The following is a 57,671-nucleotide window of genomic DNA, read 5'->3' on the forward strand; positions in this document are numbered from 1 at the left end:
GTCAGACATATATACAAGTTACCAGCAATAGAAAACAACTCCCGGCTTAAAATGAAAATATCTAAAACCATATTAGAAATTATTTTACCTATTACAATTGGGACGATAATTTTTATATCATACTTTTTGATCATTGAAAAATTAACAAGTGAGCCAGAATTAGAACCGTGTGAAAGATATGAACTTAGTAGTATTGTCTATTTAATATTTGCATTTGGTATTATATTGATTTCGAGTTTGTATCAAATAATTGTGGGGAATTGGATTCTAAGAAGAAACAAAAACAAGTTTATGTTAAACATAGTTAACAGCATTATTTTTGGTGCATTTTTTACGGTAATATTTACTGGAATGGAAGTGTTTAATGGAAAGGCAATTGAAGTAGAATTTTGCACTGGATTTTTTTTAGTGATGGTAATTTTGGGATTGATATTTTCAGTATTGAAAAGCGTTTTCGAAAAACTCTTGAACAAAGTTTGAGAAATAAAATCTACTGCTGGTAACAGCCACTACAACGGATTTGGGCATTAGGCTGAATGGAAAGATGGTTTGGTATTTGGGATGATTTGGCAAATCCGAAGAATGGGCTTAATTTAGTCCCAAACCCGCTGTAGTGCCAAGACGTTAGCGGTTATGTTACCAAAAATCACGAACAAATGAAAAACAAAGCATTAGACATTTACGAACTAGAGAATATTGAGGATTGTATTCCTACAATAGAAGAAATGTATAAGTTTAAATTTGAAGATAGAGAAATTCAGAACGTGAAAAATTTCGATGAATTTTGCGACTTAATAATATCGAAAATTGATTTTGAGAATATTGAAAGTTGTACTTCTCAACAAGCGTTTTATAAATTGCGAAATTCATTAATTGAAGAGAAAATATCTGAAAAAGAAAAAATAAAACTAGAAACTAAACTTACAGAAATATTTCCAAGAAAAAACCGAATTAATCTTGTGAAAAAAGTCGAAAATAATATTGGTTTCAAGTTAAATCTACTTTGTCCTCCGAACTTTATATCATATACTTTAATCATACTTTCTGTAATTTCTTTTACTTTAGTTTTTATAAATTTTAAACTTGGGATTTCAGGAATAGTAATTTCAATTTTTGGTTTTTATTTGGGCAGTAGGTTTGGAAGGGAAATTGAAATCGAAACTATTAAAGAGTTGGTAGAAAAAATCACTTTAGAAAATTACCTTGAAGTAAGAACACAAAAAAATACTGTAAATAAGTCTGAATTGAAAAACGTAATAACAAATTGGTTTGTTGAAAATTCAGGGATAGAAAAAGAAAAGTTGATAACAGCGACTTTCGGATAACACAAGAAACACAACCGCTAACAGCCACTACAACGGATTTGGGCAGTTGGCTTAATGGAGAGATGGTTTTGTATTGTGATGATTTGGCAAATCCGAAGAATGGGCTTAATTTAGTCCCAAACCCGCTGTAGTGCCAGAACGTTAGCGGTAATGCTGGCAAAACACCGAACGATAAGAAAATGACAGAATTTAAAGAAATAAAACAACTTTTTGGCATAACTGAAAAAAACGGATTTTCAGAAGAGGAAATTTTTGTGTTTAAAAATATTTGTGAGAATATTCCAAAAGTTCTTTCTGACTATTATTCGCAATTGGGGAAAATAAAAGAACTAAACAACACCCAAGACCAACTTATCGAACCCCAAAAATTAAAATTGTCTAAAAATAAAGATTTTCTAATTTTTTACGTTGAAAATCAATGGGCTTGTGTTTGGGGAATTGACAAAAATGACTTAAATATTGACAATCCACCAGTTTATATGAGCTATGAAGAACAGGAATGGAGTAAAGAAACAAATTTGTTAACTGATTTTTTAAAAGCAATGGCAAATCTTCAAGCTGTTTTTGCTCTTCAATTTAGTTCAGATGAATTTGCATATATAAATGACGAAGAACTTAAAATTATTAAAGAGAACTTTAAAAAACGAGACTTTTCATTCTCACAATGGATTGGTATTGAATTTTATGGGAATTTTGAAAACGATGTAATTGCAGTTCAGAGAAATACTGATTATTATGACTTAATTTATGCTTCTAATAACGAAGAACAATTTGTAGAAATGAATAAAATATTGAATAAACTTGGAGTATAAAAGCACTACCGCTAACAAGGGTTTTGCGTCAGGCGGGCTGAAGTGCAAAATTCAACGGCAGTTTTCAATTAAACTTTAGTAATAAAACCAGCTTTTGTGCTTCGAAATCCCGCCCGAACACAAAGCCCCAAACCGTTACCAGCAAGCACCAAGCAAATTCAGAAATCTAACACAATACTGAAATGTTTAATCGACTATTTAAGAAAAAAAGAAAACAACTTTCGAAAGTTGAATTTTGGGAAAAGTATGAGTTTTTTGAACTAATTGCTGACTTGCATCTAGCAGAAAAATTATTATCCGAATTTAAAGGAGGGTATTGTAGAAAGTTTGACTCAGCCGAAGATTTTCACAAAGCTCTAATAGACGGAATTTTTGACGTTGAGTTTGATAACGTACCAGATTTTACTCAAATATGGAATTGGTTTGCTCCTACTTGTGAATGGGATAGTTTTGCAGGAATCGAAGGATTTGAATTAGGAAACAGAATTTTTATGAGAACTGATTATTGGAAAAAGAATCACGACTTTGTTTCTGGAACAAAGGTTTCTGTAAATGGAGAATTTGGAGTGATCATAAAATCAGAACTTGACAAGCCAAATTTATTTGGAACTATACGTTGGGATACAGCTAAAGAAAATGATACTGAAGATTGGAATGGAATGTTTGGAACATTTACAAAGATTGGTGGAAAAATAATTGACCAAAATCATATATTTAAATACATCAACGATGATGGAACTAAAAAAACGATAACAGACTAAAAAGCCAGCTGGTAAAAGCCGTTTGGCGAGATTGGGGTTTTAGGCTGAAATTAAAGATGGTTTTGTATTTGGAAGATTTGGCAAATCCGAAAGATAACGCTGATTTAGTCCCAAACTGCTTGTCGCGCGAGAACGTTATGCGTCAGTTTAGAACAATAGAGTGCTGAAAAGAAACAAAAAATTCACAAACTTTTAAAAATGTTACTAAGTTTTAAGGAACAAATTATTGAAGATTTTCTAATTCCTTCATTTATCTTAAACGAGGGCGAAATTGTTATTATTGAAATTCCTAACGGTGTAAAATTTCAAAAAATATCATTAAGATTAATTGAAAATATAACCGAATTATGTTTAGAAATTAAGTATGTAGAGCATTTTAAAGAAAATTATTTTTTAAGTAAATTGTTTCCAACAACAATTGGTCAATATTTAAAAAAATGTGATGGAAATTCAACTTACAAGAATAAAATTTACGAGATTGAATGGATGAAACCTCAAATCAAAATCAATTCAATTGCGGGCGGATATAGAAGATTGTTGTCATTGTACAAAACTTTGACTTTTACAAAAAACATAATAATAGATTTAGTTGGCGTTGACCCGATTGGAGGTGTTGAGATTTATAAAATATTAAAACAAAACCAAAGGGAAAATGGAAGTGCAATTTTATTTGACTCTTGCAATGAATTTGAAAAAGATTGCACAAATTTCATTAGAGCAAAATATATAGGAACTGACGAAAGATATAAGAATTATAACGAAATAATGGCTGATAAATAAACGAACGCATAACAGCTACAACGCATTTGGGCAATTGGCTGAATGGAAATATGGTTTTGTATTTGGGATGATCAACCCCTAGTGGGACTCGAACCAAATTCTCTTGAAAACACAGGCCTTTAAATTTTCCAGAAACTGAAACAAAACTTATCGAACCAAAAAAAAAGCCTAAGAAATCTAGATTTCTTAGGCTTTTAATTTTTACTAGTAGCGGGAACGGGACTCGAACCTGGTAACGAAATTGAATAAATAAAATAAAAACAGCCTAGTAATGTTTCGAACTTAAGGTCTCAAGTTGTTGTATTACAGTTTTTTATAATGTTTGTGAAAATTGGTGCACCGATTCTGCACCTAGATTAAATTATATCTATTTCAATATTTTATTCATAAAAATGTTTTCACTAAGTTTCTAAAAGTTTTGAGCCTAAGCTTCTTAGAATCTTATTTTCCTTAGTTTCTAATTTTTAAAAATGCAATGTGCCACGATTCTTACACAAAACTTATATGGGTGAGATATCTATAAACACAACCTTAATTTGCGGCAAAAAGGTATCAATGCCAATTAAAATATTATTCTAAAAGGCAGTTTATTAGTAATGACTTTAACTAGTAAAAACGGCTTTGTAGGAAATAAATAATAGTGTGATACCAGCGACAGCAACATTTAAGCTAACACCATCGAGTAAAGTGAGTAATTCAGGTTTAAAAGCACACCCTAATAATGCTAAACCAGTAGGTAATGCACTTCCAGCTAAACCTTTATTAATTATATATTCTAAATCTCTACTTCTTCCTGCGGGAACTTGTAAAAATAATGATATAATAGCAAAGATTATGAAACAACCTACAGTTAGCGCATTCAGATAAGTTAATAAGTTAGTAATTAAATTAGTACAAAATTCACTCACTTGATTTTGATTTGTGTTTAAACTTTCTGAGAATTAATTCTATTAAAACTGGAGAAATCATCACAAGTATTATTTCCATTCCAAAAACCACTCTTGCAGACAATGCTAAGACCATTTCTATTATTCTCCCAAAATTCAATAATTCAAGGACACTAGCAAAAAAAGTCATTGTGCCGACAGATGTTGCAAGTTTGTTTACTGAAATAAAACTAAATCGAGTATGTTTTCTTTGACCAATCATGGGTGCTAATATAATAATTATTATAAAGGTAATAATTAAAATTCATGAAAAATATTTTTCATTTTATATAGATTTGTTAAAGTTTATAAATTAACGTTATAGTACTACAAACGTTCGGAAATTTATAGAGCATACTAAAATCTTGGCTTCTTGGTTTTTTATATTTTGAATTATTAAATGTTATAATCTCTTGCATCTTATTTTTGTTACAAAACTTTGACTTGGGAAATATGATTAAAAATCCCTCGGGATACCCTAGATGCGGCATGTCAATTCTATTTTTTTAAGACGTATTTTTCCTCCGCTTTCTTTAATCGAGAAAAACATCATCAAGTTTTTTGATAAAAAAATCATCTGGCTTAGCGAAAAAAAACGAATCATATTAGGATAAATGTTCAATATTTTTGTCATCTGCCATCGTGCTCCTGTTATTGTCAGTATTAAATCTAACATTGTTTTGTTGTCTTTAATTAAAATTTAAGTTTGTGTAATGTTATTTTTATTTTAAACAGACAATAAATTAATAACAAGAAGAAGAGAATTTATTATGTTTTTCTGTAAATTAGCTCTGTACGGAAAATAGCTTTCCATTTCCGCAACATCACTTTTAGAACCGAAACGTCAAGCTGTAAAATTCAGGTATAGACAGCAAACTACAACTATGAATTAAGGAGCTTATTAAGGGAATGAAATCCAAATGCTTTCGGAAATATTATATGCCACTTGGGCTTAAAGGCCTTAAGAGAAAAAGTTTCATTTAAAATCTGCATAATATGTATGATGCAAATAATTTAGACTGGAAGACTTACGAATCCATTACAAAATATATTTATGAAGCCCTAGGGAGGGAGGGAGGAGTAAAGATAAAGGGGCACGGCAGCAACTGCAGAGTGGCAGGCAAATCAGGCGTCAGCCATCAGATTGACGTGCTGACCTCTCATTCTGACGGAATACATACATATGACACTGCTATAGAATGCAAGTACTGGAAAGAAAAGGTAAACAAGGATATCGTTATGAAGGTATCTGAAATAATAGAAGATGCTAACATTACTAAGGGGGTTATTGTTTCAAAAGGCGGTTTCACACAAGACGGGATTGCTTTCGCAAAATATAGAAACATTGGATTGGTGGAACTGAGAGAAATCAATGACGAAGACTTAGAAAGACATTCTAAAGAAATAAGCATGGGGCATTTCGGCTTCAATCTGACAATATTGATTACAAGTCCTGTGATACTTAGTGCAGAAATCGGAAATAATCGAATGATAGAATTTGAACATGAGCTGGATTTTTATGATTATTCAATTATTTTGAATGATGGACAGCAAACTCCTTTAACCTTATATGCCGATGATTTTAGACGTGCGGTAGGAAAGAGTCCTAAAGATAAACTTATTACAAAATGTTACAAAATTTCAACCAGTGTTTTGATGAATAGAATAACCAATGTATCTATTAATTTAGATGAAATAACTTTTACAGGCAGGCTTACTGAAATAGATGCGAGCAGAAAAATAGAAGTTAAGCTGGTTGATAAGGTCTGGCTGATTATGAAATCAATTTTTGACCAGCGTATTTTTACGTTCTCTCATACCGGCATAATAAATGAACACAAAAAATAATTAAAGTATCAATGTGTTTACTGAGCTATGAATACAGAAGACATTAATTGCTGTGCTGCCCTTGAAATTCCAATTTTTCTGGTGGTTGTTTTCCAACTGCTCACAGCGTGCAGAACTTCGATTATAATTTCATCCATTTGGCTGTCGTTCAAAGGGAAACTCCCCGACACTTTAAGCAAGATTAAAATCGAGTTAATAGCTGTGGATGTCAATATTCAGCGCCAGTCCATCTTTGTCTATAAGTGGATTGATGTCATAAGAAAGAATCGATCCATCATTGCTTAATAGGAACCTTGTTTTCTCAGGTGGTCGACCGGCAATGTTGAACGATATTCTTCGCCAGAGATGGTCCAGGTTCTAATTAATTTTTATACCGTAATTCTGTATAAAATCAGCAATGTCGAGATAGCTCGTCATACTATCACGAATTGTATCTTCACTGTTGCCCGTCATTTTCATTGCCAAAGCAAAATGTATTCTTTCTTTTTTTTCCAATCGAAGCGCTTGGTGAAAAAAGTAGCTACAGGCAATCTTTTCATTTTGCTCGGTGCCATACTGATTCCTGCTGCAAAAAGGAATGGGTGCATTAGAGGACAGTTTAAAGTAATGGGGGATACTGGTTAGTATTCCTAAATAGAATGTGAGGTAAACAAAATAAAAGAGCTTTTTACGCTTCAAAATAGTTACAATTAAGGCCAATATATAATTGATAAAATGTGAATAAAATGTTACATTTGAATTACTTAAAAAATGACGTTTATGCCTGACTTTATATTTAGATTGCCTGTGGAACTTCAGCTTACTGACACGCAAAGAATAGCATTGGATTATGAAAGTTCTACTGTTGTTTCGGGCGGTCCAGGGAGCGGTAAAACAGTGGTTACAATATATAAGTTTTTAAGCCCGATTAAAAATGAAGAGAATGCTATGCTGTTCACTTACAATAAAACTCTGCTAGCGTCTATACGTGGATTATTAAGAGACAAGGCTGATGACCTTTTTGGAGATTTGGATCAGGATAAAATATTAGAAATTATTAATAATAATGTTGCTTCGTTTTCAAAGTTTTATGGGGATATAAATTACGGTGACGCAGATGAAGTTGCATTGAAGTTTAGTGAAAAGGTGCAAAAGCAGGGGAGTAAATATTCAGAAATTTTATTTGATGAAGCCCAGGATTTAACGCCAGCTGTTTTTGCCCATGCATTTTCTTTAGCCGATAAAGTCTCCTGCGGTGTTGATGATGCCCAAAATCTGCAGGGGAATTTCCGACCTGATGAGGCAGTTTCCACTATACTTGAAAACTTGCGAATGCAGAATAAAACTGAACTGCAGGAGTTGGATTCTAATTTTCGAAATACGAAAGAAATTTTTGAATTTGCACGAAGTTTTGTGCCTGAAGATGAAAACGTACAAAATATAGATTCTAGCGATTTGGATAGTGGCGAGCTACCAGAAATTTTCGATTCGCTCACCGACGAAGAACAGCTAAAAAGGATAAGATTAATTATTGAAAATAATCCAGCAAGTAACATAGGTATTTTAGTTAATTATAGCAATCAAGTCGATACGATTAAAGACTTTTTAGTTGCCAACGGGTATTCTTGCGATGTAGATGCACCTGATAACTTATCTTTTTCTTATTATTATCACAATATGAATCCTATAGATCAGGAGGTTATTTTTGAAAGGCTTAAAACACCTTTCATCTTGACATATGATTCCTGTAAAGGATTAGAATTTGAAATTGTAATTATGCCTTTCTTTAATGATTGTCAAAGGGCATTAACCAAAGGAAAGAAAGTTAAGAAGAGAAATGAGTTTAATCGTCTGGTTGAAGCACGAGACGAAAATAACCGTGTGATTTTTGAAAGAAATGCAGACGGAACCATAAAAATGTATGCCACTCCTAATCACTATTATGTTGGCGCAACTAGAGCCCGAAGACAATTGTATGTACTTTGTAATAGAGTTCCTGATATTTTAAGCTTTTATAATAAATAATTATTAGGTATCGTCTAAGTAACAAATGAAGAAATACAGTTAAAGATATAATAAATATGGCGAAAAAAATTAACCCCAAAAAAGTGCCCAGTTCAGGAAATGTAAAAGATATAACGGGAGATTTATTCGAAACCAATTCGAAAAATGTGCCATTGGAAATTACTAATTTAATTCCGGAAGCTGCTGGCAATTTACACCAAAATCTTAAAGTAGGAAAAAATATCACCAACGGCAGAGGTAAAAAAGAATCTGTTATGAGGTTTTCTCTGCAAATGCCAATTTATATAGAAATGCATAGAGGTAATCTATTACAGTTTATAGCTTCTGCACTGGTTTATCCTTATGGTTTTAGCAATCAGCAAGCTTTTGCCGATACCCAATCTTTGAGCTCAAACGCTCTGGTTCTAAGCAACGGAATTGTATCTAGTTTGTCTGATGAAATTATATTAGTGCAAGTTGATCAAAATGTAATTGACGAACAGCACTTAAAAATAGCTGGTGGTATTGGGTTTTATAAGAGTTCTATTCCTGTCAGCCGTATTTTAAAGATATTTGTTTCTAAGACCGAAATAAAGAAAAAGCTGCTAGATGATGCATCGATAAGAGATGGCGGGTTTTTGCCGGAAAAACTACTAGCAGTCGGATTCCCAAAAGATATTCAAAGTCAAGTATATACAACAAACAGCATTGATATTGATGAGAAGGATTTTGAATACAAGCTGGATAGATTTGATAAAATCTTAGGTTTAATTGCAGGTGCTCGCAATTATAGTTTTTTAACATCAAATCAGACCAATGTTTTAAAATCAATATCAGATCATACATTGTTTGCCATACAGTCATTAGAATCAGATTTTGCAAGGGATATTATTACAAATGACCGCATATCGGAGTACTATAAATGGCTGTTTACTAATTCATGTCCTGATGACAGGATTTTATTGAAATGGATTTTCAGTAGAATCCAGCAAAATGATAATTTTACAGATTCAGACACTAAAAATTTTGAGCTTTTATGCTTTAATTCTAAATCTTTCGAAGGAGAGGAGGGACAAATAAAAATTATTTTTTCACTATTATTTGATTCTGTAGAAAGAAAGAAATCATTAAATGAAATACTCAAATTGCAATCTAAACACAGTTCCACTTTGTATGTCTTCGCGTATTTAAGAATTTATGCTTCGAAGCAAAATCCTGAATTGGCAAGGCTTGAACTGGTACAGAGAGGTAGTTCGAAGTATTCCGAATACGCATTTGCTACTTTAAATTTCTATTTTGGCTATAAACTTCTAAGAAATTCTGAAGACCGGTTAGCTGTCATACAGAACAAAGCTTTAGGAAACCTTAAAAACTTTCCCAGACCGACCATAAAGCTTGAGCTGACGGCTAAATTTGATTATTTAATTATTGATATAGTTTTTAAGAGTGTCTTTAATCCTTTATATAGAAAAGAGAATAATTATTCTTTATATCCTAATCTACAAAAAAGCGCAGCTCATCTAAAATTTAACATTGAAAATTACACTTTTTCGGAAGATAGCGTCTATGATAAACCATATTTTGTATTTCGCAGAACAAATCCGTTAGATGAATTGTTATTACAACTAGAGAGACTGCCAAGTGAAATATCGATTTTTTCAGAGTTTGGATTATATTGCTATCGTTTGGGCCTAAAATTAAACACTACCAGTTTTACAGATATATTTAATAATACCTCTAGCTTAAGAAGCCTGTTTTCGTATCAAAAAAATAATTTGATAGAAAAAGTTAAAGAAGATCATATAGATATTGAGGAATTAAAGTCGAGAATTGCTTTGGCTCAAAAACACAAGGAAATATGACCATTGAAAATCTAAATGCTAACTTAATTACCGCCAGTCCTGAAGAAATTATAGGTTATGTATCTGTAAATGCACAGGAAATAAAGCTTTTATTTAATAATTTAGAATCGGAAAGGCATCACCTTAAAGAATGTATTTTATTAATAACACGTCTCAATAGGCTTAAAGAAAATGTTGTTGAAACTGAAGAGATCCAGTTTCTTTTTACATGTCTGGCTTTTTATTTTAAAAGCATCAGGAAAACTTCGCTGATAACTACATGTATAACACATTTAAAAGATTCCATATTAAAATATAGATTACAGGCCTGGCACAAATATAACACTTACAAGTTCAATGCATCCCATGCCAATCTTTTCCCGCAGTATCTGGAACTGCTTTCTAGTGCAGCTTCAAACGATGTAGAAGATTACACTGAAGATGTCCTGCTGGATCTTCATTATTATTATATTGAACATAGCAAAATTGAAAATTTTAAAGTACTATTTGATGATAGAGATTTACTGGTTCAGTATCCCTTACTTCGCGAATACACTATAAATCAGGATAGATTTACTTATAGAACAATTAAAAGCGGAGCTGTCGATAAAATCTATACTCCGTCGAAGTTTGCAGAAAACTTATTCGCAGAAAAATTTATAAATTATATAAGGCATCATGGAAATACAAGATGGCATGAAATTTTGTTAGGATATGACAGCTTTACCGCCAGACGTGATATAATTCAATTCGGCCAGGCCGATTTTGATAAAAGATATAAAGATCTGCAGCCTGACGAAGTAGTTAAACTATATTGCTATTTCAACATGCGTAAACATTTTTATTCAACACTGCATCTGCTTGAAATTAATCCTTGGATTAATCATATGATTATGAAAGGGAATACTAAATTTATAGATGTTGGCTGTGGACCAGCCACTTCTGGAATAGCTCTGGTGGATCATTTGCTAGAAGCAGGGATGCCTAATAATTCATTTGAATATATTGGAATTGATTATTATGGATCTATGCTGGCAGCGGCATCAGATATTATGGATAACGACGAATTTGATAACAGTAGGGCCTCATTTTTGAAAAGTATTGATTTAATTGATCTGGAAGATAAAGATAAAACGGAAGCTATCTTTTTAAATACCTGTTATCTTTTTGCAAGTCCGACTTTGGAAGTAGACAGTTTAGCAGCAGATATTAATACTTATCTTGGAAATTACGGAAGTATACCAAAGTTTCTTCTTTTTCAAAATACTACAGAGCCAAGTAAAAATATAAAATACAGAGAATTTAAAAAGAAGTTAACCGAACATAAGTTATTATATGCGGATAAGATTGAAGTTAAGTATAATAATCAAAGGCATGGTTTTTGGCGTCCAACAACTGAGATGGTTTCTTATGAAATTCTAAAATTTAAATGATGATCTACGATTTATTTAATCCCCCGCCAGACAGTATGTTTGGAGAATCCGAAAAAGACACTTTTTCAAAAGTTTCCTGTATTGATGGGCTTACTTATGTGCCAAATTTTGTAAATAGTATTGAGGAGAATAAGCTGATTAATATTATTAATGATTCGGCATGGCTTACTGACTTAAAACGCCGTGTCCAGCATTACGGCTACAAATATGATTACAAAGCCAAATCAATAGATTATACGATGTATTTAGGGGAATTACCAGGTTGGGCTCTAGAAATTGCAGAAAGGATTTATCGTAAGAATTTAGTCGGGGTAATTCCTGATCAGCTTATCATAAATGAATATGAACCGGGACAGGGAATAGCAAATCATGTGGATTGCGAACCATGTTTTGGAGATACCATAATTTCCCTCAGTCTGGGGTCAGGCTGTATTATGGATTTGATAAATGTTAAATCCAGAGAAAAAATAGAGTTTTTTTTAGAGCCGGGAAGTATAATTGTTCTAAGTGGTAAGGCTAGGTATGAATGGACTCATGGAATTGCAGGCAGAAAATATGACATTCTAAATGGTTTTAAGAAACAGAGAGAGTTAAGAATCTCAATGACATTTCGAAATGTAATCTTAAAACAAGAATAATAATGAAAGTCTTACTGAAAAGATTCAGCAGGCGAGCTGCTTGATCTTAAATCAGCCTATTATTTGTCTACATTGATTTCGGGGGCAATATCTTCTATAGTCACCAGACCTAACAAGGATTCGTTTTCTCTGCCATTTTGGGTTATAAATAAGACATCAAGGTTTCTTTTTTTCTCTAAGATCTGATCGATGAAGAGACTGTAGGCTTCATAAACAGATGTATTTCTAGATATAAATTTATAGTTAGATTTAAATTCAATAAAGGGAATAAGATTTTTTATTTTAGTCTTTTCTGTCATAATAGTGCCTTCCATTTCTAAATTTGAAGATAGCCAACGGGAAACAGTATTTGTATTTATCAGCTCTATGATACTGCCTGTTGTATTATAGACTGGAAATTGGGAGAATGAATTCTGGTTCATTTTCATCAAAATATCATTGATGTAATCATCTTCCAGTGCGCCTAAAACATCAAATTGAAATCTTGGGAGTACTTTTTTGGGATCAGCCAACTGAGTATAAATGTATTCAATCTTTTCAACAGTTTTTTTATGCGGTCTGCTATTAATTCGCCCTCAATTCTAGGATTGTGAACAATAGCATTTCTAAGTTCAGCAAGAGATAAAAGTTCTATTTTAAATCGATTTAAATTTTTGTTTCTGCTATTCGATAATTTATATGCAAAAGAGTCTAAAGAGGAGAATTCTCCACTGTCTTTAATGAATTTTTCTATTTTACTAAACCAATCTAAAAATTCTTCTGCATTGCTTTTATACATAGTTGTCTTTATTTTATTTTAATAATACTGGTCAAATTGATAATTGATTTGCTGACCTGTAAAATGTTTAATTCAGTTGTCTAAAACACTACATCAGTTAATTACGATTTTCGAATAATCAAAAAACATATGCGATACTGTAAAAACAGGTCCATTTCCATAATTTCTTGTATGTTTAGAAGAATAGCAGCCAGTAAAGCCAGAGCTTATTTTTGAGTTGCTTAAAAAAGAATTGGTAGTTAAAGATAAAGAGGATTCAAGCCTTTTGTTGATTTCTTCGGATGCTTTAAGATAGGTAATGGATGCTTTTTCTATGAAAGCAATCTGCCCTTCAACTGGTAACCGAAATGTAGTAAAATCTCTGTCTGCAAATTTCTGAATATCTCCGATATATTGTGTATAATCATTTGGAACTTTAATTCTTTTACACTCAACTGCAAATTTAATTTGATCTTCCGTTTCTTCTCCCCAAATATCGGAAAGACGGTTTTCATGTATTGAAATGTCAATGTAATCATCTTTTAAGGTTCCTGATTTTACATAGGTGTTTGCTTCTTCTGAATGAAAAGTTATATCGACATTTGGGTTATCTGATATTGAATTTTTATAAAACTCCTTATTTGTTTTTTTTGCTAAATAATCATTAACAAGCCCATTACGTAAAAAGTCTTCATGTTGTACACTCCCGCGATCAGCATAATTATATTGTCTTCCATCAGATATCATCAGATGATAGCAGTGAACTATATAATCCACCACTAAACGGATCCTATATTCCGTCAGTTTGCTTGAGGACTGCTTGAATTTTTTAGCGGAATTAATTAATACCATCTCATAATTCGTTTAAGCGGTCTAATTCCGCAGATTGGATAGCTTCTTTGAATTCTGCAACATCGTACCAGGCCATTGCCCTATGCCAGCATTTAAATTCATTTGGCTTTATAATGTAAAAGGAATTTTCTTCAAAACCTTTTATGTCTTTTTGAATATATAAATCCTTTGCTACTTGAGAAATGGATATGCTTTGTGAAATTCTTCTGAATACTTGGCTCTCTTGTGAATCGTCAGAATCCTCAATAAAACAAATTTGTTCTTGTGGGAGATGGTCAAGAAAAATAAAATGCATAGCAACAAAGTGATTTAAAGAAAATATTTGAATCTGCAGAAAATCATCATTATAGATTTTTTGAAATTCCATAAGAAATATCTTTGCGTATTGTGATAAATGATGTTTATCATTATTTATCTTTCTAATAAATTTATTCTGCTTGCTTTCCTGAAACTGATAACGGGAAACATCAAGGACATAATCAATAAGGTCAATATCTGAACCAGTAATGTTATACAGTTGGTTAACTGCCGAATTAATTTCACTAAAAACTGCCTCATCACGAACTGGGCTACCTATGTTAAACTGTTCATAATGTGTTCTGTAGGGTTTTAAAAACCTGTCTGCCAGTTCAAGCAGAACAGCTTTTTGATGGTAATCAGGTACTTCATATGGAAATGACAGATATTCTTCCAGTCTTATTGCGGGCCGTGTAGCGATTCCCCATGAGCAATTTGTCAGATATTGGTAGTAGGTCTGAAGTTTAGAAATTAATAAAGTGTAAATAAACAATAAAGTGTCCGGGTCCTTTTGCGTAGCTATGCCAAAAACATCATGTTTAAAAACGAAGGGCGTTTGAGTATAAGACGCCACAATATCACTTTCACCTTCAGCCTGAGCTTTTAAAAGTATCTGATCGCCTAAGAACAGGATTTCGCGTCTTCCGCTTTGTAAATGCACATCATCGGCAGTAAGTTCTTTTCCAGAACTCCGAGGAGTAAAATATTGTGACACCTCCTTATTTTCTAGACATTTTTTGCCAATTAGAAAAGGAAATTCCCCAACTTTGGGATTCTCTTTAATTCCTGAACCTTTCAGCAGAATAGTCTTATTATCTATAATGCTTTCTAATTGCTTTCCAGTTTTTAATAATTTTTTAAACAAAAGAAAATCCAATGTACTGCCAAATAAGGCGACCTTAAACATCCAGTCATTTTCTATAAAGTGTTTTTGAAGAATTGACTTTTGATCGAACTTTTCAATGACAAGCGTTTTATAATATTTTAAAAAAATATTTGATTTTACTGAAAGGTGCCTTACTAAGTTCTTTTTATGGCTTTCACCGTCTGAAAGCTTGTAGTAGACTATGCAACACGGACTGTCTTTTTCTTCAAAAATTAACCTTCTAACAGGAGATAAGTCAAAAAAACATTCTACACAAAACTGGGTGAGGAAATCGGTTTTAAATTTTTTTGTTGTTTTAGATATATTATAAAAAATAGTGCTTGTGACTATTAATGCCGATACTGTATTTTCAGACATAAAATCTTTTGAGCGAAGTAAGAAGGACTGCGCAATCTCAAATCTACCAATAACTTTATTATTATCCTTAAGCCATTTTAAATGGGTTTCTTCCTTTTCACTCTTCCAAGGCGGATTACCTAAAATAAAATCTGGTTTTGCTTTAAGTATAATATCATTGAAAGAATTGCTAGTGTCAAAAAAATTAGCCTCAAAAAGATTTCTATCTAATAATTTTGGCAATAAATCCTGAAAATCATCTGATGTAATAGATTTTGGTTCCAAATAATCCAATATTGCTATGTAAATAGAAAATGATGTAACCTTTAAGGCTTGCGGATTTATATCAATACCAAAAAGATTATTTTCGGCAATTTCTTTTAAACGCTCTTTCGTAACTTTTCCTTTTTCGGCAATTTCCTTATCAACGATTCTTCTAAAGGACTGAACTAAAAATATCCCTGAACCAACTGAAGGATCAAATATTTTGCATTCAGACACCTTTCCATCTCTTTCTGAAGATAAAAAAACATCTACTGAGTTTGATAAGATATATTCAACTAAGAAAGATGGAGTATAGACAGCTGAATGAAGCTTTCTAGTCTCAGGATCAATTAACGATTCATATATGCCACTTATTACTTCTACGGGAATAATACTGAAATCGAATACCTCAAAGTAGAATTCTACAGCATAAAACAAGCTTCCCTCCTCAGGTTTTTCACCTCTAAAAATGTGTCCCAATGCTTTAGATTGCTTTTCGGAGAGGATGATATCCGTATTTTTGAAAAGAACACCGTTGAATTTGTTATTCAAAAGCAGAAAGAAAGAATTCAGACGCACCGGATTTTCGATGAGTTGGCTGAAGGTTTTTCTTTTTTCCAAAATTTCATCCTCAGGGATATAATCCTCGTTTAATTTTACATTTCGGTCAATTAAATAGCGGATAAATATTAACCTTAAAATTAAAATATTTGCATCGTCTTCAGTAAGTCCGTCCTCATTGGCAAGTTCTTCCCTGACTAATTTAATGTTTTCAAATAGTTTTTGATTAACCCTTTTATTTTGAATGCCGTCTTTTAATCTTTTGGTCTTGTAATAATTTTCCTGAAGCCACTTCCAAGCACTCCCGCTTTGAAGGTTCCAAAAAGAGAATTGTTCGTTTCTGATCTCTTCTGATATATCTATTCTCTGGAGACTTTCCAGTTGCTTATTATAGGAGAATGCATTATAAATGCCAATGTCTCCATGTTTTATTATGAAAATTAAAGGTGCCTGGTCAAAAGACCAAACTTGTCTGTGAATTTCCTTTTCACGTTCTAAGCTATAATTGTCGCAAAAATCAAAAAAAAGGATGTACGGCTGGTCATTAAAAACGTAAAAAGCATCCGGTTGGATTATATCTAACTTTTTAAATGTTTCTTTTGAAATATGTTTTAAAAAAGCATCATTCTTCTGATTATAGAAGAAAACGCTTTCACTATCAAGTAACTGAAGTTGTGAAAGTAGATCTTTTAATGCTTTATTATTCTTTATCATATCTCAGCAAATTTAGGTTATTAAATAATATTATTTGTAATATTGCGGTTAATTATATCAAAAATCAAGGTTCTAGCTTGGTTGTAATTTATTTAAGGTCTAATTAAACTTCCATAGTAATCTGTAAGGATTCTGCTAGTGGAAATCACCCGCTTAGCTGTTAATTTTTCATTTTGTGGCGTGGCACATTAATTTCGTGCTCCTGCGGATAAGGCTGTCTGTGCATGCTGCTGACATCCTGTTTGATATTGTGCTGTGTGGTATACCTTTTTTCCGAGTCCGAATATCTGGGATCAGGGATAAAAGGCATTTTTTCCATTCTGGAAATGGTGATCGTCGGAAAATGATAGTCAATTTCCACGGTTCCCAAAAGCAGGTAGCAGCGCTTCCCTGAAATGTATTCTGGACCAGACTGTCAGGGAAATGCGCCGTATCAAAATACGCTCCTTCATGGTCAATCCATGGCCGAGCGCACGCCAAATTTTCTGGCTTCATAAGAGCACGAAGCCACAACGCCTCTCTTACCGCCTCCAACGATAAGCAGTATGCCATTAAGTTTAGAATTAGGGAGTCTTTCGCAGGATACGAAAAACGTGTTCATGTCGATGTGTACAATAGCCCGGCTCATAATCTTAATCATTTTATACCCATCAAAATTAGCACAGACAGCGACAATTTTTAAAAACATAATGTTCTAAATAATAACAAAAATAAAAAAGCCTTATTTTTCGGGGCATAAAAAAGCACCCAAATCGGTGCTTTTTTGCTTTATTAAGAATTTACGGAAGGATCAGAATTATTCTGAAGCAGGTTCTTCGCTGATCGGCTGGCCTGCTGTTTTCTTCATGAGAATGTAAAAATCCCTTAAATGCTACCATGCCGGGCAGCGGTCTATCGGGCCGTTAAAATTTCTGATGGTGGTATAACAGCTTTTTAGGAAAACCTGAGTGTTGGTAATCTTCGCCCATTGGGTCCACACTACTTCCTTCGGCGGCGGATTGTTTTCAAAATATCGTTTTATTTCTTCATGATTCATAAGGCAAAATTACTTAAAAAACCAGAACAGCACAAGGGCATGAAAGATGAAAACGCCTTAAAGGGCGCCTTCATCTGCAAAAGAGTAATAGGTCTCGGGTGTCACGATCAGATGGTCGAGCAGCGGAATATCCAGCAGTTTTCCCGCTTCCCGGATTTTTCGGGTCATATTTCTGTCGGCCTCGGAAGGTGATGTTTTTCCTGAGGGATGGTTGTGGGTGATAATGATCCCGACGGCGGCGGCTTTCAGAGCTGCCGCGAAAAGCAGGCGCATATCCACCACAGTTCCCGAGATGCCTCCTGAGGAAACCTCGTAGATTCCCATAACCCTGTTGGACTGGCTGAGCAACAGTACTTTGAACTGCTCAAAGAATTCTATTTTGCCGGGATCCCAGCTGTCAAGCAGTACGCGGTAAGCATCTCTGGAAGAAGTGATACACGGTCTTTCAGTGCTTTTTACTTTGGTTTTATAGATCAGTTCGATTTCTGATACTTTCTGCCAGTCTGTGTTTTGTTGTGCATTTTTCATAGCTGCTGTAGTTTTAAGATTAATTACAGCACCGCTAGCCCGGGCAGGGCTGAGCGAACGCAGAAAGCAACGCAATAAAGCAGGAGCGCAGCCCTGCATTTATGGGGGAATTTTTTGCGGAGAACCGAAGGACGTGCCCGAACTTTGTGGTGAAATTGACTTAACATTCCACAATAGCCCCTAAGCCGGGACTGCCCTTTGCACCTTAAAGTGTCTGCGCGCCAAAAAAAATACCGCAGTTTAAAATCTGCGGTATCAATAGTAGAATGGGTTAAGCGGGAGCAGTCTGTTTTTTCTGCTTTTTCAACCGTCCGGCAATCTCGGGCAGGTTTTTATTTATAATCCTAAGAATCCTGCTGTGATATTTAGTGGCTTTATTGCGAAGTCCCCTGCACTGGATAATTTCCATTCTCGAAAGGGACACTTCAATGGTTTCCACGGGTCTGTTTTCAATCTGCGCCGAAAAGATCAAGGAATCCTTCTTTTTATAATATTCATTGGTAAATACGCAGTGGTGGAGCGTGTCGCCCTCATAGAGAAAATCCTGCACACGGTCAAGGACTTTTACGGTAAGGTCATTATCGGTGAAAGAAAGTCCGAAGAACTGTTTTTTATCATTTTCATAAATCGGCTCTGCTTTCTGTATTTCAGCACGCATCTGCGCAAGATGCTTCCTGTGTTGCAACTCCCTTTTTTTGGCAACAAGCCTGTCATGCGCCTGGTCTAAATTTTCAGGGCAGACAAGCGATGGGGAGCTGAGGTCTTTTTTAAACCATCGGAGCAGGGCAATATAATCCTCCCAAATTTTGATGTCCTGAATCTGATAACGCTGTTTAAGGCAGGTTTTTACTGCCTGCCAGTTTTTACGCAGGTGCTGTTCATGGGAAGTGAGGTAATGCTTGAGCAGAGCGGTCTGCGAACTTTTAAAAAGGGTTTCTGCAATACTGTCTTTTAAAAGAGCAGTAAAGAGTATCTGCGGGGCAATGCCTTGCACGGAAGTTTTAAAACCGTTTCTTTTCAAAAGCGGAATCACTTTCATGTGTGGATAAACCTTGTAGGGATTAATGCGGTATTTTGGCGAGTTCTGAAAATCTTTTGTACGTATTTCCAAAGGGGAATAGTACTGCCATGCATCATAGGCATTGGAAAAAACATTGGTGCTTCTTGAGATGGTGCGCACTTCCCCTTTTGGATTTATCCAATGCTGCATGACTTCGGTATGGGAATAGGCAGGAAGAACATTTTTTTTCATGTTCTTGTGCGAGCAGATGATGCGCACCACCTGATACCCAGAGCAGGTATCGGTGAGGGCAAAGTATTCGATTTCTTTGAAATGCACCTGATTGTGCTGATGCATTTTAAGTTTGCCTCGACAGGCGGTGCAGTTAATATAATTTTTGCAGGACTGGCTTTGGCTGTCAGGTTTCCACGAATGGGTGCATTCCAGACAATGGAACTTCCCCCTTGAGAGCATCGCCCATTTCAGGAAAATGTTTTTTTCCGCCCACTGTTGCATCTGCGCTGTGATTGGGGGTAGGGTGGTGCTTAAGGCGCTGATTTCTTTTTCTATAACTGTTTTGGGTATCATAAGTCAAAGAGTGTTAGGGTTTTCTGTACAGGATTCACGGATTGTACTGCCACTGTTTTTTGAACTGTGCTTTGAGATACTGCGGAAGCAGTTGAGAACAAATCAGGTTTGGCAGGGAGGCTTACTGCTACTCTGCATTGAACAGGGGCAGGCGTTCCAATGCTGTCATCTGTGTAGTACTTCACAGCCATGTCAAAGATTTCCTGATTGTCAAAGGCGCATTCCCCTGTTTTTTTGACCTCGCCAAAAATGTAATGGAAACAGCTTTCAAGGTTTTTACTCGCTTTTTTATAGTCCGCTGAAAAAACGGCATCATTCTGCGCTTTTTCGCTCAGGTAGCTTTCTATGGCGGTTTTAAATTTATCTGATGCTTTCATAAAGGAAGATTTAAGATTGAAAAAGCGTTATTCAAAACTGTTTCTGTAGATATCAAAACAGTATTCTTCAAAGCAGAGCCAGCATACAAAGGTGTAATGGGGCATACGGTGGCGGTTTTTGACAGATTCCCCAAGGGAATCTTCAATTTCGTATCGGATAGTTTCCAAATCATCCAAATGCTGTATATAGAATTTCCTGCAGTCCGAGTTGTATACAAACTCTGAAATCATCCCGCAGATGCATCCGCTTTTCTGCAGGTCTTCCAAGAAAGATTTTAACTGCTCTTTTTTTGTCCCGTCATAAGATTCCATATTGGAGAGGACTATTTTTTTGAACTGGGCGGATACGGGATATTCTATGTAAACTGATTTTTCAAAGGCTTTCATGGCGTATAAATTTTGATGTGAAACGGTATATATTCCAATTAGAAAGGCAGGTCGTCAGGGGTGTCTTGATCCGTATTTTTCTTTTGAACTGCGGGAAGAGAAGAACTGTTTTCTGTTTTTGGGAACACCAGTATCTTAATGTTACTGGTGTGAAAGGTCAGCGAACCGAGAGCCTTGCCCTCGGCATTATTGTAGACATTCAGACCTATGCGCCCGAAGAGTTCAACCACAGTGCCTTTTTTAAGCCACTGCGCCATTTTGGAACCCATCCAATAGGAGCAGTCGATGTAGGTTACAATTTTTTTAAGCTCGTCAGAGCCTTTTGGTCTGTAGCTGTCATTTATGGCAATGGAGAAATTTACCACCTCCCTGGCATTTGAAACTTTTGCCGTTACGGCATCTTTTGTAATTCGTCCTGAGATTTCCATGATGTAAAATTTTAAGTGAGTATTTTTTCTGTTTTTTCTCAAGCCCGCATGAAATTTTTCAAAGAAAAAACGGGAAAAAAGAAAGCACAAAATCAAGCGCCCGATAAAGGATCCGGAGTGCTATAAGTCCCGAAGGGCGGCAAGGCCGTTATGCGCATGCAGGAGCCTGCGGGTGCTATTTTCGCGGCTCTTTTAATCCGTTTTTATTGAAAATTTCCTTATCAATCTTTACAGCAGGCTGAACCCCTATTTCAGATACCTGTTTTGGGATCGGCATTGAAATATTTTGTAATTTCAAGCGACGAAAAAAATACTGCAATGGAAAAGCGATATGATCTGGACCGTTTTTTAGAGGCACAAAGGGAAACGTATAACAACGCGCTGCGCGAGATCAGGCAGGGCAGCAAACAGACCCACTGGATGTGGTTTATTTTCCCCCAGCTAAGAGGACTGGGATTCACGGATTATAATATCTTTTACGGCATTGAAAACCTAACGGAAGCCTCACTGTATTTGAATCACCCCATACTGGGAAAACGTCTGGTGGAAATTACGCAGGCAATGCTAAAAATTGAAGATAAAACGGCACTGGAAATTCTGGGCAGGCCAGATGAAAGAAAACTGAAATCCTGCATGGCCCTGTTTGGACTTCTGCCTGAAACACCTGAATGTTTCAGGCTGGTGCTTGAAAAATATTACAATGGAGAACAGGACGAAAAGACACTGCGGATTTTAAAGGCATCCGCCAGCTAAAAACATTTTTCATTTAAAATCCTTAAATCCTCTCTTAAGTTGTATTATGTTAATTTATTAAAGACGCGCCATAGTTAGTAAAAAAGCATTTAACAAATAAAGAGTTCTGTTGATATTTTATAAAGAATTTATTTATATTAGCAAAAAAGAAAATCTGAGCAGCGTGAAACTTATACTCAGATAAAGGCTTCATATTCCTGAGTTATCGTACATATAAATAAGTGGCAGTAATTATTCAAATCAACTATGATAGAAAACATACAAAACTATTGGAAAAAAATACAACGAGCCAAAAGAATAAAACGTTTTAAAAAGAAAATCCCGCCATATTTACAAAAAGATTTCGAAGTCGAATTAAATTACAAGTTATGGACCACTAAAGGAGCTAGATTTGCAGCAAGTCATAGAAACGAAACTCTACATCGTTTATCAGGACAATCTGTTGGTTACATTTCTGCCTATCTTATCATTATTGGTTTAGTGAATGTTTACGACTTAAAATTTTGGATGTTTTCTTTGTCTGACAGTCAAGTAAATTTTGCATCAATGGCATTTTCAGTTATGGTGCTTTTATTTAGCCAACTTGAAAGTGCTGAAAATTTTATTCTAAAATCCGATCGTTATCATAATTGCGCTTTAGACATATCTGAACTTTACAATCAATTGCGCTACACTAAAACTTATCAAAATAATAATCCAAATAAAGCGTCAATTCTCCAGAAAATAAGTGATGATTACGACAAAGTTTTAAAGAGAAATGAAAACCACAAGCCGATTGATTATAAAAAAATGCAAATGTTTAAACCAGAATACTTCGAATTAACTTTTTTTGATAGATGGTCTATAAGGATTGAATATTATTGGAGAGTTCACTTTAAATATCATTTATTTATGTATGGTCCTATTCTTATTTTCTTAGGAGTAAATTTATATATGATTTTAACTTCATCTAAAAAGTAACTGCTTTGTCGTTTGTGTAAATGTAATTTTTGGTTTCCTGAATTGCACATGTGGTTCAATATTTTTCGGATCTACTATTGTCTTTATTAGTGGCATGAGTTTCATGTTAATGAGAAATTCTTGCATTATCCGTTTATGGAAACATTGCATTTGTCAAGCTTCTGGCTTTCAGAACCCCTGAAATAAGCGTCTCTTAGCTAATATTCCTCCATTGGGACAGATTAGAATTCAATCTGCGATAGTATTTTTGTGTGCGTTAGTATGGGGAGTATAGCCGGATTTGGGAATCTTAACAACGTAAATAGTTTTGCTTGCATCATAATCAAAGTGGACAGGGAGGATAATTAAATTTTGTATTCTCTGCTGGAAGTAATTTTATTTTCAAGCCATTGCAATGTACTGCCGGTATTGCCTAATCGTCGCAAGGTGTGTATTCATAATCCCAGTCATCAAAATCATCAACATTGATTTTAAGAAGACTGGGACTAAAGGAGTCTTCATTTAAAAAGTGATGGTACAGTTTCATGAAAGCGACATTTTTTTGTATTTTGTCTATATTCAATATGCACAAGCCAGGCTGGGTATTTTTAGCGATAAAGGGCATAACAGCGTTTAGTGAGCCCAAATTGCCATAATCCAGATCATAGTATTTTTTCTGTTTAATATTATACGATTCCGTCTGTCCGTCTACTTCAAATTCATATGCTATTAAACCTTCAGAGGCAAGTAGTTCCATGCGGAATCTTATTTTTTTGAAAAGTACATTACTCTGATATTTTTCCATCACATCCCAAAAATAATCTGAATTATTTTGCAGTCCTTTTGCAAGTCTGCTGAAGTTTGCAAGAAAGACCACCTCACCCGATATGATCTGAAATCCGGGTGCTGATGAATCATCGGTAAATTGGGTATAGTCCATAGTGAAATGAATCAGACACCCAAATTTCTTATATTTGGTTTCACAATATGTTTCAAACAATGAAATTTTCATTATAGTTGCAAGAAGCTGTTTTTGAAGATTGTAATTGCTGTCAAGAGAAGGCAGTAATATTTCACAATGTGGTATATTTCGGTATATCGTTTTTACCGCAGACTTTTTGCCATCCAACTTTGAGATCAAGCTTTCAAGTTCCTTGCTTATTCTACTCAGGGCATCTTTTTTTTTTGCCGGTTTCAGGTGCGGAAAATACTTGTCTCGCACTGAGAGACAGTCCGGAAGTTTTTCCTGTATGTCATCCCAGGAAAAGAGGATCACATTTATTCCAGAACTGATGCTTGCGCTGAAGCATGCTTCCTGCAGGCTTACATCTTTTTTAATGGTTGTGGCAAAATAAAGTATTTCAATAGGGAATGGAAAGCCTTTAATGAGTTCTAAAGTCTGCGAAAGATCATTTATAAGTTCCTTTACTATTGTTTTTTTATTTCGATTTATCCCCTTTTTTTTAGCCTGTATCGCTGTCTTAAATACGGGGCTGTAAACGTCAATTCCATGCTGCAAATTTCCCTTAGAGCCATACTCTTGAAATGTTTCAGTGGAATATACGGCATTAAACAAATCCTTGAGGAAAGTCTGGAACTGGTATTCGTCGCCTAAAGTTTCATATTGGAAATTCATTTTTAGCTGGTTTTAATATTAAGATCTTACGTGCTTTCTAAAGGACCGGACAATTTCAAAAATTCCGATACTAACAAATATTCGGGACAAAAGATCAAAAAAAGCGGTCCATCCTCCCGGAGGGCTTACTCTAGACATAAAATCTATGCGATGCAGAGGATTGATAAATTCGAAAAAGTACGGCATTATGGTGCCAGAGAAATATTTCGCACCATTTCCGCTTACATCCAAATCTAGTTCTTTAAGGCTCACGGCAAACAAAACAAAGAAAATGAAGGTTATGAAAAAAGTTGCCAGACATGCCCTTAACCAGTCTGTGCCATGGCTGCTGTAGATTTTAGATACCGTTATTGCAATTCTTGATCCTATATCGCGGTCGTAATGCTGTGCGCTGTGTTTCAGATGCCTATAGAGGTACTCCTGCGCTGTTTTATAGTAGAAAGCCTTATCTTTTGTGTTGTTCTGGCGTACCGCTGCAGTATATAAATCATTATACACATTGTAATAATTTAAATCATCATGCTGAGCCATAACGTCAGGTATTTTGGCATGGAGAAGTTTTACAGCTGAAAGGTCCGAATTTTTAATTTCAATCTGATATTGCTCAAACAACAGGGATTTGAGCTCCAAGATTCCCAGCGAAGAGTTGTCTATGCGGAACTGCGTGTCCAGCGTGTCAAAATACAGCAGAAAGTCGGTGCAGTCCTTTCTTTCGATAAATTTGCGAAAACCATAAAGAGGGTAGTTGCCGGTCAGAAGCTCCAGAGGCTCCATTTTAAAAGCCATTTGGGAAACAAATTGCAGCTCGCGCATATCTGCTCCCTGTGATTTTCGATAGGCTTCAATATGAGGGGACAATGAACTGTTTTTAAAACCGTGGACTCCTGCAGGGGTGAGGTTTGAAAAGTAGATTTTACCGCTGTTATTCAATTCGTAAATCGCGATCTTTTTATTTTTGATTCGGGTAAAATCCAATCTTGAGAGAATGTTTAAGTATCCGGTTAAATTGATAATGTTGATGCTGCAGCTTTTAGCAAAAGTGGTTATGCCGGACTGCGAAATTACAGACAGGGTATGAATGAGTAAAAACAGTCCCGTAAAAGAAAAACTTGTTTTTTCATTTATAGGTTTGATATCCAGCAGTCTTATCTGGCCTCCTTCAAGCATTATTCCATTCTGGGCTTCAACCCTGTGAAAAATTAGATAATCGATAACACAGTATTGGATAATTAAGGCTTTTTCAAACTGGCAGTTTTCCAGATTAAAGTTGTGGGATTGAATGAAAATAATCCTGAAGTCTTTTGAAAAAGTACATTGTTTGAATTCAATGGAATCATCGCACCTAGTACGGTCTATAATAATATCTTCAAATGTGCAATTTAAAAAAGTTACCATTTCCTTTATATTCTTATCAAAGATAATTAAGGCCCCGGTGACATTTTTATGGGCAATCAATCTGCTACCATACACGGACACTGACGAAATCTTCTTCGTATCACTAAGTAAATCTAAAATTTCTGAAGCGCTGATATTTTCCAAGGAGCTCATTTTAAATTATCTCTGTTAAAGGTAAGCAATTAAATGTATCGGAATCATAAGCCATAACAGCAGCACAATAACTGCACTGCTGTATGGGAAAAAATGGACCGGATTCAATATTTCTTGCAGGGATTGCACTGGATAAATCTATTTTCTGTTAGGTAAGATCTTTCAGCCGCAGGCTTTTATTGGATAAATTGAACTTATTGAATTTATATTGTAAAAACTGAGAATACCTGTCCTCATGGGTTGATAATATAATCTGCTGATCGCTGAAATTGTATTTGAGCAACTCGACCAGTGAATGCGAATTTATCTCATCTAAAGTCTGCAGCGGGTCATCGATAAAAATCGTACCCAGTTTGGAATTATTGAAGACTTTGTTAAGCACCAGCATCAAGGAAATTACCGTTGCAGCCAGCTGTCCTGACGATAAGGTGTAAGTCACTTCCTGATCCCGCTGCTTAGGCCTTATGTATATTTGCGAGTTTTCCTTGTCTATATCCAAAATCAGCAGCAATCCAGAACCCAGTGTGTGGTTCTGCAGTATTTTACCTGTAAAGATGTAAAATGGGATGCTGATTTTTTCCACAATACTCTTGGTATACTGCCTTATTTTTTGATCTATTTTTAACCCTATACCATTGATTTCATCATAGATGTGTTCCAGTTTTTCTTTGCGCTGCACAAGACCTTGCAGTGTCTGGTTGATTGCATTGTAGTACTGATGCTGCACATAGAGTCGTTTGTTTTTTAAATCTTCGCTTTCTAAAACATTCAGCTCTCCAATTTTTCCTGAAAAATAGAGATTAAAGTCATTGATGACCTGATCAATATTGATGCTGCTGTCAATTTCAGGTCTTTTTCTGCTGATGAGCTCCACCAGCTTTAAAACAGCGTTTTCTAGATTTTCAATAGTACGCATATTGATGTATGACATGACCTCCTTCAGCTCTTCTGCAGAAAATAATGATGCCAGCTCGGCTGACTGGGAATTTAGTGCGGAAAAGCTATTTTTAAGGTTTTGAAATTGAGATGGACTGATAAGCAGTCCATTTTCTTTTGTTAACTTTTCAGCCTGATTTTCAATAAATGATTTTATTACTTTTAAAAAGTCGTTCTCCAACGCGAGCTTCATGCTTTCCAGCCTGTCATTTTCTCTGATGTAAGAGCTGAAAATCTTTACTTCAGTTTCCTCGATCTGCTGCTTAAGCTGCTCGGTAGTCTGCCAGTTGTAACCGCAGGTGTAGCATTCGCCGTCTTTAAGCTCAAGTACGCTTTTATGTGCTTCGATCACTTTATTAAGTCCCTCCCTTTTATCCTTAAGATCAGAGAGTATCTGATTCTGTACACTAAGGCTTTCAATTAATGATATCGTAAGGGTAAGCTGCGTACGCAGCAGGTTAAAATCCACCGCAGGTTTTTCGGTTTTGTCTTCCAGATCAAAAAGATGCTTATCCGATAAAATTTCCGAGTAGCGTTTATTATCAATCAAAGTTATCAGGGATATATAGCCTGAGATCTGATTATCATTTTCTTTTCGTTTTTTGTCTTCTTCTTCTAGAACTGCAAAATTCTGGATGCTCCAAAAGTTCTCCACGAAAGACTGCAGCAGGGCATTATTGTTTATTATATCGTTTAGCTTTTTTATCGCTAAAACATTTTGGACCGCAGTTTTCATCTCAAAGAGATTTTCCACCTTTTTAATCTCTACAAGGTAGGAATTGTGTAGATCCAGATTAGTATTGGTAATGAGCTGTGAATCCCAGGGCAGGGCAGGGGAAAGTCCCGGCAGCAGCGCTTTGTACTGCACCTGCTGTCCATCGTCCTTCAATGTCTCGGTATTCTGCGTATTTATGGCGTTAATTGCCAAGTTTAGCTGATGTACTTTTTCACTTGTTTTCCTGCAGAACTCAATGGTTTTGTCATACAATATCCTTTCTTCACTGCCTCCAAGCAGTGAAATAAGCGCTTTATACCTTTCTTTAGGATCTTCTTTTAAAAAATAGGTATTTTCGTCCTGTTCTACGTAGTTTAGGACGTTAAAGAGATTGTCAAGATTTTTAAATTCCAACGCTTCTTCCAGCGCCTGCTCACTTGACTGCACATTATCAATGTACAATACGGAATCATTGAATATCAAGCCAATATTGTTTTTTTTTGACTGGCGCAAATCGGCGGCGGGAATTACCCTTTTTATATTTAGAATCTGTTCTGCTTCAGACTCAAAGACGGCAGCAATTTCAATAGGCAGATTTTCAGCCTTATGGATAGGGCTGTTTTTGTATTTGTAACGCTTATCAAGTTTGATTTTGGCCAGTTTTCGCGGCGTTTTTGTAAGCAGTACTTCCAATGCCTCAAAAGCGGTGGTTTTACCGTAACCGTTGGGTCCGTCAAACACCACAAGGCTGTTGCTGCTAAAATCAAAAACAATATGGTCAAAACATTTAAAATTTTTAATTGTAAGACTGGAAATTTTATAGGCTGCCATAATTTATTGTGTCATATTTTTTGCATTAACAAAGTTTTCGATGTCTGTGATAGCGTGAATGTTGCTGTCATTAATTATTGAAAGCAGAAAAGATTCTCTGTCTGTCATCGCCTGATTTAGCGAATCTGACAGTGTGGTTAAGGTTAAACTATGATCGGCGGGCTGATAATTAAGATAGGGAATTTTTATAAAAAGGTTCAGCAGCAGATCATACCACTTGTCCTGGTTCTCCTGGATGGAATCACTGTGCGCAATTGCAAGGTCATTTAAATCACTGACCAGCGCGGCTGTATTGGATATTTTCTCCTTTAGCACTTCAAGAGCATCATTATTATAGGGTAAAATATATTTCTTGGAATTGATGTAATTCTCTTCCACTTTATTTAGCTCCTGTATCAGATTGGGATAATCACCATCCAGGGCTGCAAATAAAATAAGGGAAAGATTGTAATTTATGTTCCGGTCAATGAACTGGGTTAGAGTTTCACTTTTTTTGGTATTTACCACAATATTATTAAGTGCATATTCCAGTATTTTTATGTTTTCTCCTGTAATGCGCATCAGATCCGAATGGTCATAAAAACACAGCAGATAAAAATCATCCTTGTCCTCGTAGTAGGCAAAATCCAGATTTTCATCCACATTGATGTACTTAAGCCCGCTCTGCAGGCTGATTTCTTTTATAATATTTCTCATTTGTTGATGTCATTTATGGTTTTTTCAATGGAGGAGAATCCAAAAAGTCGCTTGTTAATTTCTTCTTCAGTGGCGTGCGGATTCAGTATATTGGTGATTTTATCTCTAATTTCCTGCTGGCTGTGCGAGAGATGACGGGTTACAAACAGATCCACATCAATGGTATTGGGATGTTTGTAGAATTCCTCGCAATGCTGCTGGAATCTGATCTGCTCCAGCATAGAATCATCAAATTCACTATTGTGATTCAGTAGCTGATATCGGACTGCCTGACCCTCTGGCGTCATTTTGGTATACTGCAGGTTTTTAAAATAAGGCAGCTGTATTATTTCTTTGATTGCTTTCAGTACGACAGATCTTACAGCACTCCCCTCTAAAAATCCTGCAAAACTCTGCCGCAGATTATTTTTGTCGAGTTTTTTATGCGGAGTCGTATGGAACTGTATCAAGGAAATCAGATCATTGTAGGGAAGCTTCTCAAGTTCATCTACTGCAGCCTGAAGTTTGGTAAACTCTGCCAATTGACCGGCATCATTCAAATCATACAAAACCAGATCTTCGGATAAGAATTTTAAAAACAGTTTTGAGATTTCAAACCAGCACAAATCCTCTGAAAAAGCCAGTGCCGAATCCATCCATTGTTTAATATCCTTAAAGAAAATTTTTGTTTTCCTTTTACTGGCATGTCTTTCCTTTACGATTCTTGTGATATTATAACAGCATTGGGCAGTTTTTATAGCAGCATCTTCTTCGGCAATTCCTGATGCTGCATAATGCTGTGTCACGGCATCCATGAGCTTCAGGTGGATGTTGGCGATGGTATACTCGCCCTGCAGACACTCAAAATTTGTTGCTTTACTGTATTTATTATCAAAATTGGACAGATCCGGTTGGAAATCCGTAATTACACTGTCGGTAATCAGATTGCATTTGACCGGTTTTTTCCGCACCCTGTCAAAATATATATGGTTTCTTTTGCGACCGTCATTTGGATCCTTTTCAACCCGTTTATGATAGTAGTATTTATCAATAAGTTCTTCAATTACCTCTTTGTATTTACTGATCTTATCTGCATCCTTACTGAGATAAGCTTTGACTTGAAAGACTTCAATTTCTGTGGTTTGCAGGGAAAAATCTTCATCTTCTTCCAGTTTAAGACAATAGCCGTCAGGAATTGGATCGGGCAGACTGTTCATGGTTTCGATAGCACGGCACAAGGCTACCTCTCCCTGAAAAATATATCCCGACCAGCTGGGTGTTGCGTCAGTATTCATATGCTGTTTTTCTCTTTTATTTGAGTAATAGGTTTACAATTTGATGCTTCAAAAGTGAACATTCATTTAGATGTACCTTTTTTATTGGTATAAACAATTGATGAACAATGTGTTATTTCGGTTAACTTCAGCTATTAAATTTCGAATTCGCTCTTTTCACAGTAATAAGATTGAATGAACTTTTTCAATGTCAACTTTTTATCATCTTCTAAACCGAGATTATGAAAGGCGCCAAGGTGTATTGCTTTTCCTATTATGTAGTTTATATCTAAACTCGTAGGATAGTCAAAATTATTTCTTGATATATCAGGAACAAATTTTCTGGAATTTAAGTTCACCATAATCATTTCAATATCGAATATCTTAGCTTGTGTTGGTGCTTCATATCTAAAGTTGTTAATTAGTACATTTCGAACGTACAATTCTTTTCGTTTTTCCTCATATCTTCTGTAATAAAAGGTATTTTTGGATAATATCACGGATTGAAAAGGCAAATAGAGTTCATTAGTTTTTCCCTCAAATAAATTGACTTTTTCATATGTTGCATACGTTTTGCAATTATTGGAGTGACCTAACTCAATTAGATTTTCGTATCCTAAATTATCATACAAATAATCACCTATATTGGCAAATTCAAAATCTTTAAAATCTAAATCTAAGTTATTGGGTACAATTACCGAAATCCATTCCAAATCCCTTTCCAGCTTATCAATAGTGTCTTCCAAATCATTATATTTCAAAATACTTAGGAAGTCATTTTCCATAGCAGTTCTGACAATTGGAATGTTGTAATATTTCAGCTCACTATTAATTATAAAATTATCGATATCTATTGCTGATGTATCTTGCACGATTTTGATTCCGTCACAGGAATATTGATATAAAGTTCCTTTAAAATCAATATGATTGATACTAGAAACATAATCCCTTTTCTTTTTAATAAGTGCATATCCCTCAATATCTTTTAAATAATTGCTTAAATCAATTTTGATCAAGCCATCAGGTACTGTTACTGTCTTTAAATTATTTGAAATTAAAATGGGAACATTTGAATTGTCATAGAGTTCCACCTGAATATCGTCAGTAAGGAAAAATTTATTCATAAAAGCAACAACCTTAGCAGAATTATTTTCAAAAACATTAATAAAATTTTTGTAATTTAGAATAATTTCGGTTCCGTCAAGTGAATGATCTTCTGCTTTTGTTAAAGATGTATACTCGTTATTCTTTTCGAGATTTATTAAGTATCTGTCAGAAGATTTGTAATATCTTGTTATTACTTTTACCTCGTCCGAAAGCATGAAACAGGAAAGAAAACCAATTCCGAAATTTCCGATGGGCTTATAGGCCAGATCCCTTAACTTGAAATCTTTCGAAGTATAATAGGACACGCCTATGTTTAGGAAATGCTTTTTGATGATTTCCAGAGACATTCCCGTACCATTATCCTTAATAGTAACTTCATTTTGTGCTTCGTTGATGATAATCTTGATTTTTGGCACATACTTTTCTGCACCGATCTGCAGATTTTCATTTACGATTTCCTGTCTTATTCTGCAGGAATCTATAGAGTTCTGTATGAGTTCGCGCAAGCCTAAAGATTTGTCTCCATATATTTTTTCTCCCATCAAAAGCGCACTGATGGCCTTATAATCAAGCTTCATTTTGTAATCTGAAAAGGTGTAGCCTATGGCCTGTATTTGGACCTCTGGGGTGGTGTCATAGAGCAGATTATATTGGGAAGACATCGTATTGGCTAACTGCGTACAGTTTGTGATCTCATAGGCGACCCAGTCAATGTAGGTCAATATTTTTCGATGGGTATGTGGATTTTCGCACTGGCCCGTAAAGTAAATTGTTTTAAGACCGGTTTTTGGGTCTTTTTTTATTTTTTGATTATTTGAAATAATGAAATGCTGGTCCCATTCCTCCTTGCTGATCCCGGTTGGAGAAATCAATTGGTAAAGATTAAAAGGAGTTCTATTTGAATCGATATCCAAAATGTCGGCCAGTCGAAGCACACAGGCTAGAAACTGCGAATTAAATTTATAGTCTCCTTTCAGCTCATTTACGGTCAGATTACTTGTTATCCAGTCAAATCCTTTGGTATGGCTTTCGCAGATCAGGGCGAGTTCTTTTGTGAAATTAAGCGATAATCTGGGAATATCGAATTTTCCCTTTAACTCTTCCTGTATATATTTGGCGGAAAGTGAGGAATGAAACATTCGCACATATTCTTGAAGTGCCAGTTCCTCATCTTCAATAGTTTTGACTACCGCGGAATATTTAATGTCAAAATAGGGGAAATTATCATTTTTGATCAATTTTATATCCTCTTCGCTTACCGCCATGCCGACATCATGAAGTAAGGCAGACAATATTAAAATGGCAATTTCTAATTCGTCCAGCTGATTGATGTCGTCAACAATACTGCTCATGTTTTTTATAATTCTGAGCGAATGGCCGATATTGTGCAGTGTATAATTGGGGAAAATATGCGGGATTCTCTGCTCCAGTATATTTTTTACTTTTTCGTATACTTCTTTTATATGCGGAAGAAATTCACTGTTTCTGCTCTGAAGCAGCTTTACCAGTTCTAAATCGTCGATGCTGATTTCTCTGTCTATTGTTACGCTCATTTTTTTTAGAATTTGCCTTATTTTTAATTTTAGTAATCAGATATGGGTTAAATATCGGGCTAATTTTATTTTAATTTTTACGGATAACCGTACTTGATAAAGAAAATTTCAAAAATATGTAAATAATAATTTAGGAAGACCCGTATTTATACTTATTTGTTTCAGTGGTTTAGCCTTTCGAAATTTTGCATTAATCCCATAGAGGCTTGAATTTTAGGAAGCTTGGCTGCTCCATTTTTTGCCTTTTATATTTTAACAAGATTACGGCTTTCCGTGAAAAAGATTCGCAGAAATGATTTATGTTTGAACTTCCCAAAAAAGTGATATTAAGAAAATAGCCTTTTTGAAAGTTTTCGAATCATTCGCAAAATAGTCATTTTGAAATAATTGACTGTTTTATAGTATTATAACGAATAGGACAAAGTTTTGCAAATAAGAAAAGATTTTACTTTATTATATAATTTAAATACGTTGATTCTCTTTGCAACTTTCTTATATTTTTTAATATTTTAGGTGTAGATTTTAATCTCTAGTCTTTTAAATTTAAGTCAAATGCTATAGATTAATTATTAACGTCATTAAGTAGTTATATAGTCGAAATTTTTTACTGCGGATACAATGGTTCCGTTTTGAATTATTAAGATTCTAGTAAATACGAGGTTTTATTTATTATTTAAGAACAGGCAGAGAAAAAAGTGTATCTCGAAATTTTAACGAATTTCTTTGATAAAGATAGGTTAAGTACGACTTAAAAAGCAAATTGATATTTTTCTTTTAATTCATGTTTTGAAACTTCCTTAAAAGAACTTTTATTCTTACTTTTCCAGTAATTATAATTGTATTGACATCATTCTGTCTTAAGGGTTTGATTTCTTGTTTTATCAAGAATCTTAAGGTCACTTTTCTTTTTTGAGAACAAGCGCGGAAAGTGCACGATTTTTAATTATCCTTTCCATTTCGCTTTGGATTATTTCTTGTATTTCAATTTTAATTTGCAGATAATTTTTCTGGACTATAACATTATCAATTGTACGTATGATCGGAATTTCTTTGTAATTATCTGTTTCTTTTTTAATTTTTTCGTGGTCGTTGATGATCTCGCAGTGAAAGGTTTTAAGCTCAATTCTGCAGTCCGGGTTATCGGCAGTCATGCCTACAAATTCTCCCGAACTCAGCGAAGAAATCTTCGAAGGCGGCACTGCGGATTCCAGCTGTCGGGAACGGCTGATGGAGGTGTCGCTGCTGTTTATTGAAAGGCTTTCTCTATCCTGCATTATCTTTCCGAAACGTTCTGAGAGCTGTTTAGCCGTATCTCCGCTGACCTGTCCAGAGACAATATTTCCGACTATATTAATGATCACATCAGCCTGCTCGCGGCCGTAGTCTTTACGAAGCTGGCTGAAGTCCTGAATTCCAAGACAGGTGCTCACTTTGTTGCTTCTTGCCGTTGCAATCAGACTGTCAATATTATTGAGATAGATAGTGGGGAACTCGTCAAAAACAAGACTGCTTTTAAGTTTTCCTTTCTGGTTTACCTGCTTGATAAGGCGGCTGACAAAAAGGGAAAGAACTGCCCCGTAAGTCTGTATCTTCTGCGGATTATTCCCCATTGAAACAATTTTTGGATCAGATGGATTATTAATGTCAAGGGTAAAATCACTGCCCGAGAGTACGTAGTAAAGCTGAGGAGAGGAAAGTTTCGCCAGTGAGATTTTAGCAGAAGCGATCTGCCCCTCCAGCTGGTCGACTGCCTCTTGAAGGAACGCGCTGACAAACGGATTGATAAGCACTTCGATCTCTTTTTCGGTTCTTAGAATCGTGAAAAGGCTTTCATAGTCGGTCTGGATCATTTCAATGACATGGGGCAGGGTGCAGAACTCGCCATCGTTGTATTTCCGCAGGTACCAGATGACGGCTGTCAGGAAATTTATGGGGGATTCCACAAAGAAATCGCCCTGTTTTTTAATCCACTCCCGGTTGAGTCCCATAAGGATTGTGCGGGCAGATTCAGCAGCATCGGTAATGTCGGTCATTGCCGCAGGATCAAGAGGATTACAACGGTGGGTTCTGGAGAGGTCGTCAAAATTTATGATGTAGAATTTTGGCTCCACGGCATAAAGATGACGGAATTTCAGCCAGGCATTATAGGCGATAACAGTGAGGTCGTCGAACTTGAAATCATAAATGAACATAGAAAAGCCCTTGGCAATATGCTGGGTGATTATATGGCGGATTACAAAGTATGATTTTCCCGAACCCGGCGTGCCTGGAACCAGAATGCCTCGGAAGGGATTTATAATGTTAATCCAGCTGCTGCGCACTTTGTCTTTGAGGTGATAGCGTGCGGGAAGGTTAACGGAATATTCGTTTTCAATAAGCCTTTCCTCCTGGGGGAAAGTTTCGTTTACCTTATTAAAAATATCTGCTGAACTAAGCTTTCTGCGGATAATGCGGGAGAGCAGGGTGCCCCCGGAAAGTGTCATCAGATAGCCCAAAGAACACAGTGAGATATAAAGTACGGAGAAGACCTCAGTATCCGCAAATATTACAAAAGCCAGATAGGATCCAAAGTAAAGCAGAAGACCCATTGAGATATAATAAAAAGCAGTTCTAAAATGGAGTTTTTCATCTTTTCTTCCCTTGGCCCCCATGAGGGAAATAACCAAGAGTCCAAGTGCAAAAAGCTTTGATTTATGGAAGCTGTCCAGAAGCCCCGTACGATAAATATTCTCCATTATCCTGCAGGCAAAATCCGGCGCAAGATTCCACTGCCGGAAGGAATCGAAGCAGTAATAATAAAAATGGATGAGCAGCAGTGCGATGCTCATCAGTCTAGTCATATCTAAAATTTTTCTAAGCGCCTGTTCATTTTCTCCCGTCTGCATGCTGTTGATTTTTATGTGTTAATTATTATCTGACTGTCCTTTTTTCCTTCTTTTTTTTCGCTTGTTTTTAAGCTGTTTGGGAACGTAATCTGACGGCGTTCCGGCGTAAAGCACATTATCAATTATTCGCTGCACTTCAGCTGCGGAAATAAAAGAGCCGTGCTTCTGAGCGGTACCATCAGGAACTGTATACTGCTTCTCGGAACGGGACGAATGGCCCAGACGCTGCAGGAGCCCTTTGGCTGCATATTCAGGTCCGAGACTGCTTCCGTTGAAAACGCATCTGGTGTTATGATCTATGTATGTCATGCCGTATATAAACCCCTGTTCATTCTTTCTGACAACTGCCGTTATACCCTGGTTCGCCAGCCGCGTTTCAAGCTGCGAGAGTGTTATGGAAGGATATTTCAAAAGGAGCAGATCCACCGCGTTTCGGGTTCTTTTCATGTTTATCATTCGAGAAGTTTTAGCTGCGGCAAAATTAATTTCAAGCCGGGAAAGAGTAGGCTTGGAATAAAAACTACTGGCTTTTATAGGAACCCCGACAGTCTTTTTGTTCACATCCAGAATCTGGTAGACCAGCCCTTTGTTCTTAAACATTTTTGAATTTTCCTTTCCCCTTTCCGCCTTGACGTTATACAGGTTCAATACTGCGTTCAGCTCACCCAGCGTTGTGTATTTGTAGTGCGGAATAACTGCACTCAGTACACTGCCGATGGCTCTCTTGGAATCTATTGCCCCATATTTTATTTTTTCCGCATCAATAGCATTAATTAGCGCAGGACTCTGTTTTTTTCTCGAGTCCGCCCGAACCAGATTAAAAGAAATCTCCAATTCTTTACGGGCCGTTTCGGACTGGTTTCTTCCAATATTGTGCATGTTAATCCTGGATCCGTCTGCACGCACATTTATGGATGCGATATGCAGGTGCGGATGTCCCGCATCGTGGTGCTGGTAGACCAGATAAGGCTGTGCGCCGAATCCAATTTTCTCCATATAAGAAGAGGCAATCTGCATGAGTTTCTCTTTTGATAAATCATTATCGGACCGGTCAAAATTCAGTGAGATGTGCACAGCGCCACGCTTTACATTTTCATTGAGATGGAGCTGTTTTAGAAATACGCCGAGCTTAAAAGATTCTGACATTTTTTCAATATCGATGGGATAATTTCCCTCGCCGATGCACACAGCTGCACCCTGAGAAACTTTATTCTCATTATAGATAAGAATGCCTCTTATCGAGTGTCCTGTGTTTATGACGGAACTATATGGTACATCGCCTCACGCGTATGGAGGCATATAGCAAGTGCCGAGCCCATTGATTTTTATCCGCTCTTCCGTCCCTTTGTAATAGGATTCTGCATTATGATTTTTCCGTCGGTTCTGGCACTTATTAACGGAGTTATGAAACCAACTGTTACAGCTACTGCAGCTATGGTAACAGGCTCTAACAATGCAGTTGCTGTTCTGCTTAAAGAGAAAGAAAAAGCAATTAAAGAAACCGATCCATGGAAGATGTATGTAGGGGTTGCTGGTACGGGTGATCGCGACAGATGGTATAAGTATACGCATGACGGTGCTGATCCATCGGATGAGAGCATGCTCGCAGGCATAGGCAATGATGTCAAATTTGCGATGGAAAAAGCTTCTTACAGTTTTCGAAATTCGGTCAAGGAATGGCTAAGCGAGGTGCTGAGGGTTTTGTTTGAAGCGGCCGCCTTATGCATTGACACCCTTCGGACCTTTCAGCTGGTGGTGCTTTCCATTTTAGGTCCGCTGGTATTTGGAATCGCAGTATTTGACGGTTTCCAGCACACGCTCACTGTCTGGCTTGCCCGATATATCAATATTTACCTCTGGCTTCCTGTTGCCAATATATTCGGAAGTATTATAGGAAAGATTCAGGAACTCATGCTCAAGCTGGACCTCTCGCAGGTGCAGGCAACAGGTGACACTTTTTTCAGCAGGACCGATATGTCATATTTAATTTTCATGATAATAGGTATCATAGGATATTTTACCGTGCCTTCTGTTGCCAATTATATAGTTCATGCAGGCGGAGGAGCAGCCTTGGGTCATAAGGTGACAAGCATGTTTGGAAATTCAGCTAGTTCTGTTATGAGAACCTCTTCAAATGCGGTTGGAATGACTGCTGATGCGATGGGAGATGCGGATCGGAGAATGACCAGCAGCATGGCTGCGACAGCAGGAAGCAGTCCTTATTTTACTGATAAAGGAAACTATATGAATGACAGGCTTAAAGGAAATTCTAAACAGACTTAATAACAGGAGCATATGTTTACCAAAATGAAAAACATTGATACGGCATTTAGATATGTGAGAGGTTTCACGATGCTTGTAATTGCAGGCTGCATTATAATAAGCTGCTATGCTGTCTATAAAAGTTTCCAGACAGTGAGCCTTATGCAGGATAAAGTATATATTCTGGCAAATGGTAAAGCGCTGGAAGCTTACGCTTCGGAAAGAAAAGATAACATTGCTGTTGAAGCAAGGGACCATGTGAAAACCTTTCACAAGTTTTTCTTTACCCTTGATCCTGATGATAAGGTCATTAAAACGAATATCACAAAAGCCTTATATCTGGCAGACGACAGTGCAAAACGGATTTATGATGACCTGAAGGAAAACAATTTTTATTCGGGTATTATATCAGGAAATATCAGCCAGAGCATCCAGATTGATAGCATAAGCATTGATATCCGTGAATATCCCTACCGTTTTAGATGTTATGCCAGACAGAACATTATCCGTACTACCAGTATTTTGAAAAGAAACCTGCTTACAGAAGGTGCGCTTCGCAATGTATCAAGAAGCGATAATAATCCGCATGGTTTTCTTATCGAGCGGTTTAATACGATTGAAAACAAAGATCTTTCCGCAGAAACCAGAAAATAGAGATTTATGAAATCCTTTTTTACAAGACAGACTGAGCCTTTTGTGTATCACAAGTATTATCTGCTATTGCAGAAAAGATGGGCAGAAAAAATGAAGAGCGTCACAGATGGGCTCTCTAAAACAAAACTGATCTGGGGACTTCTGTTCTTTACGGTTTTGACATCGGGTTATTTAATTTATAACCTGTATAGGACATTTTATAAACAAGCTGAGGTTTCAACAGCTTCAAAAATTAAGACAATCAATTTAAAAAACTAAAATTATGCAAGAGAAAACATTATCTCCAAAGGAATCTAAAAAGAGAAAGATGCTTTTAATGCTGCCTCTTATAACATTACCATTTCTCACATTCTTATTTTATTCATTAGGCGGCGGAAGAATGGAATCCAAGATGGCAGGGAACGACGAAAGGAAAGGATTCAATTTTCATCTGCCACTGCCAAAATTTAAAGAAGATTCAGCACTGGATAAGATGAGCTATTACGATCAGGCAGCAGTTGATTCGATAAAACTGCGAGAGCAGATAAAAAAAGATCCTAACTATATTGATAATAAAGCCTCGGAAGATAAAGCAGATTCTTTTTCCACAAGTGATTTTGAATCCCGAATGCTTCCAAAAAACAGATCAGCTTTTAATTCTCAGTCTTTTCAGGACCGCAATGAACAGAAAGTTTATGAGAAGCTGAGGGCTCTTGAAAACATAATCAGCCAGCCTGCTGTCCCTGCTTACGGTCAGGACATGAGGGAATTTGAAAATTACGGCACTTCTCGTGGAGAATCGGAAGAGATTAAAAAACTCGAAGGACTTATGTCTGCCATGAGCGCACAGCAGGAACCTGATCCGGAACTTCAGCAGTTAGGCGGTATGCTGGAAAATATTTTGGATATACAGCATCCGCAGCGCGTGCAGGATAGACTTAAACAAACATCTGAGAGCAAAAAAGGCAAAATATATTCAGTTCAGAAAAAAGAAGCAGAGAATAACATAAGCTCACTTCAGCAGAATGCCGATTTGCAGACCTCTTTGAAAACAAATGAATTTTATTCTCTGGACGAAGCACAGCCTGCTGAAGAAATACAAAATTCTATTGAAGCAGTTGTGCATCAGACGCAGACTATTGTCAATGGCTCGGTGGTTAAATTAAGACTTACGAATGATATTTTTCTCCAAGGAACAATGATACCCAGAAATACTTTTCTGTATGGTATGGCGGCTTTAAAAGGGGAGAGGCTTGAGGTAAAAATCACAAACATCCAGTACAATAATTCGATATTTCCCGTCGAGCTGGCAGTCTATGATATGGACGGGATTGACGGCATCTATATTCCCGGAGCAATTAACAGGGATGTGGCTAAAGCATCAGCTGACAGATCAATTCAGACTCTCGGTCTTACCGGGATTTCGGATTCATGGGGAGCACAGGCCGCAGGTATGGGCATCGAGGCAGCCAAAAGTCTTATGAGCAAAAAGGTAAAACTCATAAAAGTGGTTGTAAAGGCAGGGTATCAGGTGCTGCTGTATGATGAAAAACAAAAGAATTTAAAACCTTAAAAGAGAGAAAATATGAAAAGAGCGAATTATTTGTTTTTAATCAGTTTGCTGCTGGTTTGTGTTTCAGTTAATCCACAGTCAAACGCAAAGGAAACTGCCTTTTACGAAGACCAGTATAAAAATCTACAAGTAGGTTTTTCTAAAACCACAAGCATTATTTTTCCTTATACAATCAAGAGCATAGATAAAGGAAGCGCAGAAGTGCTTGTACAAAAAGCAAAAGGAGTTGAGAATATACTACTTGTAAAAGCTGCTAAACAGCATTTTTTCCAGACCAATCTGACAGTTGTTACATCTGACGGGAAATTGTACGTTTTTGTACTGAATTATGATGAAACGTGCCCTGACTTAAATTTTAAGGCTGAAAATGCAGTGGCTGCAAGCAGGGATGTGCTGTTTTCTTTAGAAAACGAAAATCAGAAAAGAATTGAACAGTGTGCTTTGACTGCATATTCCAAAAAGAAAAAAATCAGTGGTCTAAAAAAATCAAAGTATCAGATCAGACTGGAGGTGAACGGGATCTTTATCCAGCAGGATGTTTTGTATCTGCGTATTGTTTTTGAAAACAAATCAAAGATTAACTACGATATTGATCAGCTACGTTTTTTTATCAGAGACCAGAAGAAGTCAAAACGTACCGCGTCGCAGGAAATTGAACTGCAGCCTTTGTACGCGACTTCATCTTCTTCTGTAATTCCTTATAAATCTGAAATAATAAAAGTTTATGCTCTGGAGAAATTTACCATCCCGGAGAATAAGTATCTGACACTTCAGATGATTGAAAAAAACGGCGGAAGACATTTGGAAGTGGATATTAATAATAATCTGACTGATAAGGTAATTCCGATTTCCGAATTAAGCAGTGACACTTTTTAAGCTTTAAAATAAATTATGATAATCAATTTAGCTGACACTGAAATGATGCTGTCGTTTGCTGAGGAAATGGCTTATAACGGCCATCGATTTGCCGCCTTTAATAGCGATGAGGTGACTGATACCGACACAATTGAGTTTTTTAGAAATTCCTTGGATGCGAAGGAGTACTGTCTGGTTATGAACAATGATGCGAATTATTTTCAGAGCCTGCCGATTGAATCAGTTATCGACGACTTGCGAGCAGTTTTGAATAGCGTGGCAGATACTTCCGAAAATGAAGCAATAGAACTTACTGGGTTTGCCAAAAGGGAAATAAATAGGAGAGAAATTTTAGAAAATAATTTAAATGAAAACGCAATGAATGAGAAAAATTTAGAATACCTGAAAGACCAGTTAAAATATACTGGATTTGGAGAAACGTTCGATGCTGAACTGCGAGAGAACATAATGAAGGGAGATAAGGATTTTAAAATTATGCACACTGGCATTATGCACAATGGTCTACCAAATAAGGATACCTTAACTGTAGAATTAAATTTCAAAAGGTCTGAGCAGACAGATATGTACTTTTTTAATTCCTATCATGTCAATCTTCAGAAAGAAGAAAACAAACCTGGTCTGGAACAGACCTTCTACATCAACAAAGACAGCGCCAGCATTACAATGAAAGAGGCTTATAATTTGATGGAAGGCAGATCTGTCAATAAAGATCTTAAAAACAAAGAAGGGGAGAGCTATAATTGCTGGCTGAAAATCGACTTTAAACAATCTGACAATGGTAATTTTAAGCTGAACCAATACCATCAGAATTATGGGTATGATTTGGAAGCAAGTCTGGCAAAACATTCAATCAAGGAACTGAATACTCCGAAGTATAAAGAAGACCTTTTGAATTCGCTAAAGAAAGGAAACCTTCAGTCGGCGACTTTTGTTGTCGGCGGTACTGAAAGTAAAATGTTTGTGGAGGCAAATCCCCAGTTTAAGACTGTTAATGTTTATGATGAAAATTTACAAAGAATTAATCATCGAGAGAGTAAGGAAGAGAAAAAGACTGAATCTCAAAAAGAATCAGTATCTAAAGATCAAAAAAAAAATCTAGATTCTGATGAAGGTGATTCAGGGAGGAAAGATAATAAAGTAAAGAAAAGAAAAACTCCCTCACTTTAAAAGTTATGGAAAAATTAAAGCCTTTATCGGATTTTTTCAAAGCAATAGAGAATGATTACCGGATTAGTCCAATGCATATTGCCATTTATGCAGCTCTATTACAATTTAGATCCGTTAAGGGCTTTATTAATCCAATTTTTGTCTTTAGCTCGGAGATTATTGTTATTGCTAAAGTTTCTTCAGCAAATACGTATCATAAATGTGTCCAGGAACTTCATCAGTATGGATACATAAAGTATAGACCATCTTTTAAAAAAAATCGTGGAAGTGAAGTATATTTTTTGTTTTCAGCTGACGCGGACATCTAAAGATTCTGCAATTAATAATTTTATGAAATTGTACTATGAATGAAATTGTAACCAAGGAAGATCTGAGACAGTTTGGTCTTCTTCTAGTAGATAAAATACAGGCTTTATTTAAAGATAAGGATTCTGGACGGAAAGAAACTTTGGAACCAGAGTGGATTAAAAGCAAGTCTGTGAGAAAACTGCTTGATATTTCAGCAGGTTCAGTACAGAATCTTAGAACAAGCCAAAAAGTCCGTTTCAAAAAAGTGCTTGGGTCGTACTACTATAATAAAGAAGATCTTCAAAAATTATTTGATGATGATAAACACTAAGAGATTAAAAGAAAGCTATATAATGAGTTATCTGTCAATGTATAGTAATGATCCTAAACTAAATGTCTGGCATCTATCAATTTTGACAGCAATACTGGGATTAGGCTATAGGCAGGGCCAAAGAAGGAGGATTAAAGTCAGCCGCAGTAAAATTATGGAGCTGTCACATGTCAATACGCTGCCGACTTATCATAAGTATTTTAAACAGCTTCAGGATTTAGGATACATTAAGTACACCCCATCTTACCATCCAGGATATAAAAGCGAAGTTAAGTTGTGTAAAAGGAGGCTATCTCAAAATATTTGAGATAGCCTCTTTTAATTTTAAATATATTTTGAAATTTATTGATCACGAAGAAATGTTGTATTTCTTTTTGATTGCCTGAATTTCCTTTTCGAGCCTGCTGAGAACCGCCAAATCAGGTTTAGATATTTTGGATCCAGTTTTATTGAGTTTTTTATTGAGAATAGACATTTCACGACCGATTGTAGCCTGCTCAGTTATAGCATATGCCTCAGTCTGTTTTACCGATGCATGACCCAGCAGTTCTTTAACTACATTAATAGGGACATTGTTATTTAATGTCACAGTGCTTCCAAAAGTACGGCGGGCCATATGCGTGTTTAATGTAAAAGGAAAGCCACACAAGACTGCCACCTCTTTTAGATACTCATTCATTTTCTGGTTGGATGAAACAGGAAGCACGGTTCCACGCTGGATACACAGCGGGTGCTCTTTATATTTTTCAACTATTTTCAGTGCTTGGGGAAGAAGAGGTACATTAAATGATGAGTTTGTTTTCTGCCTTTCGGACATAATCCATAGATTTCCATCAATGCCTTCTTTGATATCAGTTTTCTTTAATTGATAAGCGTCTATGTAAGCCAGGCCAGTGTAGCATTGGAAGACAAATACATCCCTTACGACATTGAGCCTGTCAGTTGTGAAATAATGACTTTCAAGTTCGTACAATTCCTGTGCGGTTAGTGGTTTTTTTACCAGTTTTGTTTTACGTCCCTTAAAGTTCTTAAATGGGTCCTTGGTGATTAATTCCTTATCAATGGCGCGGATTACAATCTTTTTGAAATTTGCAATATACTTTAGGGTGGTGTTGTTGCTGCAGTCGCGTACAGTTCTAAGGTAAAACTCGAAGTCCTTTACAAACTCGAGATTCAAATCCGCAAATTCAAGATCGTGCTTTTTTAGCTTGAATTTTATAAAAGCAGTCAAATGGTTTTTAGTAATGGTAAACCGGTCAAGGGTGCCTTTTGCATAGCCTTTTCCAAGAAGCGCCTCCATTTCATCATTATGCTTTTGAAATTCTTCCAGCACCTTAATCTTTGGCGCTGTCCTTCCCAGAACCTCGTCCATAATTTTCTCAGCGGTTATGGTTTTGCCGCTGTACATCATTTCGGTTTTGATTTCATTGATTTTTAAAGTCAGCGAATCCAAAAAGAAGTTCAGCGACTTTGCATCTTCCTTTGAGCCGACCGCTCTTTCGAACCTTTGATCCCATCGTGTATTATCCCATTTTCTTTTGGTTGAGCTTTCCTTACGGATACCGTCAACAGTTATTCTGAAATATACGATCCATTCTTTACTTTCTATTTTGGGTCTTTTTAAAAAGAATCCCAAACCAAAACTGCTTTCCAACATAATCCTACTTTTTAAATTAATAAATGTAGAATAATATTACTGCCAAATCAAGTCGTTAATCTCGTTAACCCCTGTAATATAAGGGATTTTCACTGTTTCTGGTGCACTTTTCAGCGCGCCGGAAAGTGCACCGATTCTGCACCTTTAATTTTGTGAGGATTTGTAAATATTGAAAACAGGCCTAAAATAAAAAAAACCTGCAAATCCTTGAATTTGCAGGTGTTCAGACATTTTTTGTGGCTTTTTAAAAAGAATGAAAACTTTAAGTTTTCCGCCTTTTAGGCCTTTCCGTGGGGAGAGCAGGATTCGAACCTGCGAAGTTCACACAGCAGATTTACAGTCTGCCCTCGTTGGCCGCTTGAGTATCTCCCCTAAGCTTGTATTGTTGTGCTTTGTTGTTCTAAGCGGTGGCAAAGATAGCAACGTTTTCTAGATTTGCAAACAAAAATCGAACTTAATTTTAAGTTATTTTAAAGTTATTTTTTAATTGATTGGTATTGAATAAAATAAAAAAATCTCCACTAGGGAGATTTTTTGTTTTATTTTAAATATTGCTCTTTATTTTGATAAAAGCTCTACTATTTTTGCTTTCAATTCTGGTCCTGTTAAATTTTGAGCGACTACTTTTCCTGAAGCATCAAGTAAAAAAGTTGCCGGAATAGATTCAACACCGTATTGTTTTGCAATTGGCTCATCCCAGAATTTTAAATTAGAAACATGAGTCCATGTCAAACCATCTTTTGCAATAGCTTCTTTCCATGCACCAGCTTCTTTATCTAAAGAAACACCAATAATATTTAAACCTTTTGAATGAAGCTCTTTATAAATAGCCACAACATTCGGGTTTTCTTTTCTACAAGGACCACACCAAGAAGCCCAGAAATCAACGATAGTAACTTTACCTAAGCTTTCTTTAAGTGAAACTACTTTTCCTTCTGGATTAGGAGCCGAAAAATCTGCTCTTCATTTAGCGCTGCCAACTGGAGGAGCTGTTGCACCAACCGCAGGCATTTTTGCTTGACCAAGTTTTGTTTTAATTTCTTTTCCAGGAGCAGTATTTTTCAAAGACTCATCTAGAGAATTAAATAAAGCTTCTGCTTTTTTTACATCTGTACTAGGATCGTTCAACATACTTTGTACAATCAAAGCAGAAATGAAAGATTTTGGATGACCTTCAGCGTAAGCTAAATATTTCTTTTTAGAGTTCTCCTGAACTTCTGTTTGAATAGTCATGTATTGTTTCATCAAGCCATTGATAGTTGCTGTATCTTGAGCTTGTTGAGCTTGCTGCATTTTTTGAGTATTCTTTTTCTGAAAATCAATTAATCCTTTTTGAGTTTTTGTAAGATCTTCTGTAAATTTTACATACTCATCATTATTGTAAGTTCCAGAAATTTTAGATTTTTGGATACTGTCTTTATCGATTGCAATATTAATTTCTCCAGTTTCTAAGATGAAAGGAATTGGACCGTTTGCATCCTGAAGAATTAAAGTATGAAAAGCTGGTTCTGTTACTTTACCTTTTATTTCAAATTTCCCGTTTTCAACTTTTACTGTATCAAGTGCAAGTGGCATTCTAGTAGCTGGATCTATACCTTGAAGGATAATCGTTTTTCCGTTTTCAATTCCTTTTGCAGTTCCTGTAATAAGGTATTCTCCGTCTTTAACTTTGCTGCAAGAAATGATCGCTGCAGTAGCGGTAAGTAAAAAAAGTATTTTTTTCATTATAAAAAATTAATTAGTTAAATGATTTGTGCAACAAAAGTATTTAAAATTATAAAACATATAGAATTTTGTAACCTAAAATTTTGTTATAGTTTTTTTTGATTTAATCGCCCTGTAATCAGGAGGTTTGGGTGTTTTATTTCGCTAAAAACTCTTAATTAAATAGTGATTGTTCCTTTATAAACGTAATTTTCTGGTTTTTAAGCATAAAAAAAGCACTCTGTATATAGAGTGCTTTTAGTTGTATTTTGATGTAAATCTATTCTTGATTTGTTTTCTTTCTCCATGTAAAAGAATTCAGAATGTGTCTTTTTGCAAATCTTCCAGGAGAGTCAGCGTTTACCATTTTTACGTAAGTTGCTTTAGGAACACTAATGTATTCGTAAACACTTCCGTTAGAGAAATCGATAATTAAACGTCCTTCAACAAATTTATAATCTGTTATTGCACAAGTTGATATCGTTTCAGTATATTCAGGTAAATTAAGTTTAATTGTCTCAGGGTTAATACTTACCAAAAAGTGATAAGCCTCAATGATAGCTTTACTTTTCTCTTCTGCAGCTTTTAAACCAGCATCATCACCTTGAAATTTATCAGGATGAGATTCTTTCATCGCATTACGATAAATTGTTTTTAAATCTTTCAGCTCTGCAGTTTTGTCTACGTTTAGTAACTTGCGGTATTCAACTATTTTTTTCATAAATAAAAGGTAACTACTTGTCTATTAGTTTGAAATCGATATTAATTAGTTCAAATCGACAAATTTTTTGCAAAGGTACACTTTTTTTTAACTTTTTAGTTTTGAAGGAAAAAATATTTAAAATCTTGGTTTCAGGTTTCGCGTTTCAATTCTCAGCTCGATAACATTAAACGTGAAACCTGAAACAAAAAAAAACTTACTTCTGTTCCGGCTTACGGTTTGCCTTATCAAAGTTTTTAGACTTTTTTGGATATTTATCGTAGCTGATGTCACTTGGATTTTCGATCACAGATTTTATTGTAATCCAGTCTCCGACATTAAAATTAGTGCTTACTATTTTATAATCTAAAAGATATTCTCCACAAAAGTAATTGTTGTTTTCATCTTTTTCTATAATTCCGGTATAAACTCCTTTTTGAGGCATTTTTTCTTGTGAATCTTTAGACATGTTTTTATATTTAGAATTAAAGGCACAAAGTTACGTAATATATTGTTTGTTTTAGGGAGTTCAGGACAATCTCAGTATATTTGCATCATGCAGAAAAACTTTAAGCCCCATCCGAATTCTTTTAAAAATACATTTTGTATTTTTAATGAAGTGCTTCCATCGGCAATTGAAGGCTTAAAGAAGCAGTTTGAAAGCAAGGCTGGAAGCACCTATTATTATACTGAGGAAGGAATGTATCGCGTTTCAAATCACTGGGGAAGACTAGCAAACAGTAAATGGCGTCTGGTTGCCAGAGAACCGGAAACCGAATCAAAAACAAAAATTGGTTTTGCATTTTGGAAAGAATTTTATCCCGATAATGCAGAAGAAAAATTATATTATATAGAAGCTGATTTCGATAAAGATCTTGCTAATTATCAGCATAAAAATAATCCGGAATATGACAAAAAAGCCATTTTGAGAACAAGTTTTGAAACGGCTAAAAGGTTAAAACAAATCAGAAATCTACAGCAACTAACTTCTTGGGCAAAATATTTTGATTATGATGATATTGCTGATTTGAGAAAACAAATTATCAACGAACTGATTTTTACAGAAAAAACATTAGAAGAAATTAAAAGAGAACTATAATGGGACGCAATAACGAAAGAAATATAAAAAAGCACAACGATAAACTTCACAAAGCTCAGGATAAAGCCAAACAAGCCGTAATTGCTCGTAAAGAAAAGCTTAAAGAAATTATTAAAAAATTCAACGAAGATAAAAAGCAGGAAGAATAGAATAAGTTTCAAGTTTATTTAGTTTCAGGTTTCAAGTTTTTTAAAACCTGAAAGCTGAAACGTTAAACCTGAAACACCAAACAAAGAAAACACATGAATAATAAATTTGAAGATTTAAAAGCAAGCGTACAAGAAATCATTGATTTAATCGCAGCAAAACAAGATAGAGAAGCCAATAATAAGTTGCTTGAAGTAAATGAAACTTTAGACGAATTATTAGATCATGCCGAAGAAGACGAAGATTTAAGAGAAATCAGCCGTTATCAGGTTTTGCTGAATCAATTGCATGTAAAAATTAACGGCGAAGAAAAACTCGATGGAGAATAAAAAATGCTTTTGCGATACAGGTCTGCTTTTTGAAAACTGCTGTGGATTGTATCTTCAGAACAATCAAAAAGCACCGACGGCTTTAGCTTTAATGCGTTCGAGATATTCTGCTTATGCGAGTCATAATGCAGCATATCTTTTAGAAACTACATATGTTTCAGAAAGAAAATATTACTCAAAAGCTGAAATTTTAAAATGGGCAGTATCCAATAAATGGCAAAAATTAGAAATTTTGAGTTCTTCTGAAAACACAGTAGAATTTAAAGCTTATTTTTTGGATTCAAATCAAAAACCACAAACACATTACGAGTTTTCGACTTTTAAATTTGAAAATGAAGTTTGGTTTTATCTAGATGGAAAATTTGAATAATTGTTATATTTAACAGCGTTAATCTTGTATTTTGCTGTAATATTTTAACTAAAAATTAATAAACGATTCGTTTTCCATAATTCTAAAATAGTGTAATTTTAAAATTATGAAAAACGAATTTAAAAAAGGTTTTTATTTTAAGACGTACGAAGCTCCATTTCAGTCTCCGTTTGAAAAACTTTTTGGTATTTTCAAAGAGTTAATCACCCATACTTCGGGTGATTTTGATGAAGCAATCAGCTGGCTTCGAGAGTTGGATATAGAATATAAACTGACCGACGAGAACTACACAATCGATGATTTTATCGAAGATTTAAAAAAGAAAGGTTACATAAAAGACGAAGTCAAAGAAGATGGTTCTGGCGGTTTTGGCATTACGGCTAAAACAGAACGCGCGATTCGACAGCAGGCTTTAGATCAGATTTTCGGAAACTTGAAGCGCTCCGGAAGTGGAAACCACAAAACCAAACATGCGGGAAATGGTGACGAACATACCGGCGAATTTCGCGAATTTAATTTTGGAGATGGGTTAGAACGTATTTCGTTAACAGAGAGTTTGAGAAATGCCCAAATAAATAATGGTGTAGAAAGTTTCATGCTGACCGAGAATGATTTGGTCGTCGAAGAAACGCAGTACAAAGCACAAATGAGCACTGTTTTGATGATCGACATCAGCCACAGTATGATTTTGTACGGCGAAGACCGAATTACGCCTGCCAAAAAAGTAGCAATGGCTTTGGCGGAATTAATCACGACACGTTATCCAAAAGATACGCTGGATATTTTGGTTTTTGGAAACGATGCCTGGACAATCCCGATTAAAGATTTACCGTACCTTCAGGTTGGTCCGTATCATACCAACACAGTTGCAGGATTGCAATTGGCGATGGATATTTTGCGAAGAAAGCGAAATACCAACAAGCAAATCTTTATGATTACCGACGGAAAACCGAGCTGCGTGCGCGAACGCGACGGCTCTTATTACATGAACAGTAACGGGCTCGACGAATATATCGTAGACAAATGTTACACACAGGCACAGCAAGCCAGAAAATTGCACATTCCGATTACGACTTTTATGATTGCAAATGATCCTTATTTGCAGCGTTTTGTAAATCATTTTACAGAAGCAAATCAAGGAAAAGCATTTTACACCGGACTAAAAGGTCTTGGCGAAATGATTTTTGAAGATTATGAGACTAATAGGAAGAAAAGAGTGCGTTGAATTAGGTTCAAAGCTGCAAAGGTTCAGAGGAACAAAGGTTTTTTAGACAACGCATATCGTAGAGGCGCACTGCAATGGGTCTAACACAAAGGTTGAAATTTTTTTACGCGAAAGACCTAACAGGTTTTTAATCCCGAGGCTTCGGGACTGTCAGGTCTGATAAAAGTAAAATTCGAAAATAAATTCTATTGAACAAAACGGCTGCGTGAGGGATAGAAGCAGGCTACCGAAGTAGCACGGATAGCCCGACGGTATTTAAGAAAGGGCCTCATGAACACAAAGTATATTAGGCCCTTTTTTAAATGCCGGCACGCCCAAAGTAATGGCAGAACGCTTATCTGCAGAAAAAAAATAAAAACAACAAAACATATATTTCAATAAAATGGAAATAAACAATATAAAAACATTAGGTCAATTAAAAGCCTCAGGATATAAAAGCCTTAGTATCAAAGATGAATTGCGAAATAATCTTCGTGAAAAAATAAAATCTGGGAAACCAGTTTTTGAAGGTGTTCATGGATTTGAAAATACCGTAATTCCAGAATTGGAAAGAGCGATTTTATCTCGACATAATATCAATTTGTTAGGACTTCGCGGGCAGGCAAAAACAAGACTTGCACGCAAAATGGTCGAATTGTTAGACGAATATATTCCTTTTGTAGCAGGTTCAGAAATTAATGATGATCCGTTAAAACCAATTTCTCGTTTTGCAAAAGATCTTATTGCAGAAAAAGGAGATGAAACTCCAATTTTATGGCTGCACAGAGACGAACGTTTCTTTGAGAAATTGGCAACACCAGACGTAACCGTAGCCGATTTAATTGGAGATGTTGATCCAATTAAGGCTGCAAATTTAAAATTGTCTTATGCAGACGATCGTGTAATTCACTTTGGAATGATTCCGAGAGCAAACCGCTGTATCTTTGTAATCAACGAATTGCCCGATTTGCAAGCTAGAATTCAGGTTGCTTTATTTAATATTCTACAAGAAGGCGATATTCAGATTAGAGGATTTAAACTAAGAATGCCTCTTGACATGCAGTTTATATTTACCGCAAATCCAGAAGATTACACCAATAGAGGAAGCATTGTAACGCCGCTAAAAGACAGAATCGGATCTCAGATTCTCACACATTATCCCGAAACAATTGCTATTGCAAGAACGATTACAGAACAAGAAGCTAAATTGGATGAAAACCAAAGCCAGATTGTTTACGTACCAAGTTTGGCCAGAGATATTCTGGAACAAATAAGTTTTGAAGCACGTGAAAGCGAATACATCGATAATAAAAGTGGTGTAAGTGCGAGAATGAGCATAACAGCTTTTGAAAATCTTATAAGCACTGCAGAGCGTCGTGCCCTAATTGCAGGAAAAGATAAAACGACACTGCGTTTGTCTGATTTTATTGGAATAATTCCGGCCATTACCGGAAAAGTAGAGTTAGTATATGAAGGCGAGCAGGAGGGAGCAGATGCAGTTGCTCAAAGTCTTATTGGTGCTGCAATTAAAACATTATTTACACAGCAGTTTCCAAAAATAGAAAAGCTGGAAAAACCAGACGAGAAAACACCATATTCTGATATAGTAGAATGGTTTTTTGCAGAAAGCGGCTTCGAATTGCTTGACGATGCCACTGATGAAGAATATAAAAATGTTCTGGATGAAGTGACACCGCTGGATACTTTATTAAAAAAATATCAGCCTCAGTTAGACAAAGAAGATCTTTATTTTATGAAGGAATTTGTTTTATGGGGATTGGTGGAATATAAAAAACTAAGCAAAGACCGATTTGCACAAGGAAGCCAGTTTAGAGATATTTACGGAAGCTACATTAGTAAATTTTAAATAAAATTCATTTACCTAACCCGAGAAGTTTTAAAAAGCTTCTCGGGTTTTTTAATGCTTCAAATTAGTATAAAATAATCCAAAGCTTATTATTTCTAAAAAACAGCATTACCATTTTAATTTCGTCTACCTTGCTGCGTTAGCTGTATTTGCAGTTTTCCCTAAATAAAAATGGAAAATGGTTTTGAAGATTTAATAGCAAGTTATATTGATACTAAAGTAGGTATTTCTGAACATTTTTTGAGTGATGAATTGGCCGATAATCTAAAACAAAATTTACTCCAATTAAACAAACAAAGTTTGTTACTGGCTGCAGGAATTGGTAATTCTGAAAAACTATCTTATGATGGCGCCATTCGAAGCGACTCTATTTACTGGTTAGATAAAAAGAATAATAACGTTTTTGAAAACGAATTTTTCGATAAAATAGATGCCTTTATAATTTATTTAAACGAAAGCTGTTATGCTGGAATTACCGGTTACGAATTTCATTATTCATTATATGAAAAAGGCGATTTTTATCTCAAGCATTTAGATCAGTTTAAAAATAATCCTAGTCGGAAATATTCAATGATCAGTTATTTGAACAGCAATTGGAAAGAAGCCGACGGTGGTGAATTAATGATTCATCAGGAAAATAACAATCAAAAAATTTCGCCCATGCAGGGTAAAACAATTTTCTTTAAAAGTAATGAATTGGTTCATGAGGTTTTGACTACACAAAGTACTCGAATGAGCATTACAGGATGGCTAAAAAGTGATTAATGTTTATTTTTTGAAAATTATAAAACAGATAAAGCTTATTTTTGCAGTCAAAATTTAATTGTATGTTGTTTCTTATTTTAAGTATTCTCTGCAGTGTTATTGTTGGAGTGATTTTCAAAATCACCCGAAAATATAAAAGTAATCCAAGCCAAATTGTAGCATTCAATTATATAACCGCATTAGCACTTTGCTATTTTACTTTTAGTCCTGATTTGACAGAAGTTCAAGCAAACGCCCCCTGGAATATTTATTTCTCGATCGGAATTTTACTTCCTGTTGTTTTTCTTTTTTTAGCGGCATCAATCCAGCATATGGGAATCGTTAAAACAGATGCTGCACAACGTTTGTCTCTGTTTATTCCAATTCTTGCTGCCTGGTTTATTTTTCATGAAGAATTCAATACTTATAAAGTAATCGGGATCTTAATTGGTTTTATTGCACTTTTATTTATTTTAAGAAAGCCATCTCAAAATACACAAACTAAATGGATTTATCCTGCAGTAGTTTTGGCAGGTTTTGGTTTAATTGATATTCTCTTTAAACAAATCGCCCTTTTTACAACGCTGCCTTATACAACTTCTTTATTTGTAGTTTTTGTTATTTCATTAGTTTTCGCTGTCGTTATTGTTCTTTATCAAATTGTGGTTAAAAAAATAAAATTCGAATCAAAAAATATTCTATTCGGAGCTTTAGTCGGCATTTTTAATTTTGGCAACATTCTTTTTTATTTAAAAGCTCACAAAGCATTCGCAGAAAATCCTTCTACCGTTTTTGCCGGAATGAACATGGGTGTCATTATTCTGGGAAGTCTTGTGGGGGTTCTTTTCTTCAGGGAAAAATTATCTAAAATGAATTTTCTTGGATTAATTTTAGCTCTTACAGCCATTATTCTAATCGTTTTATCGCAATCCTAATATTTTTTTAAAGACTTAAAAGATTAATTTACAGTTGTTTTTATACTAACTTTTTAAAACTTTAAAATAAACTCTACTAATTCTATAGAATTTATAAATTTAATTTGTACGTTTGCAATGACAATGAAAAACTATAGCCGAAATATGATCACGTTTTTTACCTGCAGCGTTGCGATGTGCTGTATGTTGAATTGCGTTTTGAAATGGCGTTAATAGAGAAAGTACTTGTTAGTTATTTTTTTTTTAGCCTTTCATTGCACCATGAAAGGCTTTTTTTTTAAACCCTAAAAAATCTAAATATGAGACCTAACCGAATTACAAATAGCAATATGCGATGTTGTCTTAGTAAAATACCATGTTGTATGCAGGTAAAAATGACTAAGATGAATAAGCAGAAGTGATTTAAGTAAACAAACCCAAAACTAAAAATACATATTATGAGTGCAGAAATAATTAAACAGAATCCCTTTCAATCTATGATTGATCGTTTTAATATAGCAGCTGATATTCTTAAACTAGATGAGTCTGTAAGACAGAAACTGCAAAGACCCGAAAAACAAATTGTAGTCAATTTTTCGATTACGCTGGACAACGGCGAAACAGAAAATTTTGAAGGCTACCGCGTCATCCATAATACAGCTTTAGGACCTTCTAAAGGCGGTATTCGTTACGATAATGCTGTAAATTTAGACGAGGTAAAAGCATTGGCTGCCTGGATGACCTGGAAATCTGCTGTAACCGGAATTCCGTTTGGAGGAGCAAAAGGCGGTATTATCTGCGATCCAAGAAAACATTCTAAAACCGAATTAGAAAAAATTACAAGAGCTTACACCAAAGCATTAGCAGATATTTTTGGACCAGAAAAAGATGTTCCCGCTCCGGATATGGGAACAGGTCCTGACGAAATGGGATGGCTTATGGATGAATTTTCAATAGTGCACGGAAAACCAATTCATGCAGTAGTAACAGGAAAACATCTGCATTCTGGAGGATCTCTGGGCAGAGTAGAAGCAACAGGAAGAGGAGTAAGTATTATTAGTCTTTTGGCGCTTCAGAAATTAAAATTGAGACCAGCAAGATCTACTGCAGCAATTCAGGGTTTTGGTAATGTTGGACTGCATTCGGCTTTGTTTTTATACGAAAAAGGATTAAAGATTGTAGCAGTCAGCGATGTTTCTGAAGCGTTTTATAATCCTGAAGGTCTGAATATTCCAGAACTGATTTTATATTACAATCTCAATAATAAATCGATAAAAGGATATCCAAATTCTGTGGCGATAAAACACGAAGATTTATTGCTTTTGGAAGTAGATGTATTGATTCCTGCTGCAAAAGAAGACGTGATTACAAAACAAAATGCAGGCAATATTCGCGCGAGAATTATTGTAGAAGGAGCAAACGGTCCGGTTTCTTCTGATGCAGATAAGATTCTTCATGAAAACAAGGTATTAGTTGTTCCTGATATTTTAGCAAATGCCGGAGGCGTTACCGTTTCTTATTTCGAATGGCTTCAGAATTCGCTTTTGGAGTCCTGGAGAATTCACCAGATTAATAAACGTCTGGAAGATATTTTAGAAAAAGGTTTTGATACTGTTTTTAGAGTTGCAGTACAGCATAACGTAACGCCGCGCATTGCTGCTTATATTATTGCACTCAAAAAAGTAGCCGAAACACAATCTGTAAAAGATGTCGCGGCAGATACGCCAAAGTTCAAACAGAATTAGAAAATTGTTTTAGTTAGTTTTTAGACTTTTTCATTAATTGATACTGCCTTAAGCCTTATCAATTAATGAAAACGTCTTTTTGATTTAAGTTAATACCGATTTAGAATTAAATTTTAGAATAAAAAAAAGTAATTTTTTTAAGATGAAAAATATAAATTTTCTTGCCTTCGCAATGCCGGCTTTTTTTCTCTTTTTATTTATTGAATATAAAATAGCACAACGCAGAAAAAAGCCTGAGATTTTTAATTACGAGAGTTCGGTCTCTAATATCAGTATCGGAATAGCCGAGCGGTTAATTAATCTTTTTATTGCAGCAAGCTTTTATCAATTGTATTATTTGATTTATGATGATTACAGAATTTTTGATATTCCTAGAAATCCTTTTGTTTGGTTTGCACTCATTCTCGCTACCGATTTTGTCTGGTATTGGTATCATAGATTAGGACACGAAGTCAACTTTTTTTGGGCAGCACACATTGTTCATCACCACAGCGAAGAGTTTAATTTTACTGCGGCAGCCAGAATTACCACTTTTCAGGCTGTTATCCGCACCGGATTTTGGTGCATTTTACCGTTTATAGGATTTCATCCCGCAATGGTAATCACGATGCTGATTGTGCATGGAGCCTATTCTTTTTTTACGCATACACAGCTTATCGGAAAAATAAAATGGCTCGAATATATTTTTGTAACACCTTCCGTTCATGGAGTTCATCACGCTTCTGACGAAAAATATCTGGACAAAAATTATGGTGATATGTTTACCTTTTGGGATCGTCTTTTTGGAACGTTTCAAACCGAAGAGGAAAAACCAAAATACGGATTAACACATCCGCTCAAAAGCTATAGTTTCTTATGGCAGCATTTTCATTATTACTTCGAAATTTATGAATTAATGAAGCGTTCAAAAGGTTTTAAAGAAAAATGGAAAGCCGTTTTTGGAAGTCCCGCAAATATGGATCAGGATATAAGACCAATTTTAGAAAAGCGCTTTCTTCAGGATAACGCCTGTCCGCATCAAAGACTTCGTTTTAAAAACTATCTCTACATTCAGCTCGGAATTTCTACACTGGTTTTGACTGTTTTCACCTATTATTTTGACTATCTGCAGGTTTATGATAAAATTTTTGTGCTGTCTTTTATACTCATAACTTTGGTAAATTGCGGCGCGCTGCTAGAACAGCGCAAATGGATTTATTATATTGAATATGCTCGTATTTTTATAGTTACAACCTATTTTTTGTACGAAGGAGATTTATTGATATTTTTGTTTGTACCTCTTGCCGTTATGATTTTTGCAGAGCAATTGTTTTCTCTTAGTAAGCGCTATCAAAACGTCGTGCTCCAACTTGAATCAAAATAAAGAATAATAAAAAGCGACATTTATAGATGTCGCTTTTTCTTTCTGCAAGGTTTCCAAAACCTTGTAGGTATTTATTCTGGACGCAATTATACCTACAAGGTTTTGAAAACCTTGCAGGAGATTAGAAAAATAAACAAGTTTGTAAAAAACCTTAGCCACTTAGTACCTCAGTATCTTAGAACCTTAGGCTAAATGGTTTTAATCGCCATAATCTTTTCTTCAAAAGTATCTTTAAAGTCTGATTTGCTTTTGATTCTTGTCTTATAGGTATAAATTGTCGCTACAGAAAGTTCCAAAAATTCTGCCATTTGGCTGCTGTCCTGAATTCCTAATCTATACAACGCAAAAATTCTAAGTTCTGTGTTTAAAAGTTCTCCTTTTTTGACGGTGCATTTATGATCATTCGGAAATAAATGATTAAAATCGGTTACAAATGTGGGGAATAATTTTAGAAAGATTTCATCAAATTGGTGAAACAAATTCTCCCT

53 protein-coding genes, 1 tRNA gene and 4 pseudogenes (1 of these 58 only partly in view) are annotated in these 57,671 nt (G+C 35.5%); 29 read left to right on the top strand and 29 right to left on the bottom strand.

The window, feature by feature from the left end; genetic code table 11:
• The first annotated feature begins 51 nt into the window (after nucleotides 1–51).
• The 5 genes from B0A68_RS11005 (at nucleotide 52) to B0A68_RS11025 (ending at nucleotide 3,678) form a co-directional block, all read left to right on the top strand.
• Entirely contained in the window at nucleotides 52–480 is a 429-nt protein-coding gene (locus B0A68_RS11005; RefSeq protein WP_035688667.1) for a hypothetical protein, read from the top strand.
• Nucleotides 481–656: 176 nt separating this feature from the next.
• Nucleotides 657–1,325: a hypothetical protein gene (locus B0A68_RS11010; protein ID WP_035688668.1), complete on the top strand. Its 669-nt coding sequence runs from the start codon at nucleotides 657–659 to the stop codon at nucleotides 1,323–1,325.
• Nucleotides 1,326–1,504: 179 nt separating this feature from the next.
• A complete protein-coding gene (locus B0A68_RS11015; RefSeq protein WP_035688669.1) occupies nucleotides 1,505–2,137 on the top strand; it encodes a hypothetical protein in 633 nt (210 codons plus the stop codon).
• A gap of 182 nt (nucleotides 2,138–2,319) precedes the next feature.
• Nucleotides 2,320–2,898 (top strand): hypothetical protein, encoded by a 579-nt coding sequence (locus B0A68_RS11020; RefSeq protein WP_035688670.1) that lies wholly within the window; start codon nucleotides 2,320–2,322, stop codon nucleotides 2,896–2,898.
• A 198-nt stretch (nucleotides 2,899–3,096) separates the two neighbouring features.
• Nucleotides 3,097–3,678, top strand: coding sequence for a hypothetical protein (locus B0A68_RS11025; RefSeq protein WP_035688671.1), 582 nt, complete (start codon nucleotides 3,097–3,099; stop codon nucleotides 3,676–3,678).
• 602 nt (nucleotides 3,679–4,280) lie between these two features.
• Here the strand turns inward: B0A68_RS11025 and B0A68_RS24325 are convergent.
• Nucleotides 4,281–4,586: a hypothetical protein gene (locus B0A68_RS24325; RefSeq protein WP_123947495.1), complete on the bottom strand. Its 306-nt coding sequence runs from the start codon at nucleotides 4,584–4,586 to the stop codon at nucleotides 4,281–4,283.
• 496 nt (nucleotides 4,587–5,082) lie between these two features.
• A complete protein-coding gene (locus tag B0A68_RS11040; protein ID WP_035688674.1) occupies nucleotides 5,083–5,280 on the bottom strand; it encodes a hypothetical protein in 198 nt (65 codons plus the stop codon).
• A gap of 320 nt (nucleotides 5,281–5,600) precedes the next feature.
• On the opposite strand from B0A68_RS11040, the gene B0A68_RS11045 reads away from it, so the two are divergent.
• From B0A68_RS11045 to B0A68_RS11065, 5 genes are all read left to right on the top strand, one after another.
• Entirely contained in the window at nucleotides 5,601–6,452 is an 852-nt protein-coding gene (locus tag B0A68_RS11045) for a restriction endonuclease (protein ID WP_035688676.1), read from the top strand.
• Between the two features lie 759 nt (nucleotides 6,453–7,211).
• Complete coding sequence (locus tag B0A68_RS11050; protein ID WP_035688678.1) at nucleotides 7,212–8,456, top strand: DNA/RNA helicase domain-containing protein; 1,245 nt, start codon at nucleotides 7,212–7,214, stop codon at nucleotides 8,454–8,456.
• 56 nt (nucleotides 8,457–8,512) lie between these two features.
• Nucleotides 8,513–10,297: a hypothetical protein gene (locus B0A68_RS11055; RefSeq protein ID WP_035688680.1), complete on the top strand. Its 1,785-nt coding sequence runs from the start codon at nucleotides 8,513–8,515 to the stop codon at nucleotides 10,295–10,297.
• Nucleotides 10,294–11,709: a hypothetical protein gene (locus B0A68_RS11060; protein ID WP_035688681.1), complete on the top strand. Its 1,416-nt coding sequence runs from the start codon at nucleotides 10,294–10,296 to the stop codon at nucleotides 11,707–11,709. Before B0A68_RS11055 ends, B0A68_RS11060 begins: the two co-directional genes overlap by 4 nt.
• Nucleotides 11,706–12,347, top strand: a complete 642-nt coding sequence (locus B0A68_RS11065) for an alpha-ketoglutarate-dependent dioxygenase AlkB (RefSeq protein WP_205623800.1) — start codon at nucleotides 11,706–11,708, stop codon at nucleotides 12,345–12,347. Before B0A68_RS11060 ends, B0A68_RS11065 begins: the two co-directional genes overlap by 4 nt.
• A 59-nt stretch (nucleotides 12,348–12,406) precedes the next feature.
• Here the strand turns inward: B0A68_RS11065 and B0A68_RS11070 are convergent, their stop codons facing one another.
• The 12 genes and pseudogenes from B0A68_RS11070 to B0A68_RS11120 all read right to left on the bottom strand — a co-directional run bounded on the left by B0A68_RS11070 (nucleotide 12,407) and on the right by B0A68_RS11120 (nucleotide 21,358).
• On the bottom strand, nucleotides 12,407–12,859 hold the full coding sequence (locus B0A68_RS11070; protein WP_035688682.1) for a CBS domain-containing protein: 453 nt from the start codon (nucleotides 12,857–12,859) through the stop codon (nucleotides 12,407–12,409).
• On the bottom strand, nucleotides 12,811–13,125 hold the full coding sequence (locus B0A68_RS24460) for a hypothetical protein (protein WP_035688683.1): 315 nt from the start codon (nucleotides 13,123–13,125) through the stop codon (nucleotides 12,811–12,813). The genes B0A68_RS11070 and B0A68_RS24460 overlap by 49 nt, the downstream gene beginning before the upstream one ends.
• Nucleotides 13,126–13,218: 93 nt before the next feature.
• Entirely contained in the window at nucleotides 13,219–13,956 is a 738-nt protein-coding gene (locus B0A68_RS11080) for a hypothetical protein (RefSeq protein ID WP_123947496.1), read from the bottom strand.
• A 1-nt stretch (nucleotide 13,957) separates the two neighbouring features.
• Nucleotides 13,958–17,014: an Eco57I restriction-modification methylase domain-containing protein gene (locus B0A68_RS11085; RefSeq protein ID WP_035688685.1), complete on the bottom strand. Its 3,057-nt coding sequence runs from the start codon at nucleotides 17,012–17,014 to the stop codon at nucleotides 13,958–13,960.
• Between the two features lie 160 nt (nucleotides 17,015–17,174).
• Nucleotides 17,175–17,476: pseudogene (locus B0A68_RS11090) on the bottom strand (hypothetical protein); the annotation flags it as partial.
• A pseudogene (locus B0A68_RS11095) lies at nucleotides 17,475–17,642 on the bottom strand (Y-family DNA polymerase); the annotation flags it as partial. The pseudogenes B0A68_RS11090 and B0A68_RS11095, both read right to left, overlap by 2 nt.
• A gap of 243 nt (nucleotides 17,643–17,885) precedes the next feature.
• A complete protein-coding gene (locus B0A68_RS24465; RefSeq protein ID WP_165571363.1) occupies nucleotides 17,886–18,050 on the bottom strand; it encodes a DUF6965 family protein in 165 nt (54 codons plus the stop codon).
• A gap of 57 nt (nucleotides 18,051–18,107) precedes the next feature.
• Nucleotides 18,108–18,578: a JAB domain-containing protein gene (locus B0A68_RS11100; RefSeq protein ID WP_035689441.1), complete on the bottom strand. Its 471-nt coding sequence runs from the start codon at nucleotides 18,576–18,578 to the stop codon at nucleotides 18,108–18,110.
• Nucleotides 18,579–18,849: 271 nt separating this feature from the next.
• Nucleotides 18,850–20,166 (bottom strand): PcfJ domain-containing protein, encoded by a 1,317-nt coding sequence (locus B0A68_RS11105; protein WP_035688688.1) that lies wholly within the window; start codon nucleotides 20,164–20,166, stop codon nucleotides 18,850–18,852.
• Nucleotides 20,163–20,543: a Cas9 inhibitor AcrIIA9 family protein gene (locus tag B0A68_RS11110; RefSeq protein ID WP_035688690.1), complete on the bottom strand. Its 381-nt coding sequence runs from the start codon at nucleotides 20,541–20,543 to the stop codon at nucleotides 20,163–20,165. The genes B0A68_RS11105 and B0A68_RS11110 overlap by 4 nt, the downstream gene beginning before the upstream one ends.
• Nucleotides 20,544–20,570: 27 nt before the next feature.
• Nucleotides 20,571–20,930 (bottom strand): DUF7222 domain-containing protein, encoded by a 360-nt coding sequence (locus B0A68_RS11115; RefSeq protein WP_035688693.1) that lies wholly within the window; start codon nucleotides 20,928–20,930, stop codon nucleotides 20,571–20,573.
• 38 nt (nucleotides 20,931–20,968) lie between these two features.
• Entirely contained in the window at nucleotides 20,969–21,358 is a 390-nt protein-coding gene (locus B0A68_RS11120) for a single-stranded DNA-binding protein (protein ID WP_035689443.1), read from the bottom strand.
• 318 nt (nucleotides 21,359–21,676) lie between these two features.
• Between B0A68_RS11120 and B0A68_RS11125 the strand changes: the two genes are divergently transcribed.
• Nucleotides 21,677–22,111 carry a DUF1810 domain-containing protein gene (locus B0A68_RS11125; protein WP_035689445.1) on the top strand — a complete coding sequence of 145 codons (435 nt, stop codon included), beginning with the start codon at nucleotides 21,677–21,679 and terminating at the stop codon, nucleotides 22,109–22,111.
• A 246-nt stretch (nucleotides 22,112–22,357) separates the two neighbouring features.
• The gene (locus tag B0A68_RS11130) at nucleotides 22,358–23,071 is read left to right on the top strand and encodes an SLATT domain-containing protein (RefSeq protein WP_035688696.1); all 714 of its coding nucleotides are present in this window, start codon (nucleotides 22,358–22,360) and stop codon (nucleotides 23,069–23,071) included.
• A 412-nt stretch (nucleotides 23,072–23,483) separates the two neighbouring features.
• On the opposite strand, the gene B0A68_RS11135 is transcribed toward B0A68_RS11130, so the two are convergent.
• From B0A68_RS11135 to B0A68_RS11170, 8 genes are all read right to left on the bottom strand, one after another.
• Complete coding sequence (locus B0A68_RS11135; RefSeq protein ID WP_035688699.1) at nucleotides 23,484–24,686, bottom strand: hypothetical protein; 1,203 nt, start codon at nucleotides 24,684–24,686, stop codon at nucleotides 23,484–23,486.
• A gap of 18 nt (nucleotides 24,687–24,704) precedes the next feature.
• Nucleotides 24,705–26,081 carry a hypothetical protein gene (locus tag B0A68_RS11140; RefSeq protein WP_123947497.1) on the bottom strand — a complete coding sequence of 459 codons (1,377 nt, stop codon included), beginning with the start codon at nucleotides 26,079–26,081 and terminating at the stop codon, nucleotides 24,705–24,707.
• Between the two features lie 301 nt (nucleotides 26,082–26,382).
• Nucleotides 26,383–28,716, bottom strand: a complete 2,334-nt coding sequence (locus tag B0A68_RS11145; RefSeq protein WP_035688703.1) for an AAA family ATPase — start codon at nucleotides 28,714–28,716, stop codon at nucleotides 26,383–26,385.
• Nucleotides 28,717–28,719: 3 nt separating this feature from the next.
• Entirely contained in the window at nucleotides 28,720–29,412 is a 693-nt protein-coding gene (locus tag B0A68_RS11150; protein WP_035688704.1) for a hypothetical protein, read from the bottom strand.
• Complete coding sequence (locus tag B0A68_RS11155; protein WP_035688706.1) at nucleotides 29,409–30,686, bottom strand: hypothetical protein; 1,278 nt, start codon at nucleotides 30,684–30,686, stop codon at nucleotides 29,409–29,411. The genes B0A68_RS11150 and B0A68_RS11155 overlap by 4 nt, the downstream gene beginning before the upstream one ends.
• A gap of 134 nt (nucleotides 30,687–30,820) precedes the next feature.
• A complete protein-coding gene (locus tag B0A68_RS11160; protein ID WP_035688709.1) occupies nucleotides 30,821–33,325 on the bottom strand; it encodes an HD domain-containing protein in 2,505 nt (834 codons plus the stop codon).
• A gap of 896 nt (nucleotides 33,326–34,221) precedes the next feature.
• A complete protein-coding gene (gene mobC, locus B0A68_RS11165; protein WP_035688712.1) occupies nucleotides 34,222–36,210 on the bottom strand; it encodes a conjugal transfer protein MobC in 1,989 nt (662 codons plus the stop codon).
• A gap of 18 nt (nucleotides 36,211–36,228) precedes the next feature.
• A complete protein-coding gene (locus B0A68_RS11170) occupies nucleotides 36,229–37,467 on the bottom strand; it encodes a relaxase/mobilization nuclease domain-containing protein (RefSeq protein ID WP_035688714.1) in 1,239 nt (412 codons plus the stop codon).
• Nucleotides 37,468–37,476: 9 nt separating this feature from the next.
• Here B0A68_RS11170 and traJ point away from each other — a divergent pair.
• From traJ to B0A68_RS11210, 7 genes and pseudogenes are all read left to right on the top strand, one after another.
• Nucleotides 37,477–38,493 (top strand): annotated as a pseudogene (gene traJ / locus B0A68_RS11175) (conjugative transposon protein TraJ); the annotation flags it as partial.
• 24 nt (nucleotides 38,494–38,517) lie between these two features.
• The gene (traK, locus tag B0A68_RS11180) at nucleotides 38,518–39,126 is read left to right on the top strand and encodes a conjugative transposon protein TraK (RefSeq protein WP_240475310.1); all 609 of its coding nucleotides are present in this window, start codon (nucleotides 38,518–38,520) and stop codon (nucleotides 39,124–39,126) included.
• A 262-nt stretch (nucleotides 39,127–39,388) separates the two neighbouring features.
• The gene (gene traM / locus B0A68_RS11190; RefSeq protein WP_035688721.1) at nucleotides 39,389–40,678 is read left to right on the top strand and encodes a conjugative transposon protein TraM; all 1,290 of its coding nucleotides are present in this window, start codon (nucleotides 39,389–39,391) and stop codon (nucleotides 40,676–40,678) included.
• Nucleotides 40,679–40,690: 12 nt separating this feature from the next.
• Entirely contained in the window at nucleotides 40,691–41,554 is an 864-nt protein-coding gene (traN, locus tag B0A68_RS11195) for a conjugative transposon protein TraN (protein ID WP_035688723.1), read from the top strand.
• A 15-nt stretch (nucleotides 41,555–41,569) separates the two neighbouring features.
• A complete protein-coding gene (locus B0A68_RS11200; RefSeq protein WP_084679163.1) occupies nucleotides 41,570–42,721 on the top strand; it encodes a hypothetical protein in 1,152 nt (383 codons plus the stop codon).
• 5 nt (nucleotides 42,722–42,726) lie between these two features.
• On the top strand, nucleotides 42,727–43,029 hold the full coding sequence (locus tag B0A68_RS11205) for a hypothetical protein (protein ID WP_012026321.1): 303 nt from the start codon (nucleotides 42,727–42,729) through the stop codon (nucleotides 43,027–43,029).
• Between the two features lie 35 nt (nucleotides 43,030–43,064).
• Nucleotides 43,065–43,340 carry a hypothetical protein gene (locus B0A68_RS11210; protein WP_012026320.1) on the top strand — a complete coding sequence of 92 codons (276 nt, stop codon included), beginning with the start codon at nucleotides 43,065–43,067 and terminating at the stop codon, nucleotides 43,338–43,340.
• Nucleotides 43,341–43,689: 349 nt separating this feature from the next.
• On the opposite strand, the gene B0A68_RS11220 is transcribed toward B0A68_RS11210, so the two are convergent.
• The 6 genes and pseudogenes from B0A68_RS11220 to B0A68_RS11245 form a co-directional block, all read right to left on the bottom strand.
• Nucleotides 43,690–44,997, bottom strand: coding sequence for a site-specific integrase (locus B0A68_RS11220; protein ID WP_035688725.1), 1,308 nt, complete (start codon nucleotides 44,995–44,997; stop codon nucleotides 43,690–43,692).
• Between the two features lie 291 nt (nucleotides 44,998–45,288).
• Nucleotides 45,289–45,369 (bottom strand) — tRNA-Tyr (locus tag B0A68_RS11225).
• Between the two features lie 186 nt (nucleotides 45,370–45,555).
• Nucleotides 45,556–45,942, bottom strand: a pseudogene (locus B0A68_RS11230) (peroxiredoxin family protein); the annotation flags it as partial.
• Nucleotides 45,943–45,960: 18 nt separating this feature from the next.
• Complete coding sequence (locus B0A68_RS11235) at nucleotides 45,961–46,722, bottom strand: DUF4369 domain-containing protein (RefSeq protein ID WP_035688729.1); 762 nt, start codon at nucleotides 46,720–46,722, stop codon at nucleotides 45,961–45,963.
• Nucleotides 46,723–46,981: 259 nt separating this feature from the next.
• Nucleotides 46,982–47,422, bottom strand: a complete 441-nt coding sequence (locus B0A68_RS11240) for a KTSC domain-containing protein (protein ID WP_035688730.1) — start codon at nucleotides 47,420–47,422, stop codon at nucleotides 46,982–46,984.
• A gap of 196 nt (nucleotides 47,423–47,618) precedes the next feature.
• Entirely contained in the window at nucleotides 47,619–47,870 is a 252-nt protein-coding gene (locus B0A68_RS11245; RefSeq protein WP_035688732.1) for a hypothetical protein, read from the bottom strand.
• Nucleotides 47,871–47,957: 87 nt separating this feature from the next.
• Between B0A68_RS11245 and B0A68_RS11250 the strand changes: the two genes are divergently transcribed.
• From B0A68_RS11250 to B0A68_RS11295, 10 genes are all read left to right on the top strand, one after another.
• Nucleotides 47,958–48,500, top strand: coding sequence for a hypothetical protein (locus B0A68_RS11250; protein WP_035688734.1), 543 nt, complete (start codon nucleotides 47,958–47,960; stop codon nucleotides 48,498–48,500).
• On the top strand, nucleotides 48,500–48,649 hold the full coding sequence (locus B0A68_RS24470; protein ID WP_089069734.1) for a hypothetical protein: 150 nt from the start codon (nucleotides 48,500–48,502) through the stop codon (nucleotides 48,647–48,649). The genes B0A68_RS11250 and B0A68_RS24470 overlap by 1 nt, the downstream gene beginning before the upstream one ends.
• 93 nt (nucleotides 48,650–48,742) lie before the next feature.
• The gene (locus tag B0A68_RS11260) at nucleotides 48,743–48,976 is read left to right on the top strand and encodes a hypothetical protein (RefSeq protein ID WP_035688737.1); all 234 of its coding nucleotides are present in this window, start codon (nucleotides 48,743–48,745) and stop codon (nucleotides 48,974–48,976) included.
• Nucleotides 48,966–49,346 carry a YchJ family protein gene (locus B0A68_RS11265; protein WP_035688740.1) on the top strand — a complete coding sequence of 127 codons (381 nt, stop codon included), beginning with the start codon at nucleotides 48,966–48,968 and terminating at the stop codon, nucleotides 49,344–49,346. Before B0A68_RS11260 ends, B0A68_RS11265 begins: the two co-directional genes overlap by 11 nt.
• Nucleotides 49,347–49,452: 106 nt before the next feature.
• The gene (locus B0A68_RS11270; protein ID WP_035688742.1) at nucleotides 49,453–50,571 is read left to right on the top strand and encodes a vWA domain-containing protein; all 1,119 of its coding nucleotides are present in this window, start codon (nucleotides 49,453–49,455) and stop codon (nucleotides 50,569–50,571) included.
• 382 nt (nucleotides 50,572–50,953) lie between these two features.
• Nucleotides 50,954–52,417, top strand: a complete 1,464-nt coding sequence (locus B0A68_RS11275) for an AAA family ATPase (RefSeq protein ID WP_035688744.1) — start codon at nucleotides 50,954–50,956, stop codon at nucleotides 52,415–52,417.
• Nucleotides 52,418–52,588: 171 nt separating this feature from the next.
• Nucleotides 52,589–53,182: a 2OG-Fe(II) oxygenase gene (locus tag B0A68_RS11280; protein ID WP_035688747.1), complete on the top strand. Its 594-nt coding sequence runs from the start codon at nucleotides 52,589–52,591 to the stop codon at nucleotides 53,180–53,182.
• Nucleotides 53,183–53,244: 62 nt separating this feature from the next.
• Nucleotides 53,245–54,096 carry a DMT family transporter gene (locus tag B0A68_RS11285; RefSeq protein WP_035688749.1) on the top strand — a complete coding sequence of 284 codons (852 nt, stop codon included), beginning with the start codon at nucleotides 53,245–53,247 and terminating at the stop codon, nucleotides 54,094–54,096.
• A gap of 437 nt (nucleotides 54,097–54,533) precedes the next feature.
• Nucleotides 54,534–55,820, top strand: a complete 1,287-nt coding sequence (locus B0A68_RS11290) for a Glu/Leu/Phe/Val family dehydrogenase (RefSeq protein ID WP_240475311.1) — start codon at nucleotides 54,534–54,536, stop codon at nucleotides 55,818–55,820.
• A gap of 142 nt (nucleotides 55,821–55,962) precedes the next feature.
• Complete coding sequence (locus B0A68_RS11295) at nucleotides 55,963–57,183, top strand: sterol desaturase family protein (protein WP_035688752.1); 1,221 nt, start codon at nucleotides 55,963–55,965, stop codon at nucleotides 57,181–57,183.
• A 188-nt stretch (nucleotides 57,184–57,371) separates the two neighbouring features.
• Here the strand turns inward: B0A68_RS11295 and B0A68_RS11300 are convergent, their stop codons facing one another.
• Nucleotides 57,372–57,671, bottom strand: the final stretch of a protein-coding gene (locus B0A68_RS11300) for a DUF6377 domain-containing protein (protein WP_035688754.1). It continues 1,299 nt past the right edge of the window; the window shows 300 of its 1,599 coding nt (coding positions 1,300–1,599); the start codon falls outside the window, past its right edge — the gene reads right to left on this strand; its stop codon occupies nucleotides 57,372–57,374.

This window comes from Flavobacterium reichenbachii, assembly GCF_002217435.1.
Classification (GTDB): domain Bacteria; phylum Bacteroidota; class Bacteroidia; order Flavobacteriales; family Flavobacteriaceae; genus Flavobacterium; species Flavobacterium reichenbachii.

Excerpts from the sequence above, each read along its gene's own strand:
- B0A68_RS11005 (WP_035688667.1), top strand. The coding sequence starts at position 52 with ATGAAAATATCTAAAACCATATTAGAAATTATTTTACCTATTACAATT.
- B0A68_RS11010 (WP_035688668.1), top strand. The coding sequence starts at position 657 with ATGAAAAACAAAGCATTAGACATTTACGAACTAGAGAATATTGAGGAT.
- B0A68_RS11015 (WP_035688669.1), top strand. The coding sequence starts at position 1,505 with ATGACAGAATTTAAAGAAATAAAACAACTTTTTGGCATAACTGAAAAA.
- B0A68_RS11020 (WP_035688670.1), top strand. The coding sequence starts at position 2,320 with ATGTTTAATCGACTATTTAAGAAAAAAAGAAAACAACTTTCGAAAGTT.
- B0A68_RS11025 (WP_035688671.1), top strand. The coding sequence starts at position 3,097 with ATGTTACTAAGTTTTAAGGAACAAATTATTGAAGATTTTCTAATTCCT.
- B0A68_RS11040 (WP_035688674.1), bottom strand. The coding sequence starts at position 5,280 with ATGTTAGATTTAATACTGACAATAACAGGAGCACGATGGCAGATGACA.
- B0A68_RS11045 (WP_035688676.1), top strand. The coding sequence starts at position 5,601 with ATGTATGATGCAAATAATTTAGACTGGAAGACTTACGAATCCATTACA.
- B0A68_RS11050 (WP_035688678.1), top strand. The coding sequence starts at position 7,212 with ATGCCTGACTTTATATTTAGATTGCCTGTGGAACTTCAGCTTACTGAC.
- B0A68_RS11055 (WP_035688680.1), top strand. The coding sequence starts at position 8,513 with ATGGCGAAAAAAATTAACCCCAAAAAAGTGCCCAGTTCAGGAAATGTA.
- B0A68_RS11060 (WP_035688681.1), top strand. The coding sequence starts at position 10,294 with ATGACCATTGAAAATCTAAATGCTAACTTAATTACCGCCAGTCCTGAA.
- B0A68_RS11065 (WP_205623800.1), top strand. The coding sequence starts at position 11,706 with ATGATGATCTACGATTTATTTAATCCCCCGCCAGACAGTATGTTTGGA.
- B0A68_RS24460 (WP_035688683.1), bottom strand. The coding sequence starts at position 13,125 with ATGTATAAAAGCAATGCAGAAGAATTTTTAGATTGGTTTAGTAAAATA.
- B0A68_RS11080 (WP_123947496.1), bottom strand. The coding sequence starts at position 13,956 with ATGGTATTAATTAATTCCGCTAAAAAATTCAAGCAGTCCTCAAGCAAA.
- B0A68_RS11085 (WP_035688685.1), bottom strand. The coding sequence starts at position 17,014 with ATGATAAAGAATAATAAAGCATTAAAAGATCTACTTTCACAACTTCAG.
- B0A68_RS24465 (WP_165571363.1), bottom strand. The coding sequence starts at position 18,050 with ATGAATCATGAAGAAATAAAACGATATTTTGAAAACAATCCGCCGCCG.
- B0A68_RS11100 (WP_035689441.1), bottom strand. The coding sequence starts at position 18,578 with ATGAAAAATGCACAACAAAACACAGACTGGCAGAAAGTATCAGAAATC.
- B0A68_RS11105 (WP_035688688.1), bottom strand. The coding sequence starts at position 20,166 with ATGATACCCAAAACAGTTATAGAAAAAGAAATCAGCGCCTTAAGCACC.
- B0A68_RS11110 (WP_035688690.1), bottom strand. The coding sequence starts at position 20,543 with ATGAAAGCATCAGATAAATTTAAAACCGCCATAGAAAGCTACCTGAGC.
- B0A68_RS11115 (WP_035688693.1), bottom strand. The coding sequence starts at position 20,930 with ATGAAAGCCTTTGAAAAATCAGTTTACATAGAATATCCCGTATCCGCC.
- B0A68_RS11120 (WP_035689443.1), bottom strand. The coding sequence starts at position 21,358 with ATGGAAATCTCAGGACGAATTACAAAAGATGCCGTAACGGCAAAAGTT.
- B0A68_RS11125 (WP_035689445.1), top strand. The coding sequence starts at position 21,677 with ATGGAAAAGCGATATGATCTGGACCGTTTTTTAGAGGCACAAAGGGAA.
- B0A68_RS11130 (WP_035688696.1), top strand. The coding sequence starts at position 22,358 with ATGATAGAAAACATACAAAACTATTGGAAAAAAATACAACGAGCCAAA.
- B0A68_RS11135 (WP_035688699.1), bottom strand. The coding sequence starts at position 24,686 with ATGAATTTCCAATATGAAACTTTAGGCGACGAATACCAGTTCCAGACT.
- B0A68_RS11140 (WP_123947497.1), bottom strand. The coding sequence starts at position 26,081 with ATGGTAACTTTTTTAAATTGCACATTTGAAGATATTATTATAGACCGT.
- B0A68_RS11145 (WP_035688703.1), bottom strand. The coding sequence starts at position 28,716 with ATGGCAGCCTATAAAATTTCCAGTCTTACAATTAAAAATTTTAAATGT.
- B0A68_RS11150 (WP_035688704.1), bottom strand. The coding sequence starts at position 29,412 with ATGAGAAATATTATAAAAGAAATCAGCCTGCAGAGCGGGCTTAAGTAC.
- B0A68_RS11155 (WP_035688706.1), bottom strand. The coding sequence starts at position 30,686 with ATGAATACTGACGCAACACCCAGCTGGTCGGGATATATTTTTCAGGGA.
- B0A68_RS11160 (WP_035688709.1), bottom strand. The coding sequence starts at position 33,325 with ATGAGCGTAACAATAGACAGAGAAATCAGCATCGACGATTTAGAACTG.
- mobC (WP_035688712.1), bottom strand. The coding sequence starts at position 36,210 with ATGCAGACGGGAGAAAATGAACAGGCGCTTAGAAAAATTTTAGATATG.
- traK (WP_240475310.1), top strand. The coding sequence starts at position 38,518 with ATGAAAAACATTGATACGGCATTTAGATATGTGAGAGGTTTCACGATG.
- traM (WP_035688721.1), top strand. The coding sequence starts at position 39,389 with ATGCAAGAGAAAACATTATCTCCAAAGGAATCTAAAAAGAGAAAGATG.
- traN (WP_035688723.1), top strand. The coding sequence starts at position 40,691 with ATGAAAAGAGCGAATTATTTGTTTTTAATCAGTTTGCTGCTGGTTTGT.
- B0A68_RS11200 (WP_084679163.1), top strand. The coding sequence starts at position 41,570 with ATGATAATCAATTTAGCTGACACTGAAATGATGCTGTCGTTTGCTGAG.
- B0A68_RS11205 (WP_012026321.1), top strand. The coding sequence starts at position 42,727 with ATGGAAAAATTAAAGCCTTTATCGGATTTTTTCAAAGCAATAGAGAAT.
- B0A68_RS11210 (WP_012026320.1), top strand. The coding sequence starts at position 43,065 with ATGAATGAAATTGTAACCAAGGAAGATCTGAGACAGTTTGGTCTTCTT.
- B0A68_RS11220 (WP_035688725.1), bottom strand. The coding sequence starts at position 44,997 with ATGTTGGAAAGCAGTTTTGGTTTGGGATTCTTTTTAAAAAGACCCAAA.
- B0A68_RS11235 (WP_035688729.1), bottom strand. The coding sequence starts at position 46,722 with ATGAAAAAAATACTTTTTTTACTTACCGCTACTGCAGCGATCATTTCT.
- B0A68_RS11240 (WP_035688730.1), bottom strand. The coding sequence starts at position 47,422 with ATGAAAAAAATAGTTGAATACCGCAAGTTACTAAACGTAGACAAAACT.
- B0A68_RS11245 (WP_035688732.1), bottom strand. The coding sequence starts at position 47,870 with ATGTCTAAAGATTCACAAGAAAAAATGCCTCAAAAAGGAGTTTATACC.
- B0A68_RS11250 (WP_035688734.1), top strand. The coding sequence starts at position 47,958 with ATGCAGAAAAACTTTAAGCCCCATCCGAATTCTTTTAAAAATACATTT.
- B0A68_RS24470 (WP_089069734.1), top strand. The coding sequence starts at position 48,500 with ATGGGACGCAATAACGAAAGAAATATAAAAAAGCACAACGATAAACTT.
- B0A68_RS11260 (WP_035688737.1), top strand. The coding sequence starts at position 48,743 with ATGAATAATAAATTTGAAGATTTAAAAGCAAGCGTACAAGAAATCATT.
- B0A68_RS11265 (WP_035688740.1), top strand. The coding sequence starts at position 48,966 with ATGGAGAATAAAAAATGCTTTTGCGATACAGGTCTGCTTTTTGAAAAC.
- B0A68_RS11270 (WP_035688742.1), top strand. The coding sequence starts at position 49,453 with ATGAAAAACGAATTTAAAAAAGGTTTTTATTTTAAGACGTACGAAGCT.
- B0A68_RS11275 (WP_035688744.1), top strand. The coding sequence starts at position 50,954 with ATGGAAATAAACAATATAAAAACATTAGGTCAATTAAAAGCCTCAGGA.
- B0A68_RS11280 (WP_035688747.1), top strand. The coding sequence starts at position 52,589 with ATGGAAAATGGTTTTGAAGATTTAATAGCAAGTTATATTGATACTAAA.
- B0A68_RS11285 (WP_035688749.1), top strand. The coding sequence starts at position 53,245 with ATGTTGTTTCTTATTTTAAGTATTCTCTGCAGTGTTATTGTTGGAGTG.
- B0A68_RS11290 (WP_240475311.1), top strand. The coding sequence starts at position 54,534 with ATGAGTGCAGAAATAATTAAACAGAATCCCTTTCAATCTATGATTGAT.
- B0A68_RS11295 (WP_035688752.1), top strand. The coding sequence starts at position 55,963 with ATGAAAAATATAAATTTTCTTGCCTTCGCAATGCCGGCTTTTTTTCTC.